58 protein-coding genes (2 of these 58 only partly in view) are annotated in these 56,754 nt (G+C 69.1%); 11 read left to right on the top strand and 47 right to left on the bottom strand.

Features of this window, described 5'->3' with window-relative positions; translation table 11 throughout:
* Positions 1–43 carry the final stretch of an ABC transporter ATP-binding protein gene (locus A8G18_RS07695; RefSeq protein WP_064063385.1) on the top strand. It extends 863 nt beyond the left edge of the window, so the window shows 43 of its 906 coding nt (coding positions 864–906); its start codon lies off the left edge, out of view; its stop codon occupies positions 41–43.
* On the top strand, positions 40–774 hold the full coding sequence (locus A8G18_RS07690) for a hypothetical protein (protein ID WP_016933170.1): 735 nt from the start codon (positions 40–42) through the stop codon (positions 772–774). The genes A8G18_RS07695 and A8G18_RS07690 overlap by 4 nt, the downstream gene beginning before the upstream one ends.
* 4 nt (positions 775–778) lie before the next feature.
* Here the strand turns inward: A8G18_RS07690 and map are convergent, their stop codons facing one another.
* Together map and A8G18_RS07680 are read right to left on the bottom strand one after the other, a co-directional pair.
* Positions 779–1,636 carry a type I methionyl aminopeptidase gene (gene map / locus A8G18_RS07685; RefSeq protein ID WP_026003066.1) on the bottom strand — a complete coding sequence of 286 codons (858 nt, stop codon included), beginning with the start codon at positions 1,634–1,636 and terminating at the stop codon, positions 779–781.
* A gap of 63 nt (positions 1,637–1,699) precedes the next feature.
* A complete protein-coding gene (locus A8G18_RS07680) occupies positions 1,700–3,343 on the bottom strand; it encodes an AMP-binding protein (RefSeq protein WP_064063384.1) in 1,644 nt (547 codons plus the stop codon).
* A 106-nt stretch (positions 3,344–3,449) separates the two neighbouring features.
* Between A8G18_RS07680 and A8G18_RS07675 the strand changes: the two genes are divergently transcribed.
* Positions 3,450–4,313: a LuxR C-terminal-related transcriptional regulator gene (locus A8G18_RS07675; protein WP_084421578.1), complete on the top strand. Its 864-nt coding sequence runs from the start codon at positions 3,450–3,452 to the stop codon at positions 4,311–4,313.
* A 27-nt stretch (positions 4,314–4,340) separates the two neighbouring features.
* Here the strand turns inward: A8G18_RS07675 and A8G18_RS07670 are convergent, their stop codons facing one another.
* From A8G18_RS07670 to dxr, 5 genes are all read right to left on the bottom strand, one after another.
* Entirely contained in the window at positions 4,341–6,119 is a 1,779-nt protein-coding gene (locus A8G18_RS07670; RefSeq protein WP_064063410.1) for a penicillin-binding transpeptidase domain-containing protein, read from the bottom strand.
* 95 nt (positions 6,120–6,214) lie between these two features.
* Complete coding sequence (locus tag A8G18_RS07665) at positions 6,215–7,051, bottom strand: GNAT family N-acetyltransferase (protein ID WP_064063382.1); 837 nt, start codon at positions 7,049–7,051, stop codon at positions 6,215–6,217.
* A gap of 114 nt (positions 7,052–7,165) precedes the next feature.
* Positions 7,166–8,320: a flavodoxin-dependent (E)-4-hydroxy-3-methylbut-2-enyl-diphosphate synthase gene (gene ispG / locus A8G18_RS07660; RefSeq protein ID WP_064063381.1), complete on the bottom strand. Its 1,155-nt coding sequence runs from the start codon at positions 8,318–8,320 to the stop codon at positions 7,166–7,168.
* Positions 8,321–8,365: 45 nt separating this feature from the next.
* On the bottom strand, positions 8,366–9,583 hold the full coding sequence (locus A8G18_RS07655; protein WP_064063380.1) for a M50 family metallopeptidase: 1,218 nt from the start codon (positions 9,581–9,583) through the stop codon (positions 8,366–8,368).
* 15 nt (positions 9,584–9,598) lie between these two features.
* On the bottom strand, positions 9,599–10,750 hold the full coding sequence (dxr, locus tag A8G18_RS07650; RefSeq protein WP_064063409.1) for a 1-deoxy-D-xylulose-5-phosphate reductoisomerase: 1,152 nt from the start codon (positions 10,748–10,750) through the stop codon (positions 9,599–9,601).
* Between the two features lie 151 nt (positions 10,751–10,901).
* Between dxr and A8G18_RS07645 the strand changes: the two genes are divergently transcribed.
* A complete protein-coding gene (locus A8G18_RS07645; protein ID WP_026003452.1) occupies positions 10,902–11,150 on the top strand; it encodes a DUF2631 domain-containing protein in 249 nt (82 codons plus the stop codon).
* Between the two features lie 66 nt (positions 11,151–11,216).
* On the opposite strand, the gene rlmN is transcribed toward A8G18_RS07645, so the two are convergent.
* Positions 11,217–12,326, bottom strand: a complete 1,110-nt coding sequence (rlmN, locus tag A8G18_RS07640; RefSeq protein ID WP_064061626.1) for a dual-specificity RNA methyltransferase RlmN — start codon at positions 12,324–12,326, stop codon at positions 11,217–11,219.
* Positions 12,327–12,484: 158 nt separating this feature from the next.
* Here rlmN and A8G18_RS07635 point away from each other — a divergent pair, with 158 nt between their 5' ends.
* A complete protein-coding gene (locus A8G18_RS07635) occupies positions 12,485–13,324 on the top strand; it encodes an HpcH/HpaI aldolase/citrate lyase family protein (RefSeq protein ID WP_064063379.1) in 840 nt (279 codons plus the stop codon).
* A gap of 10 nt (positions 13,325–13,334) precedes the next feature.
* Here A8G18_RS07635 and A8G18_RS07630 read toward each other — a convergent pair whose 3' ends face one another.
* The 6 genes from A8G18_RS07630 to rpsB all read right to left on the bottom strand — a co-directional run bounded on the left by A8G18_RS07630 (position 13,335) and on the right by rpsB (position 18,335).
* On the bottom strand, positions 13,335–14,078 hold the full coding sequence (locus A8G18_RS07630) for a class I SAM-dependent methyltransferase (RefSeq protein WP_172506034.1): 744 nt from the start codon (positions 14,076–14,078) through the stop codon (positions 13,335–13,337).
* An 8-nt stretch (positions 14,079–14,086) separates the two neighbouring features.
* On the bottom strand, positions 14,087–15,025 hold the full coding sequence (locus tag A8G18_RS07625; protein WP_064063378.1) for a phosphatidate cytidylyltransferase: 939 nt from the start codon (positions 15,023–15,025) through the stop codon (positions 14,087–14,089).
* Positions 15,026–15,027: 2 nt separating this feature from the next.
* Positions 15,028–15,585 carry a ribosome recycling factor gene (frr, locus tag A8G18_RS07620; RefSeq protein WP_016935508.1) on the bottom strand — a complete coding sequence of 186 codons (558 nt, stop codon included), beginning with the start codon at positions 15,583–15,585 and terminating at the stop codon, positions 15,028–15,030.
* A gap of 28 nt (positions 15,586–15,613) precedes the next feature.
* Positions 15,614–16,342, bottom strand: coding sequence for a UMP kinase (pyrH, locus tag A8G18_RS07615; RefSeq protein WP_006550976.1), 729 nt, complete (start codon positions 16,340–16,342; stop codon positions 15,614–15,616).
* A gap of 195 nt (positions 16,343–16,537) precedes the next feature.
* Positions 16,538–17,362 carry a translation elongation factor Ts gene (tsf, locus tag A8G18_RS07610; RefSeq protein WP_064063377.1) on the bottom strand — a complete coding sequence of 275 codons (825 nt, stop codon included), beginning with the start codon at positions 17,360–17,362 and terminating at the stop codon, positions 16,538–16,540.
* A 130-nt stretch (positions 17,363–17,492) separates the two neighbouring features.
* Complete coding sequence (gene rpsB, locus A8G18_RS07605) at positions 17,493–18,335, bottom strand: 30S ribosomal protein S2 (protein WP_026003585.1); 843 nt, start codon at positions 18,333–18,335, stop codon at positions 17,493–17,495.
* 305 nt (positions 18,336–18,640) lie between these two features.
* On the opposite strand from rpsB, the gene A8G18_RS07600 reads away from it, so the two are divergent.
* Positions 18,641–19,162, top strand: a complete 522-nt coding sequence (locus tag A8G18_RS07600) for a M23 family metallopeptidase (RefSeq protein ID WP_064063376.1) — start codon at positions 18,641–18,643, stop codon at positions 19,160–19,162.
* A gap of 5 nt (positions 19,163–19,167) precedes the next feature.
* On the opposite strand, the gene A8G18_RS07595 is transcribed toward A8G18_RS07600, so the two are convergent.
* Positions 19,168–20,691: a MinD/ParA family ATP-binding protein gene (locus A8G18_RS07595; RefSeq protein WP_064063375.1), complete on the bottom strand. Its 1,524-nt coding sequence runs from the start codon at positions 20,689–20,691 to the stop codon at positions 19,168–19,170.
* A 64-nt stretch (positions 20,692–20,755) separates the two neighbouring features.
* Entirely contained in the window at positions 20,756–21,673 is a 918-nt protein-coding gene (locus A8G18_RS07590; protein ID WP_425337693.1) for a tyrosine recombinase XerC, read from the bottom strand.
* 106 nt (positions 21,674–21,779) lie between these two features.
* Here A8G18_RS07590 and A8G18_RS07585 point away from each other — a divergent pair, with 106 nt between their 5' ends.
* A complete protein-coding gene (locus tag A8G18_RS07585; protein WP_064063407.1) occupies positions 21,780–22,967 on the top strand; it encodes a multidrug effflux MFS transporter in 1,188 nt (395 codons plus the stop codon).
* A 16-nt stretch (positions 22,968–22,983) separates the two neighbouring features.
* Here A8G18_RS07585 and A8G18_RS07580 read toward each other — a convergent pair whose 3' ends face one another.
* A complete protein-coding gene (locus A8G18_RS07580; protein ID WP_064063373.1) occupies positions 22,984–23,766 on the bottom strand; it encodes a siderophore-interacting protein in 783 nt (260 codons plus the stop codon).
* A gap of 98 nt (positions 23,767–23,864) precedes the next feature.
* Between A8G18_RS07580 and A8G18_RS07575 the strand changes: the two genes are divergently transcribed.
* Entirely contained in the window at positions 23,865–24,131 is a 267-nt protein-coding gene (locus tag A8G18_RS07575) for a DUF6953 family protein (RefSeq protein ID WP_016933846.1), read from the top strand.
* Between the two features lie 19 nt (positions 24,132–24,150).
* On the opposite strand, the gene dprA is transcribed toward A8G18_RS07575, so the two are convergent.
* From dprA to A8G18_RS07530, 9 genes are all read right to left on the bottom strand, one after another.
* Positions 24,151–25,284, bottom strand: coding sequence for a DNA-processing protein DprA (gene dprA / locus A8G18_RS07570; protein WP_064063372.1), 1,134 nt, complete (start codon positions 25,282–25,284; stop codon positions 24,151–24,153).
* On the bottom strand, positions 25,281–26,789 hold the full coding sequence (locus A8G18_RS07565; RefSeq protein ID WP_064063371.1) for a YifB family Mg chelatase-like AAA ATPase: 1,509 nt from the start codon (positions 26,787–26,789) through the stop codon (positions 25,281–25,283). The genes dprA and A8G18_RS07565 overlap by 4 nt, the downstream gene beginning before the upstream one ends.
* Positions 26,789–27,163, bottom strand: a complete 375-nt coding sequence (locus A8G18_RS07560) for a YraN family protein (protein ID WP_064063370.1) — start codon at positions 27,161–27,163, stop codon at positions 26,789–26,791. The genes A8G18_RS07565 and A8G18_RS07560 overlap by 1 nt, the downstream gene beginning before the upstream one ends.
* Positions 27,164–27,339: 176 nt before the next feature.
* Complete coding sequence (locus tag A8G18_RS07555) at positions 27,340–27,654, bottom strand: DUF2469 domain-containing protein (protein WP_006550963.1); 315 nt, start codon at positions 27,652–27,654, stop codon at positions 27,340–27,342.
* Positions 27,655–27,691: 37 nt separating this feature from the next.
* Positions 27,692–28,480: a ribonuclease HII gene (locus A8G18_RS07550; protein ID WP_084421576.1), complete on the bottom strand. Its 789-nt coding sequence runs from the start codon at positions 28,478–28,480 to the stop codon at positions 27,692–27,694.
* Positions 28,441–29,250 (bottom strand): signal peptidase I, encoded by an 810-nt coding sequence (gene lepB, locus A8G18_RS07545; RefSeq protein WP_064063406.1) that lies wholly within the window; start codon positions 29,248–29,250, stop codon positions 28,441–28,443. Before lepB ends, A8G18_RS07550 begins: the two co-directional genes overlap by 40 nt.
* A 227-nt stretch (positions 29,251–29,477) precedes the next feature.
* The gene (gene rplS / locus A8G18_RS07540; RefSeq protein WP_016933840.1) at positions 29,478–29,819 is read right to left on the bottom strand and encodes a 50S ribosomal protein L19; all 342 of its coding nucleotides are present in this window, start codon (positions 29,817–29,819) and stop codon (positions 29,478–29,480) included.
* A gap of 83 nt (positions 29,820–29,902) precedes the next feature.
* Positions 29,903–30,808, bottom strand: coding sequence for a hypothetical protein (locus A8G18_RS07535; RefSeq protein WP_064063369.1), 906 nt, complete (start codon positions 30,806–30,808; stop codon positions 29,903–29,905).
* 67 nt (positions 30,809–30,875) lie between these two features.
* The gene (locus A8G18_RS07530; protein ID WP_064063368.1) at positions 30,876–33,236 is read right to left on the bottom strand and encodes a Tex family protein; all 2,361 of its coding nucleotides are present in this window, start codon (positions 33,234–33,236) and stop codon (positions 30,876–30,878) included.
* 143 nt (positions 33,237–33,379) lie between these two features.
* On the opposite strand from A8G18_RS07530, the gene A8G18_RS07525 reads away from it, so the two are divergent.
* Positions 33,380–34,366 (top strand): class A beta-lactamase-related serine hydrolase, encoded by a 987-nt coding sequence (locus tag A8G18_RS07525; protein ID WP_245207797.1) that lies wholly within the window; start codon positions 33,380–33,382, stop codon positions 34,364–34,366.
* Between the two features lie 18 nt (positions 34,367–34,384).
* Here A8G18_RS07525 and trmD read toward each other — a convergent pair whose 3' ends face one another.
* From trmD to A8G18_RS07460, 13 genes are all read right to left on the bottom strand, one after another.
* Complete coding sequence (trmD, locus tag A8G18_RS07520; RefSeq protein WP_016932814.1) at positions 34,385–35,092, bottom strand: tRNA (guanosine(37)-N1)-methyltransferase TrmD; 708 nt, start codon at positions 35,090–35,092, stop codon at positions 34,385–34,387.
* Between the two features lie 3 nt (positions 35,093–35,095).
* Positions 35,096–35,683, bottom strand: a complete 588-nt coding sequence (gene rimM, locus A8G18_RS07515; RefSeq protein WP_064063366.1) for a ribosome maturation factor RimM — start codon at positions 35,681–35,683, stop codon at positions 35,096–35,098.
* A gap of 10 nt (positions 35,684–35,693) precedes the next feature.
* Positions 35,694–35,936 (bottom strand): RNA-binding protein, encoded by a 243-nt coding sequence (locus tag A8G18_RS07510; protein WP_006550954.1) that lies wholly within the window; start codon positions 35,934–35,936, stop codon positions 35,694–35,696.
* Positions 35,936–36,382 (bottom strand): 30S ribosomal protein S16, encoded by a 447-nt coding sequence (rpsP, locus tag A8G18_RS07505; RefSeq protein ID WP_064063365.1) that lies wholly within the window; start codon positions 36,380–36,382, stop codon positions 35,936–35,938. The genes A8G18_RS07510 and rpsP overlap by 1 nt, the downstream gene beginning before the upstream one ends.
* Positions 36,383–36,621: 239 nt before the next feature.
* On the bottom strand, positions 36,622–38,190 hold the full coding sequence (gene ffh / locus A8G18_RS07500) for a signal recognition particle protein (RefSeq protein WP_064063364.1): 1,569 nt from the start codon (positions 38,188–38,190) through the stop codon (positions 36,622–36,624).
* 114 nt (positions 38,191–38,304) lie between these two features.
* The gene (locus A8G18_RS07495; protein WP_064063363.1) at positions 38,305–40,818 is read right to left on the bottom strand and encodes a [protein-PII] uridylyltransferase; all 2,514 of its coding nucleotides are present in this window, start codon (positions 40,816–40,818) and stop codon (positions 38,305–38,307) included.
* Positions 40,808–41,146: a P-II family nitrogen regulator gene (locus A8G18_RS07490; RefSeq protein WP_016932809.1), complete on the bottom strand. Its 339-nt coding sequence runs from the start codon at positions 41,144–41,146 to the stop codon at positions 40,808–40,810. Before A8G18_RS07490 ends, A8G18_RS07495 begins: the two co-directional genes overlap by 11 nt.
* A gap of 63 nt (positions 41,147–41,209) precedes the next feature.
* Complete coding sequence (locus A8G18_RS07485; RefSeq protein WP_064063362.1) at positions 41,210–42,514, bottom strand: ammonium transporter; 1,305 nt, start codon at positions 42,512–42,514, stop codon at positions 41,210–41,212.
* Positions 42,515–42,727: 213 nt separating this feature from the next.
* Positions 42,728–44,266: a signal recognition particle-docking protein FtsY gene (gene ftsY, locus A8G18_RS07480; RefSeq protein WP_064063361.1), complete on the bottom strand. Its 1,539-nt coding sequence runs from the start codon at positions 44,264–44,266 to the stop codon at positions 42,728–42,730.
* A 12-nt stretch (positions 44,267–44,278) separates the two neighbouring features.
* Complete coding sequence (gene smc / locus A8G18_RS07475) at positions 44,279–47,905, bottom strand: chromosome segregation protein SMC (RefSeq protein ID WP_064063360.1); 3,627 nt, start codon at positions 47,903–47,905, stop codon at positions 44,279–44,281.
* Between the two features lie 169 nt (positions 47,906–48,074).
* Positions 48,075–48,362 carry an acylphosphatase gene (locus tag A8G18_RS07470; protein WP_064063359.1) on the bottom strand — a complete coding sequence of 96 codons (288 nt, stop codon included), beginning with the start codon at positions 48,360–48,362 and terminating at the stop codon, positions 48,075–48,077.
* A 3-nt stretch (positions 48,363–48,365) separates the two neighbouring features.
* Complete coding sequence (locus A8G18_RS07465) at positions 48,366–48,803, bottom strand: OsmC family protein (RefSeq protein WP_016933288.1); 438 nt, start codon at positions 48,801–48,803, stop codon at positions 48,366–48,368.
* A complete protein-coding gene (locus A8G18_RS07460) occupies positions 48,796–49,767 on the bottom strand; it encodes a LysR substrate-binding domain-containing protein (protein WP_064063358.1) in 972 nt (323 codons plus the stop codon). The genes A8G18_RS07465 and A8G18_RS07460 overlap by 8 nt, the downstream gene beginning before the upstream one ends.
* 94 nt (positions 49,768–49,861) lie before the next feature.
* On the opposite strand from A8G18_RS07460, the gene pcaH reads away from it, so the two are divergent.
* Both pcaH and pcaG read left to right on the top strand, forming a co-directional pair.
* On the top strand, positions 49,862–50,593 hold the full coding sequence (gene pcaH / locus A8G18_RS07455; protein ID WP_064063357.1) for a protocatechuate 3,4-dioxygenase subunit beta: 732 nt from the start codon (positions 49,862–49,864) through the stop codon (positions 50,591–50,593).
* Positions 50,590–51,273, top strand: coding sequence for a protocatechuate 3,4-dioxygenase subunit alpha (gene pcaG, locus A8G18_RS07450; protein ID WP_064063356.1), 684 nt, complete (start codon positions 50,590–50,592; stop codon positions 51,271–51,273). The genes pcaH and pcaG overlap by 4 nt, the downstream gene beginning before the upstream one ends.
* Positions 51,274–51,309: 36 nt before the next feature.
* On the opposite strand, the gene mutM is transcribed toward pcaG, so the two are convergent.
* From mutM to A8G18_RS07410, 8 genes are all read right to left on the bottom strand, one after another.
* Positions 51,310–52,173, bottom strand: a complete 864-nt coding sequence (mutM, locus tag A8G18_RS07445; RefSeq protein WP_064063355.1) for a bifunctional DNA-formamidopyrimidine glycosylase/DNA-(apurinic or apyrimidinic site) lyase — start codon at positions 52,171–52,173, stop codon at positions 51,310–51,312.
* Positions 52,174–52,179: 6 nt separating this feature from the next.
* Positions 52,180–52,998 (bottom strand): ribonuclease III, encoded by an 819-nt coding sequence (gene rnc / locus A8G18_RS07440; RefSeq protein WP_064063354.1) that lies wholly within the window; start codon positions 52,996–52,998, stop codon positions 52,180–52,182.
* A gap of 11 nt (positions 52,999–53,009) precedes the next feature.
* Positions 53,010–53,192, bottom strand: a complete 183-nt coding sequence (gene rpmF, locus A8G18_RS07435) for a 50S ribosomal protein L32 (protein WP_006551208.1) — start codon at positions 53,190–53,192, stop codon at positions 53,010–53,012.
* Positions 53,193–53,194: 2 nt separating this feature from the next.
* Positions 53,195–53,809: a YceD family protein gene (locus A8G18_RS07430; protein ID WP_016934182.1), complete on the bottom strand. Its 615-nt coding sequence runs from the start codon at positions 53,807–53,809 to the stop codon at positions 53,195–53,197.
* Positions 53,810–53,910: 101 nt separating this feature from the next.
* Positions 53,911–54,669, bottom strand: coding sequence for a DivIVA domain-containing protein (locus tag A8G18_RS07425; RefSeq protein ID WP_064063353.1), 759 nt, complete (start codon positions 54,667–54,669; stop codon positions 53,911–53,913).
* 140 nt (positions 54,670–54,809) lie between these two features.
* Positions 54,810–55,301, bottom strand: a complete 492-nt coding sequence (coaD, locus tag A8G18_RS07420; protein WP_016934184.1) for a pantetheine-phosphate adenylyltransferase — start codon at positions 55,299–55,301, stop codon at positions 54,810–54,812.
* Complete coding sequence (gene rsmD, locus A8G18_RS07415; RefSeq protein ID WP_064063352.1) at positions 55,298–55,864, bottom strand: 16S rRNA (guanine(966)-N(2))-methyltransferase RsmD; 567 nt, start codon at positions 55,862–55,864, stop codon at positions 55,298–55,300. Before rsmD ends, coaD begins: the two co-directional genes overlap by 4 nt.
* Positions 55,861–56,754: the end of a pyruvate carboxylase gene (locus tag A8G18_RS07410; protein ID WP_064063351.1), read on the bottom strand. It continues 2,508 nt past the right edge of the window; the window shows 894 of its 3,402 coding nt (coding positions 2,509–3,402); the start codon falls outside the window, past its right edge; it ends in the stop codon at positions 55,861–55,863. The genes rsmD and A8G18_RS07410 overlap by 4 nt, the downstream gene beginning before the upstream one ends.

Here is a 56,754-nt window from a genome sequence, read left to right as displayed (position 1 = left end):
GACATCCGCATCCGCCACCACGAACGAGGAGGCATCGCTGTGACCACCGCGATCCCGCTGCCGGCCCCGATCACCACCGGGCCCGCGCGCGTCCTGTCCGTCGCCCGCCTGCAGCTCGTCTCGTGGCCACTGCTCCTCGCGTGGCCCGTCGGCCTGCTGGTCACCTCGGCCCTCATCCCGTGGGTGATCTTCTCGCTCGTCGACACGGGTGCCGAGTACAACGTCACGGGGAGCGTGCTGTCGGTCTACGGCTTCGTCATCGCGTTCTACCTCCTGGCGATGACCCAGATGTTCTCGTTCGCACTGCGTCTCGGCTCCACCCGATCGCACTACATGCAGTCGATGGTGTGGATCGCCGTGGTCCAGTCCGCGGTGTTCTCGGTCGTCTTCCAGATCCTCTCGGTGCTCGAAGCCGCGACCGGTGGCTGGGGCGTGAACATGCGGATGTTCGGAATCCTGCGTTTCGTCACCGACAGTTCCGTGGTGCAGTTCCTGGGCTTCTTCACCACGATGCTCCTGATCATCGCACTGGCGATGCTCGCCGGCGCCATCCAGCACCGTTGGCGCGCAACGGGTCTGCTGACGGCTACCGCGTCCGTCGTGGTGCTCGGCGGTCTCGTCGCGATCGTCGTGACGTGGACCGGATCGTGGTCGGCGCTGTGGTCGTGGTTCGCCGATGCCGCGCCGACCACGACCCTGGTGGTGCTTCCCGCACTGGTCGCCGCGGTGTGCACGAGCGCGACCTGGTGGGTCGCCCGGAACGCCGCGCCCTAGGTGGTCACGGCAGGGTGAGGATCTCGGCGCCCGTGTCGGTGACGACGATGGTGTGCTCGAACTGCGCGGTCCACTTGCGGTCCTTGGTGACGACCGTCCAGCCGTCGTCCCAGATCTCGTAGTCGGGGGTGCCGAGATTGATCATCGGCTCGATGGTGAACACCATCCCGGGTTCGATGATCGTGTCGATGTCGGGACGGTCGTAGTGCAGGATCACCAGGCCGTTGTGGAAGGTCTCGCCGATGCCGTGGCCGGTGAAGTCGCGGACGACGCCGTAGCCGAAGCGGTTGGCGTAGGACTCGATGACCCGGCCGACGACGTTGAGGGCCCGGCCGGGCCTGACGGCCTTGATGCCCCGCATCGTCGCCTCGCGGGTGCGTTCGACCAGAAGGCGGACCTCCTCGGAGACGTCGCCGGCGAGGAAGGTCGCGTTGGTGTCGCCGTGGACGCCGTCGATGTAGGCGGTGACGTCGATGTTGACGATGTCGCCGTCCTCGACGACGGTCGAGTCGGGGATGCCGTGGCAGATCACCTCGTTGAGCGAGGTGCAGCACGATTTGGTGAAGCCGCGGTAGCCCAGCGTCGACGGGTAGGCGCCGTGATCGCACATGTACTCGTGGGCGACGCGGTCGATCTCGTCGGTGGTCACCCCCGGCGCGACGGCCTTACCTGCTTCCACGAGGGCCTGCGCGGCGATCTTCGAGGCGAGTCGCATCTTCTCGATCGTCTCGGGTGTCTGCACCCACGGCTCGTTGCCTTCCTTCGCCGTGGGCTTCCACACGTACTCCGGGCGTTCGATCGACGCGGGCACCTCCCGGACGGGAGTCGGAGTGCCGGGGACGAGCGGAGCGCGGGTAGCCATGACTTCCAGATTAGCTGCCGCGCCCCGCTCCCCCGTCATCCCGATCAGGCCGTCATCCACAGATCAGCCGACGGCGCCCGCCTGGCGCAACCTGAACCGCTGGACCTTGCCGCTCGGCGTCTTGGGCAGGTGCGGAACGAAGTGGACGGCGCGCGGGTAGGCGTGCGCGGCGTACTTCTGCTTCACGAGCTTCTGGAGGTCCGCCTCGAGCGCATCGTCGCCGTGGACTCCCTCGCGCAGCACCACGAACGCCTCGAGGACCTCACCGCGCAGCTCGTCCGGCAATCCGACCACTGCGGCCTCGATCACGTCGGGGTGCATCACGAGCACCGATTCGACGTCGAACGGGCCGATGCGGTAACCGGCCATGATGATCACGTCGTCGTCGCGGGACGAGAAGAAGAAGAATCCGTTCTCGTCGACCTTCCCGGCGTCGCCGGTCAGATACCACCGGCCGTCGGCGCTGAACCGTTCGGCGGTCTTCTCGGGAGCGTCGACATACCCGGTGAACCACACCAGCGGGCTCGCGTGCACGTCGATCGCGACGCGGCCGACCTCACCCGGTTCGGCCGGTTCGTCGCTGTCCTCCTGCAGCACCGTGCAGCTCCAGCCCGGCAGGGGCTTGCCCATCGACCGCGGCGGGGTGTCCTCGCGCAACTCGTCCGCCCATGCGTCGACGACGAACATGCCGTGTTCGGTCTGCCCGTACTGGTCGCGCACCACGACGCCGAGGGTCTCCTCGGACCAGGCGAGGACGTCGGGGGTGAGCGGCTCACCGGCCGAGGAGGCGCGGCGCAGCCGGACCCGCGGATGCTCCGCCGTGTCGGCCTTCAGGCTCCGGTAGACGGTCGGGGCCGCCGCGAAGTTGGTGACGCCGAAGGTGTCGAGGATCTTCCAGGTGAGCGCGGGCGAGAAGCCGGCGTGCAGCAGGAGGCTGCGCCGACCGGCGGCGAGCGGCCCGAGCAGCGCGTAGTAGAGCCCGTATGCCCATCCCGGGTCGGCGGCGTTCCAGAAGACGTCGTCCTCGCGCACGTCGAGACCGAACTCCAGGTAGGCGTGGAAGGACGCCAGCGCCTTCACCGGGACGGGAACGCCCTTGGGGGTGCCGGTCGTGCCGGAGGTGAACAGCTGGACCAGCCGTCCGCCCCCACCCACGGCGACCGCCTCGCCTCGGGGGTCGTCGTCCGAATGCGCTGCGAGCAGTTCGCCGAAGTCGCGGGCCCCGCGACCCGATGCGTCGGCATTGCCCTCACCGGCCACGACGACCTGCCACGGCACGTCGGCGGGAAGGTCGGAGCCCGCGGCGAGCTTGCCCGCCTGGTCGCGGTCGGCCACGACCACCTTGGTGCCGCTGGCGTCGAGCCGGAAGGCGATCGCCGGCGCCGCGAAGGCGGTGAACAACGGCACGTGCACCGCGCCGCGACGCCAGATGCCGAGGACCGCGACCACCAGATCGGCGGACTTGCCCATGAGCGTGGCGACGTGGTCGCCGGGTTCGACACCGAGATCCGCCAGCGCCGCGGCGAAGCGCGCCGAACGTTCCCGAAGCTCACCGTAGGTGAGGTCGGTGGAACTCAGATCGGCGTCGATGACGGTGAACGCCACCGCATCGGCGGGGTGGTCGTCGCACAGCAATCGGGCTGCGCAGGCGTCTGCCGTGTCGTACCGCTCGAGCAGTGTCCGCACACGGCTTGCTGTGTCGCGCATCGTGGTCCTTTCGTCCGTACCGGCCGGTATGTCGTCGTCTGTGGGATAGACCCGTTCGACGTCTATGATTCGAGTCACACCGTATTCCCGATACCCCCGGAAAGGGGTGGCGTTCGTGTCGTCCTCCTCGTCGGCGCTCCTGCGTCCCCGCGACGGTGATGCCTTGCGGGGAGAACTCCGCCGCACCGCGGCGCACGCCCAACTGCCCGTGGTCTTTGCCGGTGAGGTACAACAGGGATCGCTGCAACTGAGCGAATTCTTCGGCACCCGCACCAACAGCCTGGCCGGTGTCGTGGTGCCGCCGCGCGCAGGTCTCGGCGGCCGCGTTCTCGCGGAGTCGCGGGTGGTGACGGTGTCGGACTACGGTCGCTCCGCGTCGATCACGCACCACTTCGATCGTCCGGTGCTGTACGAGGGGTTGCGGTCCATCCTCGCCGTGCCCGTGCTCGTCGAAGGGAAGGCCCGCGCCGTGCTGTACGGCGCGGCCCGCGAGTGCGCCCCGGTCGGCGATCGCGCGGTGACGGCGTTCGCGCAGGCGGCAGCACGTCTCGCGCACGAAATCGCGGTGCGCGACGAGGTCGATCGGCGACTCGCGATGCTCGAGCATTCGTCCGGCGACCGCGATCCGGTCGCGACCGCGCAGGTCCGCGAAGTACACGCCGAGCTACGGGTGCTCGCCCAGGGCGCGACCGACCCGGCGCTCCAGGACAAGCTGCGCTCGCTCTCCGACCGGCTCGCCGGAGTGCTCGACGGGACGCAGCCGGAACCGACGGAGGTCGTGCTGTCCCCGCGCGAGACCGACGTGCTGTCCCATGTGGCGCTCGGGTGCAGCAACGCCGAGATCGCCCAGCGCCTGTCGGTCGGTGCCGAGACGGTCAAGAGCTACCTGCGCAGCGCCATGAGCAAGCTCGACGTCCATTCCCGCCACGAGGCCGTCGTCGCGGCGCGCAAGTCGGGGCTGCTGCCCTGATATCCGGCCGGGTCCACAGACCCGAACTCAAGCCCCTTCGTCGTATTCGGGCGGCAGGGCGTCGAACATGTCACGCGTGACCGCGACCGCGTTGTCGGAGCTGCCGCCTCGGACGACGAGCGTCGCGAACGCGAGATCACCGCGGTAGCCGACGAACCACGAGTGCGACCCGCCTTCGACCTCGGCCTCACCGGTCTTGCCGTAGACATCGCCCTGGTCCCGGATGCGATCGGCGGTGCCGCTGGTGATCACCAGCCGCATCATCTCGCGCAGACCCTCCACCATCTCCGGCGTCACCGGCGGCGGTACACCGTCGACGACCGTCTCGCGCCCGGCGATGAGATAGGGCACGGGGGTGCGGCCGGCAGCGACCGTCGCCGCGGTCAGCGCCATCCCGAACGGGCTGACGACGACCTTGCCCTGGCCGAAGCCGTCCTCGGTCCGTTCGACGAGATCCTCTGCAGGAGGAACCGAACCGGTGAAGGTCGGCATCCCGACCACCTCGTAGTCCACGCCGATCCCGAACCGGGAGGCGGCGATCGTCAACGCGTCCGGCTCCATCTCGGAGGCGAGCTTGGCGAAGGAGGTGTTGCAGGATCGGGCGAACGCCGTGGCGAGAGATACCGTTCCGAGCTCGAATTCGTTGTAGTTCGGCACGCTCCGCTCCCCGATGGTGATGCGGCCGGGGCACGGAACCATGGTATTCGGGGTCGCACGCCCGTCGGCGATCGCCGCACCGGAGGTGATGATCTTGAACGTCGAACCCGGTGGATACTGGCCCGCCAACGCGACGGGCCCGTCGCGGTCGGCGGCCTTGTTCTGGGCCACCGCCAGGACGGCGCCCGTGGACGCCTCGATCACCACCGTCATCGCCTGTTCGGTCCGCGCATCGACGGCCGCCTGGGCCGCGACCTGAAGGGGACGATCGAGGCTGACCGAGAACGACGGGGCCGGCTGCGGCGGTGTCTCGGTGAGTACCCCGGTGTCGACGCCGTACTGGTTCACCACCACGACACTCCACCCCGCCGTACCGTCGACCTCGTCGATGACGGTCTTCTTGATCTGCCCCACGAGATCGGGAGCGAAGTTGCGGTCGGTCGCGACGAGATCGGCCTGCTCGGTCACCACGACTCCGTCGATCCCCGACAGGCGGGGGGCGACGCGTTCGTAGTCGTCCTCGCGCAGCCGCACCACCGCACGCGGACCGGACGCGGCCGTCACCGATTCCGCGATGGCCTGCGCGGTGAGCGAGGCATCGAACTCCGAGAGTGCCGATGCGAGCTGACGCGCCGCACCGGCGAGGTCGGTGGCTTTCGACGCGTCGAACGCGATGCCGTAGACCGTGCCGGGGACGAGGATGTCGCTGCCGGCGTGCTCGTTGACCCGGGCACGCGGTGCCGGGCTGCTGCGGAGCAGCATGGTCTGTCGTTCGCCGAGCTGTGGGTGCAACGCGGACTTCGCCCACCGCACGACCCAGTCGGTCCCGCTGCGCCCCATGTTGAGTTCACCGGCGTACTGCCACACCCGTTCCTTCGGCAGGTGCCATTCGTAGCTGTATCCCACGACGGCGGAGTCGCCGCTGATCCGGACTGATGTGGTTGTGGCCGTGAGAGATTCGGCCTGCAACCCGTCCAGGACCTCCTGCATCGCGACGGCCGCGTCGTCGGGACGGTCGGTGCGGGCCGCCGCCGAGTCCACGTCCTGCGCGGCGAACGAGTCGAGAAATGCCTGGGCGGCCGCCTCGGGACCGGCCGGTCGCGACGTGCACGCGACGGCCAGGCCGAGGAGCACGACGGTCGCCGACAACGCCGCGCAGATCCGGAGCGCGCGGGTGTACGAGGATGCCGGGGTGCCGCTTCGAGGTCTCATCGCCCGTCATCGTAGGCAGAGCCGGCGGGAAATCAGTCGAGCAGCACCGTGGAGAACGTCGCGACCTGACGGAATCCTGCGCGGGCGTAGGCTCCGCGGGCCGGAGCGTTGAAGCTGTTGACGTAGAGACTGGGCAGACGACCGCTGCGAGCGACCGCGCACGCCACAGCGGCTGTGCCGACCGTGCCGAGACCTGTGCCACGGTGTGCGGGATCGACCCAGACGCCCTGGATCTGGCCCACCGTGGACGACTGCGAGCCCACCTCCGCCTTGAACACGACCTGCTCGTTCTCGAAGCGCGCCCAGGCACGTCCCGCCGCGATCAGACTCGCGACACGACGCCGGTAGCCCGCACCGCCGTCGCCGGTTCGCGGATCGATGCCGACCTCCTCGATGAACATCGAGATCGCGGCGGGCAGATACACATCCAGTTCGTCGGTCCGCACGGGCCGGACCAGCGGGTCGGGGTCCACGAGCGGTTCGCGGTCGAGGACGAGGAGGGGTTGCTCGGCGCGCACCTCGCGGGGAGCGCCCCACGTGGATTCGAGCCGCTCCCACATGGGCAGCGCGTACTCGGCGCGACCGACGATGGACGAACACAACCGCGGACCGCGACTCGCGCGTTCGGCGAACGCCTGGATGTCGTCCGGGCTGCCCAGCAGCGGGATGAGGTTGGCACCCGAGAAACACAGCGACGTCTCCGGTCCACCGCGGCTCCACATCTCGCCGCCGACGGCACGTCCGTCGAGCCCGTACTCCTCGATGCGGCCGGCCACCATGCACGCGGCCACGGGGTCTCGGGCGAGCACCCGGAGCACCGCGGCGGTGTCACGTCCGCCCAACGACCGGACACCCAGAAGCTTGAGCACTCGCTCACCACCCGTCGACAAGCCGATACGACATCAGGGTGCCATGTCGGGCGGCGGCGTGGAAACCGGAGGACCCGAAAGTGAGAGAGGCCCGTCCCGTGCGCCCCACCCGTATCAGCCGACCGACACCACGGGACCGCCGCCCGCGGCGTCGCCTTCCATCTCGTCGGCGATCCGCATCGCTTCCTCGATGAGCGTCTCGACGATCTGCGCCTCGGGCACGGTCTTGATGACCTTGCCCTTGACGAAGATCTGGCCCTTGCCGTTTCCGGAGGCCACACCGAGGTCGGCCTCGCGGGCCTCACCGGGGCCGTTGACGACACAGCCCATCACCGCGACCCGCAGTGGCACCTCCATGCCTTCGAGGCCGGCCGTGACCTCGTTGGCGAGGGAGTAGACGTCCACCTGGGCGCGTCCGCAGGACGGGCAGGAGACGATCTCGAGCTTGCGGGGACGCAGGTTCAGGGACTGCAGGATCTGGGTGCCGACCTTGATCTCCTCGGCCGGTGGCGCCGAGAGCGACACGCGGATCGTGTCGCCGATGCCCTCGCTCAGCAGCGCACCGAAGGCCACGGCCGACTTGATGGTGCCCTGGAAGGCCGGACCGGCCTCGGTGACACCCAGATGCAGCGGGTAGTCGCACTGCGCGGCGAGCTGCCGGTAGGCCTCGACCATCACGACCGGGTCGTTGTGCTTGACGGAGATCTTGATGTCGCCGAAGCCGTGTTCCTCGAACAGGCTCGCCTCCCACAACGCCGACTCGACGAGCGCTTCCGGGGTGGCCTTGCCGTACTTGGCCATCAGGCGGGGATCGAGCGAACCGGCGTTGACGCCGATGCGGATGGGGATTCCCGCATCGCCGGCCGCCTTCGCGACCTCTTTGACACGACCGTCGAATTCCTTGATGTTGCCGGGATTGACGCGCACGGCCGCACAACCGGCGTCGATCGCGGCGAAGATGTACCGCGGCTGGAAGTGGATGTCGGCGATCACCGGGATCTTGCTCTTCTTCGCGATGATCGGGAGTGCGTCGGCGTCCTCCTGACGCGGGCACGCGACACGCACGATGTCGCAGCCGGACGCCGTGAGTTCCGCGATCTGCTGGAGAGTGGCGTTCACGTCGTGCGTCTTCGTGGTGGTCATCGACTGCACGGACACCGGGTGATCGCTGCCGACGCCGACATTTCCGACCATGAGCTGGCGGGTCTTGCGCCGGGGTGCGAGGACCGCAGGAATTTCGGGCATGCCCAATCCGACGGGGCTGGTCACAGTTCGCCTTCTTTCGTCGCTATCCGTCAAGTCTACCGGCGCAGGTCAGAACAGCTGGATGGGGTTGATGATGTCCGCCGTGAGGGTGAGGACCATGAACGCACCACCGATCACTACAGCCACGTAGGTCAGCGGAAGCAATTTCATGTAGTCGACGGGTGCTCCTTCCGGGAGCCCGCGCAATCCGCGTATCCAGTTGCGGATGCGTTCGTACATCGCCACCGCCATGTGTCCACCGTCGAGCGGAAGCAGCGGCAGAAGGTTGAAGGCACCGAGGAAGAAGTTCAGCTGGGCCAGCAGCAGGACGAACGACTGCCAGATCCCACGTTCCGCGAACTGGCCACCGATGACGCTCGCACCGACCACGCTGACCGGAGTGTCGACGGCGCGCTCCCCTCCCGTCACCGCAGTCCACAGATCCGACACCTTGCTGGGCAGATCCATCAATGATCGAGCCGTGATGACGATCAGGTCACCGGTGAACTCCACTGTTCCCGGGATCGCGGTGAGAGCGTTGTATTCGGTCGGCCGGTTCTCTTCGCCCGTCACGCCGATAGCGCCGACCGTCTCCGAGGTGATCTCTCCGGTCTGCGTGTTCTCCACGTACCGCTGCACCTGTTCGACGGTGACCGGCACGGTCAGGGTCTCCCCACCTCGCTCGATCGTGAAGTCGACGGTGCCGGTGGCGGCGCGGGTCTTCTCGACCAGCGAGTAGAAGCTCTCGACCTCCTGGCCGTTCACAGCGACGATCACATCGCCGGGTCGGATTCCTGCTGCACCAGCGGGCCCTGTGCCGGTGCACGGCGCGAGCGCGTAGTCGTCTTCCTTCCCTGCCTGGCTGGGTGCAACACAGGACACTTCGGCAACCGTGGCCTGCGGGTTCAGTTGCGGTAGTGCCCACGCGACAGCCAGGACGTAGATCAGGACGATACCGAGCAGGAAGTTCATCGCGATGCCACCCGACATCACGACCAGACGCTTCCACGTCTTCTGCTTGTACATCGCGCGGTCGACCTCGTCGGGCGCGAGTTCGTCCAGAGCCGTCATACCCGCGATGTCGCAGAACCCGCCGGCCGGAACGGCTTTGAGACCGTATTCGGTCTCCCCGCGGCGGAACGCGAACACACGGGGGCCGAAACCGATGTAGTAACGCCGGACCTTCATGCCCAGCTTCTGCGCCGTCCACATGTGGCCGGCCTCGTGCAGAGCGATCGAGATGGCGATGCCGAGGGCGAACACCACCACGCCCAGTGCGAACATCATGAGTGGCCGATCCTCCTATACGAGTGTGCGCGCCCGGTCGCGGGCCCAGCCGTCGGCGGCGAGCACGTCGTCCACGGTACTGGGTTCGGCGGACCACTCGTGCGCGTCGTTCAGCACGGCCTCGACGGTCTGCACGATCCGCGGGAACGACAGGGCGCCGGCGAGGAAGGCCTCCGCAGCGACCTCGTTGGCCGCGTTGTAGACCGCCGTGAGACATCCGCCTCCGAGACCGGCCTGGCGTGCGAGCCGCACCGCAGGGAAGACGTCGTCGTCGAGGGGTTCGAACTCCCAGGTCGACGCCGCCGAGAAGTCGAGCGCCGGTGCAGCGTGCGCGACGCGGTGCGGCCAGCCGAGAGCCAATGCGATCGGCAACTTCATGGACGGCGGCGACGCCTGGGCGAGTGTGGAACCGTCGACGAAGGTGACCATCGAGTGCACGATCGACTGCGGGTGCACGGTCACGTCGATCCGGTCGTACTCCACGCCGAAGAGCAGGTGCGTCTCGATGAGTTCGAGTCCCTTGTTGACGAGCGTGGCCGAGTTGAGGGTGTTCATCGGTCCCATCGACCAGGTGGGGTGCGCACCGGCCTGCTCGGGTGTCACCGAGTCGAGGCGATCGGCCGTCCAGCCACGGAACGGTCCGCCCGAGGCGGTCAGGACCAGGCGCGCCACCTCGTCGCCGCTGCCGCCACGCAGGCACTGCGCCAGCGCGGAGTGCTCCGAGTCGACAGGAACGATCTGGCCCGGCCCCGCCGCCTTCGTGACGAGCGACCCGCCCGCGACCAGCGACTCCTTGTTCGCCAATGCGAGTCGCGCGCCGGTGCCGAGCGCCGCGAGGGTCGGTTCGAGACCGAGGGAGCCGACGAGGGCGTTGAGCACGACGTCCGCGCCGACCTCACGCACGAGTTCGGTGACGGCGGCCGGGCCGCTCCGGACCGGCAGGTCGAGCCGGGCGGCGGCGTCGGGATCGGCCACGGCGACCTCCCGTACGCCGGTCGCGCGAATCTGCTCGGCGAGCAGGTCGGTCCTGCCGCCACCGGCGGCGAGACCGACGACTTCGAACTCGTCGGGATTGGCGGCGATCACGTCGAGTGCCTGGGTACCGATGGAACCGGTGCTGCCCAGCAGGAGCACCCGGGTGCGGGAAGAAGATCGAGTGTCGGCCACGCGAGCATTGTTCCCCACGCACCTGAACAGTTCCTGAACCGCCCGGCCTCCACCCACCGGGAGGCGCCACACGCATGCCCCGCTTCGTACGACAGGGGGTCGTATGTCACGATAAGCAGCAACAGAAGCATCTGGTGAGCAGGAGGAAGCCGTGGCCGGTACCGAGTTGCAGTCCACTCGTAGTGATGTGGCGGCGGAAGTTCCGTCGGCCGAGTGGGGTTGGAGCGGGGAAGCCCCCAAGTTCTTCCGCGTCATGGCCCTGGTCGTCGCGGCGTTCCTGCTGCTGATGCTCATCGGCAACCACGAAGGACACGTGGAGAGCCTGTACCTGATCGGCTCGGCGGCCCTGCTCGTGTTCATCGTCGCGCGCGACGCGGTGCGCCGGCGCCGTCTGCGCTAGTTCCACGAACGTTCGGGGCCCGTCCGGAATTCTCCGGACGGGCCCTGTCGTGTCTTCGGTGCCGCCTCAGCCTTCGGCGGCGAGCTGCCCGCAGGCTGCCGCGATCTCCTGGCCACGCGTGTCGCGCACGGTGCACGACACGCCCTGGGCCTGCACGCGCCGCACGAATTCGCGTTCGACGTCCTTCGGGCTGGCGTCCCACTCGCTGCCCGGTGTGGGGTTCAGTGGGATCAAGTTGACGTGCACGAGCGACCCGAGCGCCTTGTGGAGCTTCTTGCCGAGCATGTCGGCGCGCCACGGCTGGTCGTTGACGTCGCGGATGAGGGCGTACTCGATCGAGACGCGCCGGCCGGTCTTGTCGGCGTAGTACCGCGCCGCCTCGAGAACCTCGGCGACCGACCACCTGTTGTTGACGGGGACGAGGGTGTCGCGCAGTTCGTCGTCCGGGGTGTGCAGCGACACCGCGAGGGTGACGCTCAGACCTTCGTCGGCGAGGCGCCGGATGGCCGGTGCCAGTCCCACGGTGGAGACGGTGACCGAGCGCTGCGACAGGCCGAGCCCTTCGGGGGCAGGTGAGGTGATGCGGCGCACCGCCGCGACCACCCGCTTGTAGTTCGCGAGCGGCTCCCCCATGCCCATGAACACGACGTTCGACAGCCGTCCGGGTCCGCCGGCGACGTCACCGTCGCGCAGCGCCGCAGCAGCCGCACGCACCTGATCGACGATCTCCGCCGTGGACAGGTTCCGGTCGAGGCCGCCCTGGCCTGTCGCGCAGAACGGGCACGCCATGCCGCACCCCGCCTGGCTCGAGATGCACAGCGTGGCGCGGTCGGGATACCGCATGAGCACGCTCTCGAGAAGGGTGCCGTCGTGCGCGCGCCACAACGTCTTGCGGGTCTCCCCTCCGTCGCACGCGATGTGCTTGACCGCGCTGAGCAGAGGCGGGAACAGCGACTCCCCCACCTTGTCGCGGACGGCGGCGGGAAGATCGGTCATCTTCGCCGGATCCGCCTCGAGCCGTCCGTAGTACTGCCGGGCGAGCTGGTCGGCACGGAAGGCCGGCAGCCCCAGTTCGCGCACCGCGTCGCGACGCTGATCTGCGTCGAGGTCGGCAAGATGGCGCGGCGGCAGACCACGCTTGGGCGCATCGAAGACCAGGGGCAGAGAAGAAGCCATAATCACCCATTGTCCCATGATCCGGGACGGATGGGTCGCGGTGTCGCTGTGATGCTCGCCCCCCTTCGGGGGCCGTGATGTTTCTTCCCGTCCGGGATCGGTCCCGATCGGTTCCGCACACTCCGAGTCGCCCGGCGCCGGAGTGGGAATGCGGGAGGATGGACATCATGACCGGTCTCGTCGCTCCCGAAGTCGCACGCTCGTGGCTGCTCGTTCCGGGCCGCTCCCCCGAACTCTTCGACGCCGCCGCCGGCTCTCCGGCCGATGCGGTGGTGCTCGACCTCGAAGACGCGGTGCCGGCCCCGGCCAAGCCGGCGGCACGCGACGACGTCATCGCGTGGCTTCGCGGTGGCGGGCAGGCCTGGGTGCGCATCAACGACGCCACCACGTCGTTCTGGACCGACGATCTCGCCGCGCTCTCCGGGGTCCCCGGCCTCCGGGGCGTGATGCTCGCCAAGGCCGAGAGCGGTCACCAGGTCGAGGCCACCGCCGACCGTCTGCCGGAGGGCACCCGCATCCTGGTGCTGATCGAGTCGGCGATGGGTCTGGAGGCGGCTCCCGAGATCGCCCGGGCCGAGGGCACCTTCCGCCTGGTCTTCGGCAGCGGCGACTTCCGGCGCGACACCGGTATGAGCGACAGCCCGATGGCGATGGCGTACGCCCGGTCGCGACTGGTCATCACGAGCCGCGCCGCGCGCCTGCCCGGACCCATCGACGGCCCCACCCTCAGCGACGATCCCGACGTGCTCGAACGCGAAGCCGAGCTGACCCGCTCGATGGGGATGACCGGCAAGCTGTGCATGACGGCCGAGCGCGCGTCGTACGCGAACGTCGCGCTGAGCCCGAACACCACGGATGTCGACTGGGCGGAGGGCGTGATCGATCGGCTCGGCGAGGACGGCCGCAACGTTCGCGACGGCAGCGACCTGCCGAATCTCGCGAAGGCGAAGAAGATCACCGAACTCGCGAGAATGTTCGGCATCGGCCGGTCGCGCTGAGGGGCGCGGCTCAGCGTAGTTCGAGGCAGGCGGGTCTGCGGCGCACGTGCAGCCGGTAGCGGACGGTGAGCGTCGTGCCGGGTGTCTCCCGGATCGCCCGGGCCGCGACTCGAGGTCCGAACTCGATGCCGAGCACGCGCCCCAGCGTCGCACGGTCCGGGAACTCCCATTGCGTGTCGATCCGGCGCAGGTCGAAGCCCTGGGCGTCGAAGAACCTTTCGACCGCCGCCGGGCCGTAGTGCGGCAGGTCGTCTCGCATCCAGTCGCCGTAGGGGTGAGCGGTGGCGTCGAGGTCGACGACGGCGAGCGCGCCACCCGGACGCAGCACGCGCATCGCCTCGAGGATGCCGGCACCGCAACCGGGACCGAAGAAGTAGGCGGTGCGGGCGTGGACGAGGTCCACCGAGGCATCGGGCACAGGCATGTCGGCGGCGGAACCTTCCGCCACGGTGACCGAAGGAAGATCGCGCACGCGGGCGCGTGCCGCAGCGACCAGCGGCGGATGCGGTTCGATCCCGGTCACCGTGCGCGCGTCGGCCGCGAACATCGGAAGGTGGAAACCCGACCCGCATCCGACGTCGACGACGTCGCGACCGGTCCAGTCCGCGACCTGCCGCAGCGCCGCGTACACGGCGCCACGGGGGTCCTGCGCGCGGTTCTCCTCCTCGTACACCTCGGGCCAGTGCCAGATGTTGGGGCTGGCGATCACACCGCCACCCGACGTCGGCGTACGGAGCTTCGACGAACGCACCATCGGCCGGGCTACACGAAGGCCGTCAGGATCAGCCAGGTGACGAAGGCCGACGGCAGGATCGAGTCGAGCCGGTCCATGATGCCGCCGTGGCCGGGCAGCAGGGTGCCCATGTCCTTGATTCCGAGATCGCGTTTGACCTGCGACTCGATCAGGTCGCCGGCTGTGGCCGTAAGGGCGAGCACCGCACCGAGCAGTACACCGACCCACCACGGTCCGTCCAGCAGGAAGACGACGGTGAGGACGCCGGTGGCGATACACGCCGCGAGCGACCCGCCGAATCCCTCCCAGGACTTCTTCGGGCTGATCGCGGGCACCATCGGGTGCTTGCCGAACAGCACGCCGGCCGCGTAACCACCGATGTCCGACGCGACGCACACGAGCATCAGGCAGAACACACGCTGGGCGCCCTGATCCTGGAGGACCATGAGGGTCGCGAAGGACGCGAGCAGCGGCAGCCAGGCGGCGACGAAGACCGCAACCGCGGTGTCGCGCAGGTAGTTGCGTGGCTGCGCGACGAGGCCGTGATCGAACAGGCGCCACAGCATCGTCACCACGACCGTGCCCGCGAACGCGCCCAGCACACCCGTTGTGCCGTACGGCCACCCGAGCCAGATCATCGCCTGGCCACCGGCCAGCAACGGCAGTCTGGGGACGAGCACGTCCGCCTCGCGCAGACGCTTGGTGACCTCCCAGGTCGCGATACCGATCGCGGCCGCGACCACCGCGAGCCAGGCCGTCGGGGCGAACAGCAGGATCCCGATGACGAGCGCACCCAGACCACCGCCGACCGCGAAGGCGGCGGGAAGGTCACGTCCGGCCCGCGACGGCTTCTCGACCGGCTCCGACCCGGGGTCGGTCGCCGGTGCCGGGTCTGCAGGGGTGGCACCGGAGTCGGCTCCGGCACCGAGTGGAAGCTGCGGGTCGGAGGACCCGTCGGCTCGGCCCACTGTCAGACCTCCATCAGTTCGGCTTCCTTGTGCTTCATCAACTCGTCGATCTGACCGACGTACTTCGCGGTCGTCTTGTCGAGCTCCTTCTCGGCACGGTTCACGTCGTCCTCACCGGCTTCGCCGTCCTTCTGTATGCGGCCGAGTTCCTCCATCGCCTTGCGGCGGACGTTGCGCACCGCCACCTTGGCGTCCTCGCCCTTGGCTCTGGCCTGCTTGACGAGTTCGCGGCGACGCTCCTCGGTGAGCTGCGGGACCGAGATGCGGATGATGTTGCCGTCGTTGGAGGGGTTGACCCCGAGATCGGAGTTGCGGATCGCGGTCTCGATCGCGTTCAGCTGCGAGGCCTCGTACGGCTTGACGATGACCATGCGCGCTTCGGGAACATTGATGCTGGCGATCTGCGTGATCGGCGTGGGAGCACCGTAGTAGTCGACGACGATGCGGTTGAACATGCCCGGGTTCGCCCGACCGGTCCGAATGCCGGCCAGATCGTCCCGGGCCACCGTGACGGCTTTCTCCATCTTCTCTTCGGCTTCGAAGAGGGCTTCATCGATCACGGCAGTTCCTCCATGTTCCGTTGTCCGTTCATGACCGTACGAGTGTTCCGATCTTCTCACCGGCGATGGCTCGAGCGATATTGCCCTTGGTCAGCAGATTGAAGACCATGATCGGCATGGCGTTGTCCATGCACAGGCTGAAGGCGGTCGCGTCGGCGACCTTGAGGCCCTGTTCGATGACCTCGCGATGGGTGATCTCCTCGAACAACACCGCATCGGGGTTGGTGCGCGGGTCGTCGGAGTAGACGCCGTCCACGGCCTTCGCCATGAGGACGACCTCGGCGCCGATCTCGAGGGCACGCTGCGCGGCGGTGGTGTCGGTGGAGAAGTACGGCATACCCATGCCTGCACCGAAGATGACCACGCGCCCCTTCTCGAGGTGCCGGCGCGCACGCAGCGGCAGGTAAGGCTCCGCGACCTGCCCCATCGTGATCGCCGTCTGCACGCGGGTATCGATGCCTTCCTTCTCCAGGAAGTCCTGCAGCGCAAGAGAATTCATGACCGTGCCGAGCATGCCCATGTAATCGGACCGCGCACGCTCGAGACCACGCTGCTGAAGTTCGGCGCCGCGGAAGAAGTTGCCGCCACCGATCACCACCGCGACCTCGGCGCCCCCGCGCACGACCTCTGCGATCTGCTGGGCCACCGTCGTCACCACATCCGGGTCGAGTCCGACCTTGCCACCGCCGAACATCTCGCCGCCGAGCTTGAGCAGTACCCGGCGGAATCCGGGCCGATCGTGGGCGTGGTCGGACATGACTCTCCTCTGGTTGCACATGAATCGGCCCTTACCATCCTGCCTCATCCACCCTGGGGAACCGAGATCGGGCGGATCGACACGCCACACCTGTCACCGCGCGACACGCGCGGGCGCCTCCGGGCCCGAGGCGGCATGGCTCGACACACCTCGACCCCGCCGGTTGTGAACCGACGGGGTCGAGGAGTGGAAGAACTAGCTGGCGCCGACCTCGAAACGCACGAAGCGGGTGACGGTCGCACCGGCCTCGTCGAGGATCGCCTTGACGGTCTTCTTCGAGTCCGTCACGGACGCCTGCTCGAGCAGGACGACGTCCTTGAAGTAACCGTTGACACGGCCTTCGACGATCTTCGGCAGGGCCTGCTCCGGCTTGCCCTCGGCCTTGGCGGTCTCCTCGGCGATACGACGCTCGTTGGCGACGACCTCCTCGGGAACCTCGTCGCGGCTGACGTACTTGGCCTTCAACGCGGCGATCTGCATCGCGGCACCGCGAGCGGCCTCGGCAGCAGCGTCGCCCTCACCGGTGTACTCGACGAGCACGCCGACCGACGGCGGCAGGTCCGAAGCACGCTTGTGCAGGTAGACGGCGGTCTGGCCCTCGAACGCCGCGACGCGACGCAGTTCGAGCTTCTCGCCGATCTTCGCGGACAGCTCCTGGACGAGGGTGTCGACGGTCTTGCCGTCGGCCTCGACGGCCTTGAGTGCCTCGACGTCGTTCGAGCGGGCCTGCGCGGCAGCGGTGACGACCTTGTCGGCGAGAGCCTGGAACTCGTCGTTCTTGGCGACGAAGTCGGTCTCGGAGTTCAGCTCGACCAGAACGCCGTCCTTGGCGACGACGAGGCCCTCGGCGGTGGAGCGCTCGGCGCGCTTGCCCACGTCCTTGGCACCCTTGATGCGCAGCTGCTCGACGGCCTTGTCGAAGTCGCCGTCGTTGTCGGCGAGCGCGTTCTTGCAGTCCAGCATTCCGGAGCCGGTGAGCTCACGGAGACGCTTGACGTCGGCGGCGGTGTAGTTCGCCATGGAAGCGAGCCTCCTGTGTCTGTGGTGGAAAAGTCTCTGGGCGCAGCCTCGGCACCCGGACGGGCTCGGGCTGCGATGCGACGGCCCCGACCATGATCTTTCGATCGAGCGGTCGGGGCCGGGCAACGAATCAGGCCTCGGGGGCTGCGTCTGCGGCGGGGGCTGCGTCCGCTGCGGGCGCCTCGGCGTCTGCGGCGGGGGTGGCCTGCGCGAGCAGTTCCTGCTCCCACTCGGCGAGCGGCTCGGCGCCGGCCTCGGGCTTGGCCTCGGCGTCGCCGCTCTTGCCGGCGCGGGCCTGCAGGCCCTCGGCGACTGCGGAAGCGACGACCTTGGTCAGCAGCGCCGCGGAGCGGATCGCGTCGTCGTTACCCGGGATCGGGTAGTCGACGAGGTCCGGATCGCAGTTGGTGTCGAGGATTGCGATGACCGGGATGTTCAGCTTGCGGGCCTCACCGACGGCGATGTGCTCCTTGTTGGTGTCGACGACCCAGATCGCCGACGGAACCTTCGCCATGTCGCGGATGCCGCCGAGGGTGCGCTCCAGCTTGTTCTTCTCACGCGTGAGCATGAGGATTTCCTTCTTGGTGCGTCCCTCGAAGCCGCCGGTCTGCTCCATCGACTCGAGCTCCTTCAGGCGCTGCAGGCGCTTGTGGACGGTCGAGAAGTTGGTGAGCATGCCGCCGAGCCAGCGCTGGTTCACGTAGGGCATGCCCACGCGGGTGGCCTCTTCGGCGATGGATTCCTGCGCCTGCTTCTTGGTGCCGACGAACAGCACGGTTCCACCGTGGGCGACGGTCTCCTTGACGAACTCGTACGCCTTGTCGATGTACGTCAGGGTCTGCTGCAGGTCGATGATGTAGATGCCGTTGCGGTCGGTGAAGATGAACCGCTTCATCTTCGGGTTCCAGCGACGGGTCTGGTGTCCGAAGTGGGCGCCGCTGTCGAGCAGCTGCCGCATAGTCACAACAGGCATGCCTGTTTCTCTCTTTCGTGTCGGTTTCCGCGGTGGATCTTGCGATCTCCGCCCTGGCGTCCACATGCCCGTCGAACCCTTGCGGGACCGGCGACGGTCATTTCCGGTGCGGCCCGGAGAAAACGGGTCGGTACCGATGCGCGGACGCGCGAAGTCGATCTGCGTATACAGACCGCCCGACAAGTGTACGCGGAGCGGGCGCGGATCCCTAACCGGGAGGCACCGAGGCTGTGGAGAGATCCGGGTTGTCCCCAGATCGCGACGACCTACTGGTGCGGAGGACTCCGATTCACGAGGCTGGCGACATGGCCCTTGCCGCTCCCCTGCGGATGCTCCCCGTCGCGATCGCCGCGCTCGTCCCGCTCGGTGCGCTCGCCGCACCCGTCGTCGTCCCGGGCACCGCCTCCGCCGACCCCGGACGGTTCGTCTGGCCGCTCGATCCGCGTCCCGCGGTGAGCAGACAGTTCGATCTTCCCGAGCAGAACTGGCTCCCCGGACACCGCGGCGTCGACCTCGACGCACACGCGGGACAGACCGTCGTGGCCGCCGGTGACGGCGTCGTCGCGTTCGCCGGCACCGTGGCGGGCAAGCCCGTGGTCTCCATCGATCACGAGGGCGGTCTGCGCACCACCTACGAACCCGTCGACGCCTCGGTCACCGCCGGTCGCCGGGTGACGAGAGGCGATCCCATCGGCGCCGTCGCCGCCGGCCACGAAGGATGCGTCTCCCCCGCATGTCTGCACTGGGGGCTGCGCCGCGGACGCGCCGACTACCTCGATCCGCTCCCCCTCGTGCAGCGTCCGGTGATCCGGCTGCTGCCCGTATGAGACGGTCAGTGCCCCGTGCGCCGACCCGGCTGGTGCACCGCGTGCCGGCCCGAGAGGGCGGGGAAGTCGTCGGCGACCATCGCGGCCAATTCGACGAACGCGGTCCGGGTCGCGGGCCGGAGCCGATCGAGATCGATCTCGGCGCCCTCGGCAAGATGCTCGTCGAACGGAATCACCTTCACCGCGCGGCAGCGAGCGAGGAAGTGCGCGGTCAACGCGTCCATGTCGATGCTCGCCGAACCCGGCCGGGGAGAACTGACGACCACGACCGTCCGTTCGACCAGCGCGGAGAAGCCGTGCGCCTGTAGCCAGTCGAGTGTCGCGGCAGCACTGCGCGCCGCGTCGACCGCCGGCGATGCGACGAGCACGAGGGTGTTCGCCAGGTCCAGCACTCCGCGCATGACCGAGTGCATGATCCCGGTTCCGCAATCGGTGACGATGACGTTGTAGTAGACCTGCAGGATGTCGACGACGCGGCGGTAGTCCTCCTCGCTGAACGCTTCCGACGCAGCGGGATCACGTTCGCTCGCAAGCACTTCGAGTCGGCTCGGCGCCTGCGAGGTGTAGGCGCGCACATCCGAGTACCGGCGGATCCCCGACGCGTTCGCGAGCAGATCCCGCACCGTCGACGTGGTCTGCTGCGGAATCCGTTGGGCGAGGGTGCCGAAGTCCGGATTCGCATCGACGGCGATGACGCAGTCGCCACGCAACGAGGCGAACGTCGATCCCAGCCCGACGGTGGTGGTGGTCTTTCCCACCCCACCTTTCAAGGACAGCACCGCGATCCGGTAGTCGCCCGGAATCGGCTGGCGGATGCGGGCGACGAGTTCCTCGCGGCGCTCGCTGCTTCCGCCGTCGAGTCTGCCCCCGGTGAGTCTGCCGACACTCTCCCGCCACCGCCCCGACGGACGTCGCGACCGGCGGACGAGCACTCCCGACGCGAGGTCGATGTTCGACGGTCGATGGTCGAAGTGCTGCGCCGCGTACTGCGAGTCGTCGGCCGCGGTGTCCGTCGGCGGTGAGACGGGATCGAGCATCGGCACCGGACGAGGACCGACGGACACGGGGTCGGGCTCTGCGGTCTCCCGGACCGGCACCTCCGGTGCCGGCTCCCCGGTTCCGGGCCCTGACGCCACCCCCTCGGCTGCCGGATCGGCGGAAACGGATTCCGGTTCCACCGACGCGGGATCGGAAACCGACTCGCGTTCGGCCGCCTCGCCCAGGATCGTCTCGGCGGATTCCGGGCATGCGGGGGCCGGTGCGGCCACCGGCTCCGACACTTCCTGCACGGAACTCTCGTCCGTGGTGATCCGGGGCCGCAGCGCCATGCCGAGCGGTACGGATGCCGTCATCCCGAGCGGAGCGGAGGGAACCGGAGCGGACGCACCGTCGCCGGGCGGAGCCGAAGGGCCGGATGCCTCGGCGCCCCGGCCCGCGCGGCGGAAGCCGCGACGCGCGGAGTCGGTCTCGGATTCCGGTGGGTCCTGCAGCCAGGCGGGCACGGCAGGACTCGGATCGTTGCGTCTCATCTGTTCCCCCGATTCGATGGTGCCGGCGCACGCTATCAAACCGGGAGGGTTCGTCGGCAGCCGATCAGGCGCGGGGATGGGCCTGATCGTGCGCGGCGCGCAGGCGGGCCACCGAGACGTGTGTGTAGAGCTGCGTGGTGGCCAGACTCGAATGTCCCAGCACCTCCTGGACCACGCGCAGGTCCGCTCCCCCTTCGAGCAGGTGCGTGGCAGCGCTGTGCCGCAGGCCGTGCGGCGCGAGATCGGGTGCGCCGGGCACCGACGAGACGGCCTCGTGCACCACGGACCGGACCTGCCGCTGATCTATCCGCCCGCCACGTTTGCCCAGCAGCAGCGCCGCACCCGACGACGGGTGCACGAGGTGCGGGCGTCCGTGACGCAGCCACGCGTCGATCGCATCCGCCGCGGGAGCTCCGTAGGGGACGATCCGTTCCTTGTCGCCCTTGCCGAGGACCCGGACGACTCGGCGCTCGGCGTCCACATCGTCGATGTCGACAGCGCAGAGTTCCCCGACCCGGATTCCGGTCGCGTAGAGCAGCTCGACGATCAGGCGATCCCGCAGGGCGACAGGATCGAGTTCGCGCGCACCGGATTTCGCGGCCTCCATGATCTCCAGCGCCTGATCGTCGCGGAGTACCGCGGGCAGCGACCGGTGCGGGCGCGGCGAGACGAGGCGCGTCGCCGGGTCGGTGTCGAGACGCCGGGTGCGCTCGAGCCATGCGGTGAAGACGCGTGCCGACGACGTGCGCCGCGCGAGCGTGGCGCGCGCCGCGCCCCCTGTCACCATCCCGGCGAGCCACGAGCGCAGCAGATCGAGGTCGAGGTCGGTGATGCGCGCCTCCGGGTGCCGGTCGGCGAGGTGCTGCAGAAGCGAGCGGATATCGGTCCGATAGGCGCGGATCGTGTGTTCCGAGCGGTTGCCTTCGAAGCGGAGATGGTCGACGAAGTCGTCGAGATGCACGGCCAGTGTCGCCGGGAGCATGTCGGAACTGTCACCTCGCATGCGTCCACCGTGCGGCACGACGGCTCCGGGTGCAACGACCCGCGCCGACTAAGGTGCTTTCGTGAACAAAACGATCCCGGTACCGATGTTGTGCGCCCTGGCGTTGCTGTCGGCCATCGCGCCGCTCGCCACGGACATGTACCTTCCGGGACTTCCCGTCATGGCGGAGAGCCTGGGCAGTTCGACCGTCGGCGTTCAGCTCACCCTCACGACCTTCATGGCGGGGCTCGGACTCGGTCAGTTGCTCGTCGGTCCGCTCTCGGACGGCTGGGGCCGGCGACGGCTGATCCTCGCAGGCACGATCGTCCTCGCGGTCAGCAGCGCGATCTGCGCGATGGCGCCCACCGTCGAGATTCTGATCGCGGCGCGTCTCATCCAGGGATTCAGCGGCGGCACCGGCATCGTTCTCGCCCGCGCGGTGATCGCCGACCGGGCCCGGGGCAATCAGGCGGCGAAGTTGTTCAGCCTGATGATGATCATCGGCGGCATCGCACCCGTCGCCGCGCCGCTTCTCGGCGGGGTGCTGCTGGATCCGATCGGGTGGCGCGGCATCTTCTGGGTGCTCACGGGCCTGGCAGTCCTGATGGCCGCCGGCGCCTTCGCGTTCGTCCCGGAGACCCTTCCGCCGGAGAAACGGCACAGCGGCGGCCTGAAGACGATGGCCGGCAACTTCGGGTACGTCCTCCGGCAGCGACGCTTCGTGGGTTACGCCGCCGCCATGGCCCTGGGCTTCGGCGCGATGTTCTCGTACATCTCGGCGTCACCGTTCGTCACGCAGAACATCCTCGGTCTGAGCCCCGGCCAGTTCTCGATGGTCTTCGCCGTGAACTCGGCCGGTCTCGTGCTGGCCAACGCCGTCAACACCCGCCTCATCGGCCGGTTCGAGGTGCGGACACTGCTGCTCTTCGGTGTGACCACCATGTTCACGGCGGGCGCCCTGCTGCTGCTGACGATGGTCGTCGTCGGCTACGTCGCGGCGCTGATCCTGCCGCTGCTGTTCGTCGCGATCAGCATGATGGGCCTGACGCTGGGCAACGCCACCGCGCTGGCCCAGTCGCAGGTCCCGAAGGCGGCCGGTACGGGCTCCGCCGTGATCGGTGCCTCCCAGTTCGGTCTCGCCGCCGTGGTCTCCCCCCTCGTCGGGCTCGGCGGCGAAGGCACCGGTATCCCGATGGCCGTCGCCATCGTGATCTGCTCGGGACTCGCGCTTGCCTCCGCTGCGGTACTGGCGCGTGACTCGGCCGCGGTGCCGGCGCGCGAGTCCTCGAGCTGACGCGAACCGCCGGCCGTCAGTTGCTCTCGACGGCCGCCAGTTCGCTCTTCCACACGCGGAAGCCCTCCTCGGTGCGTCCGCGACGCCAGTACCCCGAGATCGACGCGCGTGCCGGCGGTACGGCCCGTTCCTTCCGCAGGTACGGCCGGATGTGCTTCATGACGGCCTCGGCCTCACCGTGCACGAAGACCTGCACGTCGCCGCCCGGCCAGGGCAAGGTCTTCACCGCGGCGACGAGCGGCGAGTTGCCGTCGATCAGGTCGGCACCGGCGTCACCGGCCGCGACACCGCGATGGAGCCACGTGACGTCCACCCCCGCCGGGGCATCGAGTTTCAGTTCGTCGCCGGGCCCGATGACCTCCAGGAAGACCGCTCCCCTCGCATCGGCCGGAAGATCCTCGAGCGCAACCGCGATCGCGGGGATCGCGGTCTCGTCGCCGGCGAGCAGATGGAAGTCGGCGGAGCGATCGGGCCGGTAACCCGCGCCGGGACCCCGCACCACGACCTGCGTGCCCGGCTGCACCGAGCGAGCCCACGGTCCCGCGACACCCTCGTCGCCGTGAACGACGAAGTCGATCCAGATCTCCCGGGCGTCGGGGTCGACGCGCCGGACGGTATAGGTGCGGACGACGGTCTCGTCCCCTGCCGCCAACTCGATCTTCACGTAACTGTCGGTCTCCGGGCGGGCGGGGAACTCGCCGAATCCGTCCCCACCGAGCACGACACGAACGAAATGCTCGCCGATCGTCTCGGTCCGCAGGACCGTGAGTGTCGTCGATGCGGGCGCTTTCCGAGCCACCGGACCTCCAAATTAGGGTTACCTATTACTGCGCCACCGTACTCTGTGGCGGGGTGCGGCGGGGACGTCACGATCGGCGACGCTCTAGGCTCGAGAACATGAGCACCACCGCGGCCGACATCGCCACCTGGATGACCGACATCATCACCACCGAACGCAGGGTCACCCAGACCGACATGGTCGACGCGATCGACGCCAAGTTCGGCTCCGACTGGATCTACGTCAACGACAACGGCCACCCGTCGATCGACCGGGCAGTCCTCAAGGAGTTCCGCAAGGCACATCGCGGCGCGGTGAAGTGGAACCGCGACGACCGCGCCTGGTACGTCGACGACGAGCCGACGGCGGGCACCTCGACCGAGTGATCGACGCTCGGGGCACCGGTCACGTCCGCCGCCATCCTCCGTCCGTGGTCTCCACCAGTCCGTCGAGTTCGAGCAGGGGCAGTGCTGCCCGCACCCGCTCGATCGGCAGCCCCGCCGACTCGGCCACCATCGCCGGATCACTGACGTTCGACGCCGGAAGCGCCTCGTAGACCAGTGCCATGTCGCCCGACAGTCCGTCCAGCTCGCGGCGGAACAGGCCGTCGCGGTCGTCGTCCCCGCCCGCCATCAGCGGACCGCACTCCTCGACGACGTCGCGCGCCACGCCCACCAGGCGGGCTTCTCCTTCCCTGATCATGCGGTGACATCCCTGTGAGGCCGCCGAGGTGACCGGTCCGGGCACCGCCATGACCGGTCGGCCGAGTCGTCTCGCCCACGCCGCGGTGTTGCGCGCACCACTGCGCCACCCCGCTTCGACGACCACGGTGCCGGCCGACAGGGCCGCGATCAGCCGGTTCCGGGCCAGGAACCGGTACCGAGCGGGGCTCACCCCCGGCGGATACTCGCTGACCACCAGTCCGGACTCGGAGATCTGCCGCAACATCGTCGTATGTGCCGCCGGATACGCCCGGTCGACACCGCACGCCAGGATCGCGACGGTGGTGCCGCCCACCCCGAGCGCCGCGCGATGTGCGGCCGCGTCGACGCCGAACGCGGCTCCGGATACGACCGTCCACCCGTCGGCGGCGAGATCCCCGGCGATCTCCGCGGTGACGTGTTCACCGTAACCACTCGCGGCGCGGGTTCCGACGACGCCGATCGCGCGTTCGGCCAGTTCGTCGAGCCGCCGGCTCCCCCATACCCACAGTGCGAGGGGTGGCCCCTCGGCGTCGGTCGCGGTGTCGAGGGTGCCGAAGCCGAGCATCTGCCACGCGGGCCATTCGTCGTCGTCCGGCGTCACCAGCCGCCCTCCGGCCCGCCCCAGACGCTCGAGATCCCGGGCCGCGGTAGCGAGATGCGCCCGAACCGAGTACCGCGCCGAGAGCTCGTCGCGGGTCGAACCCGAGCGGATCGAGGCCGCCACCTCGACCACTCCCCGGGCATCGACCGCCGCCGACAACGACCGCGACGCACCCTGCGCGACGGTGGACAGATACGCCCAGGCCAAGCGGCGTTCGTCCGGCTTCTCGTTCACGCGACACCTCGATCCCGGAAGTCGAGTGCGGCGGCGACATGCGTCGCCGACGGCGAATCCGAACCCTCGAGGTCGCTCAGTGTCCACGCGACCCGCAGTGCCCGATCCGCGCCGCGGGCGGTGATCGCGCCCTTGCGCAGCGCCCATTCGACCGGTTCGAGGGCGGCACGCGGGAGCCGGAACTTCTGGCGCAGGGCCGGACCGGGAACCTCGGCGTTGGTGGCCCAGCCGTATTCGGCCCACCGCTCACCCGCTGCGGCTCTCGCCCGGGCGACCCGCGCCCGCACCTCGCCGGTGCTCTCGCCGGTCTCCCCCATCAGTGCGCTCGTCGCGACGGCCTGCATCCGGACGCGCAGGTCGACGCGGTCGAGGAGGGGGCCGGACAGGCGTCCGAGATAGCGGCGGCGCGCGGTCGGCGCACACACGCAGTCGGCATCGCGTGGAGGTGCGCACGGACAAGGATTGGCCGCGAGGATCAGCTGGAACCGGGCCGGATATCGGGCGACGCCGTCCCGGCGGGCGATGCGCACCTCCCCGTCCTCGAGCGGTGTCCGCAGCGCTTCGAGGATCTTCGTTCCCATCTCGGCGACCTCGTCGAGGAAGAGCACGCCGCGGTGCGCCCGGCTCACCGCGCCGGGTTTCGCCATTCCCGTTCCTCCTCCGATCAGGGAACTCACCGACGCCGTGTGATGCGGTGCGATGAACGGTGGTTCGGTCACCAGAGGGCGATCGCTGGTGAGGGTGCCCGCCACCGAATGGATCGCCGTCACTTCGAGGGCGTGACTCTCGCTCAGGTCCGGCAGTATCCCCGGAAGACGCTGTGCGAGCATCGTCTTCCCGATCCCGGGAGGACCGGTCAGCATCAGGTGATGCGCCCCGGCCGCGGCGACCTCGATCGCGCGGCGCGCCTCGTGCTGGCCGACCACTTCGCTGAGGTCGCCGCGCACCGCACGTGGCGGAAGGGCACGCGGATCGGGTCGTTCGAGCGGACCGTCTCCCTGGAGCCACAGCACCAGCTCGCGCAGCGTCTCGGCGCCGTAGACGTCGATGCCGTCCACGAGCGCCGCTTCGGTCATCGTCGCGGCCGGCACCACCACGCGCGACCAGCCGTGCCTCTTCGCCGTGAGCACGGCGGGCAGCACACCGCGCACCGGGCGGACCCGGCCGTCGAGCGCGAGCTCGCCGAGCAGCACCGTCCGGGAGACGGCCTCGGCCGGCACGACATCCGCGGCGTCGAGCACCGCGCAGGCCAGCCCGAGATCGTAGACACTGCCGACCTTCGGCAGGGTGGCCGGCGACAACGCGAGGACGACCTTCGAATCCGGCCACGCGGCCCCGGAGTTCGACACGGCGGCGCGCACCCGGTCGCGCGATTCCTGAAGCGCGGTGTCGGGCAACCCGACCATCGTCACACCGGGCAGACCTCGCCCGATGTCTGCTTCGATCTCGACGACCTGTCCGTCGATCCCGGAGACCGCAACCGACCAGGCGCGCCCGAGCGCCATCAGAGGACCTGCTTGCGGTGGGTGATCTCGGGCGCACGGCCCCGCGCGAGCAGCACGGTCACCACGTCGACCCGGATATGCGACCAGCGGTGCGTCTGTTCCGACAGCCACAGTCCGGCGAGGCGGCGGATACGTTCGGCCTTCGCCGGCGTCACCGCTTCGGCCGGGGTGCCGTAACCGGTACCCGTGCGGGTCTTGACCTCGACGAAGACGACGGTCGCTCCGTCCTGCACGATCAGATCGAGTTCGCCGTAACGGCTGCGCCAGTTCCGTTCGAGGACGACCATGCCGGTCGATTCGAGGTATTCCGTGGCGAGATCCTCACCTCGCGCGCCCAGATCCCGGTTGTGCCCTGTCCTGTTTCTCCCCTGCATACCCTCACTGTGGAGTACCGGGGTCCGCGGATTCGGCCGCCGAGTGCGCGATCGCGGGATCTGTGGACGAGTGCGGTGCCTGTGGACAACCGCAGTCGGAACGTCGTGGGGAACCGCTCGGTGCCGGCGTCCCCGTTAGGATGCGGCCGCTCGGCGCGGGTCCATCCCCGTGATCGTCAGCCCAGCTTGTCGGGCAGTCTCAGTTCGGGCTTGTCGAGCTCTTCGATGTTGACGTCCTTGAACGTGATCACGCGGACGTGCTTGACGAAGCGTGCGGGACGGTACATGTCCCACACCCAGGCGTCGGACATGCGCACTTCGAAGTACACCTCGCCGTTGGCGTTGTGCGGCAGCAACTCGACCGCGTTCGCCAGGTAGAACCGGCGCTCGGTCTCCACGACGTACGCGAACTGACCGACGATGTCCCGGTACTCCCTGTACAGCGAGAGTTCCATCTCGGTTTCATACTTCTCGAGATCCTCGGCACTCATCGGTCTCGGTGTCCTCCCACTCTGGTGTGTCCTGCAATCATCCCGCATCCGCCTCGTCCGTGAACAATCGACGCCCGACATCGTCGGTGTACGGGCGACGACCCGGGTCATCGGCGAACAACCGGCGACGCACCGCGGGCACTCCGCACACCGAGCGCACATTGGCCCACGACCGCCGGTGATGCGGCGACGGGCCGTGCTCGGCCAACGCCGCCATGTGCGTCGGTGTGCTGTAGCCCTTGTGTATCGCGAAGCCGTACTCCGGTACCTCGCGGTCGAGTTCGACCATCATGCGGTCTCGGGTGACCTTCGCCAGGACGCTGGCCGCCGCGATACACGCGGCCGCCGCGTCGCCCCCGATGACCGGCAGGGACGGAGCGGGCAGTCCGGGCACCCGGAAGCCGTCGGTGAGCACGTAACCGGGTGGAGTCGACAGGCCTGCGACCGCCCGTCGCATGCCCTCGATGTTCGCGACGTGGATGCCGATCGCGTCGACCTCCGTCGCCGGGATCACCACGACGCTCCACGCCGGTGCGCGTCGCACGATGACCGAGTACAGCTCCTCGCGTGTGCGTTCGGTGAGCTTCTTGGAGTCGTCGAGCCGGTCGAGGGCGGCGTGCGGCCGATCGCCGAGCACACAGGCGGCCACGACGAGCGGACCCGCGCAGGCCCCGCGGCCGGCTTCGTCGACCCCCGCGACCGGACCGAGACCGCAGCGCACGAGCGCGGACTCCATCGTGCGCAGTCCCGAGGATCGGCGGATCACAGGGCGAGGTGGCCAAGCAGTCACGAGGGCAGGATCTCCGGTGATTCGATCAGGCCCCATCGGCCGGGAGGCAGCACGATGAAGCGGGCTTTTCCGATGACGTTCTCGAGCGGGATGGCGCCCTGATGCTCGTCGCCCACGTGGTAACGGGAGTCGGCGGAGTTGCTCCGGTTGTCGCCCATCACCCAGACGTGCCCGTCGGGAACCGTGACGGGTCCGAAGCACCGCCCGGAAGGCACCTCGGTCTCGCACGTGACGACACCCGGTGTGAACGGGAAGTCCATGGTCACGTACGGCTCGTCGAGCGGCACCCCGTCGACCAGGACGCGACCCTGGTCGTCGCAGCACTCCACCGTCTGACCACCGACCGCGATCACGCGCTTGACGAGATCGTTCTCGTCCGGGGGCACGACACCCACGAGGGAGCCGATTTCCTCCAGTCCCCGCACGACGACGTTGTCGGAACGAGTGGACACGTAGCCCGACGACCACGAGTCGGGTCCTTCGAAGACGATGACGTCGCCGGGCCGGGGATCGGTGAAGCGGTATCCCACCTTCTCGACGACGATGCGGTCGCCGGTGCAGCCCGGGCAGCCGTGCAGTGTCGGCTCCATCGATTCGGACGGAATGAGGTAGACCCTCGCCACGAAGGTCTGCAGCAGGAAGCTCAGGGCCAGAGCGACGACGATGAGGATCGGCAACTCGCGCCAGAAGGACTTCTGTTTCTTCGCCTTCGGGGCGGTGTCGTTCGCTGCGGGGTCCTCGCGCCGGTGGTGTGCACCGTCGGCTCGATCGCTCCGAGCCGAACCTCGAACGTCGTTGCGGTTCACGTCCGGTCCGGCCGGATCGTGCGGGGAATCTGCCACCTCGACAGACTAGCGTCTGCCGCAGGGCGGACCTCCGAGGACGACCGTCGACCCCGCCGCCCGGTAACGGACCATCCCCGCAAAGACGACGACCCGGCCGGGACATGGGTCCCGACCGGGTCGTCGGATGCTCTATCGGGTGGCTCGAGAGCCGCGCCGAGCAGCCCGAAGGGCTTCTCGGCGGCCGAAGATCAGCGCTTCTCCTTGATCTTGGCAGCCTTGCCGCGCAGCTCACGCAGGTAGTAGAGCTTCGCACGGCGGACGTCGCCACGGGTCAGCACGTCGATCTTGGCGAGGTTGGGGCTGTGCACCGGGAAGGTGCGCTCCACGCCCACGCCGAAGGAAACCTTGCGGACGGTGAAGGTCTCGCGGACACCGCCGCCCTGACGCCGGATCACGACGCCCTTGAAGACCTGCACGCGCTCCTTGCTGCCCTCGATGACCTTGACGTGCACATCGAGAGTGTCGCCGGGACGGAAGTCCGGGATGTCGTTGCGCAGCGACTTGGCGTCCAGAAAGTCCAGGGTGTTCATCGGTTGTTCATCCTCTTGTTCGCTCGAGCAGAGGAACCTGGCGGCGACCGCCGTGTGGCGGGCTCGACCGGTTCGTGCCCAGGTCAGGTAGGCGTGCCCGAACGGGGCAACCCGTCCATTGTGCCAGACGGAACATCGATCGAAGAAATCGGCGGCGGGGCCGGACGGACCCGCCGGTCCAGTTCCGCCTCGGTCGCGGTACGCGAGTGCTCCACACTGCCCCGCACGGTCTCGAGCGTCGGGGCCCCCGCGACGAGGTCCTGCACGAAGATCTTGGCGCGGATCACCGGACGTCGCACTCGACGTTCGCGCTCGAGCGCCCGGCTCATCCGGCGCGACCGCTCGCCGTACCGCCAACGCGCCCAAGGGGCACCCGGCCGGGAGAGCCGGATCGCCCCGACCCACAGGAGCGGAACGACGAACAGCCCGACCAGACCGGTCCAGATCTTGCCCTTCGCCAGGACGATCGCGGCGAGGAGGAGGTTCACGAGCACGGCCACGACGAGGCCGGCCCGTTCGGCCCAGTCACCGCTGTCCTCGAAGTTCGTGGCGTCCCCCAGTTCGAACGGGCGCAGGCCGAGCAGCCACATCCCGGTCACGGCGATCGCCACGAAGACGGCGTCGACGGAGACCCGCCCCTGCTCTTCCCAGTACACGTCGTTCAGATAGAAGATCAACGCGAACTCGTCGAGGGTCAGTGCGGCGCCGATGCCGAACACCGCGGCGAGGACCGTGGCGGCGACCCGGTTCGAGTCCTCGGAGATCGCGATCAGTCCCCCGCCGGCGATCACCATCGTGACGACGCCGAACACCACGTGGTGCACGTGCTGCCCACCGGGGGTGATGTTGCCGGGCCACCAGCGCACCTGTGCCCGGATCAACCGCACGCTGATCCGGATGAAGACGAACGCGGCCACGAAGCCGAGCAAGAAGGCCAGCAGCGGCAGGTGGCCCTGATCGACGATCTCGCGCCGCACCCAGTCGAGCATCACCGGATCACCCCGGCCACCGTGGATTCATGTCCACAGCATTGCAGGAGTGACCCGGTGATTCGGGTCAGTTGTTGCCGAAACCGGCGCGTCGCAGCGCGTCGGCCATCGACCCGGACGCGGCAGGTGCCGAACGGCGGTCGCCGCCCCGGCCCTGCTGGTCACGCTTGCCCTGACCGTTCCGGCCCCGCCCGCTGCCCTGGTTCCCCCCGCTCCGGTTCGCTGACCGCCGGGCACCTCCGCGCGGCTGATCTCCGGATTTCTCGGCGTCCGGCGCGGGGATCTCGTCGTCGAGTCGCAGTGTCAGACCGATGCGTTGGCGGGCGACGTCGACCTCGAGGACCTTCACCTTGACGACCTCGCCGGATCGGACGACGTCGTGTGGATCCTTCACGAAGCTGCGCGACATCGCGGAGACATGGACGAGGCCGTCCTGGTGCACTCCGACGTCGACGAACGCGCCGAACGCCGCGACATTGGTGACCACGCCCTCGAGGACCATGCCGGGCTTCAGGTGGGCGACCTTCTCGACACCGGCTGCGAAGGTCGCGGTCTTGAACTCGGGACGCGGGTCGCGGCCGGGCTTCTCGAGTTCGGAGATGATGTCGGTGACGGTCGGGACACCGAAGCGGTCGTCGGCGAATTCGTCCGGCCGCAGCTTCCGCAGGGTGGCGGTGTTGCCGAGGAGTTCGCGGACGCTGCTGCCGGTCCGGTCGGCGATCCGGCGCACCACGGGGTACGCCTCGGGGTGCACCGCGGACGCGTCGAGCGGATCGTCGCCGCTGGGGATGCGCAGGAAGCCCGCGCACTGCTCGAAGGCCTTGGGGCCGAGACGCGGAACGTCCTTGAGTGCGGTCCGCGCACGGAACGGACCGTGCTGGTCGCGGTGGGCGACGATGCTGTCGGCCAGAGAACCCGTGATGCCGGAGACGCGGGCCAGCAGCGGAACCGACGCGGTGTTGACGTCGACGCCGACGGCGTTCACCGCGTCCTCGACCACCGCGCCGAGCGACCGCGCGAGCATCGTCTCGGACACGTCGTGCTGGTACTGGCCGACACCGATCGACTTCGGGTCGATCTTCACGAGTTCGGCGAGCGGGTCCTGCAGGCGGCGTGCGATGGAGACCGCACCGCGGATGGACACGTCGAGGTCCGGAAGCTCCTTGGTGGCGTACTCCGAGGCCGAGTAGACGGACGCTCCCGCCTCCGACACCACGATCTTGGTCAGCCCGGGCACCTTCGCCAGGGAGACGAGTTCGGTTGCGAGAGCGTCGGTCTCACGCGACGCCGTGCCGTTGCCGATCGCGATCAGTTCGACACCGTGCCGCGCGACCAACGCGGCGAGCACCGCGAGGGCCTCGTCGCGCTTGTTGTGGGGCTGATGCGGATAGATGGTGGTGTGGTCGACGACCTTGCCGGTCGCGTCGACGACCGCGACCTTCGTCCCGGTGCGGTAACCGGGGTCGAGGCCCATCGTCGGGCGGGTGCCGGCCGGGGCAGCGAACAACAGATCCTTGAGGTTCGCGGCGAACACGTCGACCGCGTCCTTTTCCGCGGACTGCCGCAGCCGCATCCGGATGTCGAGTGCGAGCGACATCTGCAGCTTGGTACGCCATGCCCACCGGACGGTGTCGAGGAGCCACGTGTCGGCGGGGCGCCCCTCGTGGGCGATGCCGAAACGGGTGGCGATCCGTCCCTCGTAGTAGCTACGTTCGCCGGGGACGGTCTCGTCGGCCTCGGGATCGAGCGACAACGAGAGCACCTCCTCCTTCTCCCCGCGCAGGAGGGCGAGGATGCGGTGCGAGGGGAGCTGGGTGAACGGCTCGGAGAACTCGAAGTAGTCGGAGAACTTCGCGCCGTCGATCTCCTTGCCGGAACGCACGGTGGAGGTCACCTTGCCGCGCGTCCACATCGCCTCACGCAGTTCGCCGACGAGATCGGCGTCCTCGGCGAAACGCTCGACGAGGATGGCGCGCGCACCGTCGAGTTGCTCGGGCGTGTACCCGGCGGGATCGGTGGTGGGATCACCGATGAGCGCGTCGGCGACGGGTTCGTGACCGGCCTCACGGGCGATCTGCGCCTTGGTACGCCGCTTCGGCTTGAACGGCAGGTAGATGTCCTCGAGCCGAGCCTTGGTGTCGGCGAGCATGATCTGGCCACGCAGCGCGTCGTCGAGCTTGCCCTGCGTCTCGATCGACTCGAGGATCGCGGTGCGGCGCTCGTCGAGTTCGCGCAGATAACGGAGGCGTTCCTCGAGGGTGCGCAACTGGGCGTCGTCGAGCCCGCCGGTCGCCTCCTTGCGGTAGCGCGCGACGAACGGCACGGTCGCACCTCCGTCGAGCAGACCCACGGCCGCAGCGACCTGGTCTTCGCGGACGTCGAGTTCCTGGGCGATCCGCCGGTTCACGGTGTCGAGTTGGGTCGTCACGTCGAACGACCCTACAGTTGCCTTCCCCGGCCGCGCCCGTGACCGCACGGGGCGCCCCGCGCCCGTGACCGCATGGGGTCCCTGCAGGATCCCGAGTGGACCGGCGCTATCGTCCACAGCACAATGGAATGCAGGGACCGGACATGAAGCGCACACGCGGACGCGCACGATCGGGCGCGATGATGCTGTGCACGGCCGCCACACTGGTCGTATCCGGCTGCGATTCCATGGATCCCCATCCGCTCCCGCACGAGGCGCTCGGCCTCGCCTCGATCGCGGACGCCGGTCTCGACGAGCGCAACGTCTCGCTGTCGACGGCCGAACTCCCCCGACAGATCGACGCCGCCGTCGCGCTCGCCGACAGCCGGGGAGCGCGCCTCACCGTCGCCGTGCTCGACCGTGAATCCGGGACCCGCGTCGTCGGCGGATCGGACGAACCCTTCGAGACGGCCTCTACGGTGAAGTTGTTCATCGCCGAGGAGGTCCTGTACCGCGAGGCGGTGGGCGAGGTGACGCTCGCCGACGAGGACCGGGAATTGATCCGTTCGATGCTGCGGTCGTCGGACGACAACGCCGCGACGGTTCTGTGGGAGGCCTACGGCGGTCCCGAGATCGTCGAGCATGCCGTGGAACGGCACGATCTGACCGGTACGACTCCCCCGGACCCGGAGTCCTGGTGGTGGAACACGACCACGACGGCGTCGGACATGCTGACCTGGTACGACGATCTGCTCGGCGACAGCGCGTCGGGCGAGGAGAGTGCTGCCCGGATCGTCGGCCACCTGTCGGAGTACACCGACGAGGGTGTCGACGGATACGACCAGAGCTTCGGGCTCCCCGAGGGCGTCGGCGACTCCACCGATCTGGGCGTGAAACAGGGGTGGATGTGCTGCCTGGCCGGTGAATGGCTCCATCTGTCCACGGGTTTCCTCGGCGCCGACCACCGGTTCGTGGTCGTGGTGGCCGCACGGGAAGCCGTCACCTACGACGAGTCGGATCCCTTGTACGAGACGGGATTCCTGCCCGACACGGCGCTCTACGACGCGACCGACGACGGCAGCGCGCAGCACGCGCGCGAGACGGTCACGCTGGCGGTCGAGACGACCCTCGGAACCGCCCATCGCCCCTGAGAGCGGACCGATCCGGCGTCAGTCGTCGGACGGGAGCAGATCGGGGCGCCGCTCACGGGTGCGCTCCAGCGACTGCTCGTGGCGCCAGCGAGCGACCTTGCCGTGGTCGCCGGACATCAGCACCGGCGGCACCTCGAGATCGCGCCACACTGCCGGCCGGGTGTAGCTCGGGCCCTCGAGAAGCCCGTCGGAGAACGAATCCTCCTGGTGTGACTGCTGATTGCCGAGCACACCGGGCAGCAGCCGGACGACCGCCTCGACCATGACGAGCACGGCGACCTCACCGCCGATGAGGACGTAGTCGCCGATGCTCACCTCTTCGACGCGCACGCGCCGCGCGGCATCGTCGAACACGCGCTGATCGATACCTTCGTACCGTCCGCACGCGAAGACGATCCGCTTCTCCTGCGACCAGCGTTGCGCGGTGGCCTGATCGAAGCGGCGACCGGCGGGGGTCGGAACGACGAGCAGCACCTCGGGATCGGTCTCGCCGTCGGGACCTGCCAGCACGTCGTCGAGCGCCGGCCCCCACACCGTGGGTTTCATGACCATGCCCGGTCCGCCGCCGTAGGGCGAATCGTCGACGGCCTTGTGCACGTCGTGCGTCCAGTCGCGCAGGTTGTGCACACCGACGGAGATCAACCCCTTGTCGATCGCTTTGCCGAGCAGCGCGACGCGCAGAGGTTCGAGATATTCGGGAAAGATGGTGACGACGTCGAGCCGCACGGACTACTGCTTCCCCTCGCTCGACTTCTTCTTGGACGGGAGTTCGCCGAAATCGGGGTCGAGCAGACCGTCGGGCGGATCGATCTCGATGACACCCTCGCGGACCGACACCGTCGGCACGATCTCGGTGACGAACGGGATCAGCAGCTCTCCGCGCTCCTGCCCGGCAGGACGGATCGACAGCAGTTCGCCTGCCGCGGTGTGCAGGACCTCGCGGACGGTGCCGATCTCGGTGCCGCCGTCGGGGCGACCGGCGACGATCCGCACCGTCAAGCCTTCGAGTTCGTGGTCGTAGAACTCGTCCGGATCGTCGGACGGAGGCAGATCGGCGCTGTCGACGACGAACAGCACCCCGCGCACTGCGTCGGCCGCGTCGCGACCGTCGATGCCCTGCAGGCGCAGCAGAAGCCGCCCGGAGTGTTCCCGGGCGGCTTCCACTGTGTACTCGTGCAGGTGCTTGTCGCGAGGCTTGCGGCCGCGCAGGACCGTGCCGACGGCGAAGCGTTCCTCGGGTTCGTCGGTGCGAACCTCGACGACGACTTCGCCTCGAATGCCGTGCGATTTGGCCACACGGCCCACGACGAGCTCCATCGACGCTCGCCTAGCGGTCGGTGTCGACGACGTCGACACGGATACCCCGGCCACCGATTCCGGTGACGAGGGTCCGCAGAGCGGTCGCGGTGCGACCGCCCCGGCCGATGACCTTGCCGAGGTCGTCGGGATTGACGTGCACCTCGACGGTGCGGCCCCGACGGCCCGCGATCAGGTCGACGCGGACGTCGTCGGGATGGGCGACGATTCCACGAACGAGATGCTCGACGGCATCGGCGACCACGGCGCTCATTACTCGGCGGCCTCGGTGGACTCGGCCTCGGTGGACGCCTCGGCGGACTCTTCCTTGGCAGCCTTCTTCTTCTTGGGCGTGACGGCCTCGGCAGCCGGCTCGTTCTCGGCCTGCGCGAGAGCAGCCTGGAACAGCTCGAGCTTGGACGGCTTGGCCTCCGCCTTCTTCAGGGTGCCCTCGGCGCCCGGCAGACCCTTGAACTTCTGCCAGTCACCCGTGATCTTGAGGAGGTTGAGGACCGGCTCGGTCGGCTGCGCGCCGACGGCCAGCCAGTACTGCGCACGCTCCGAGTCGATCTCGATCAGCGAGGGCTCTTCCTTCGGGTGGTACTTGCCGATGGTCTCGATCGCCCGGCCGTTGCGACGGGTGCGCGAGTCCGCGATGACCACGCGGTACTGCGGGTTGCGGATCTTGCCGAGACGGGTGAGCTTGATCTTGACAGCCACTGCTGTTTCTCCTTCGGGGTGCGCCGAGGCGCGTGTCACGTGCAATTCGGACGACGCGCCCTTCTGGCACGCCCGGTTTTGCCACCAACCTGTGACCGCCGCGCGGTACGTAACCGGATGCGACGACAGCGAACCATTCTGCCAGACGCGCGAGCCAGGACGAAACCGGCACCCGGTGACCCCGCGCACGCCTCGCGGTTGCCCTGTCACAGGCGCGGGACCGTCGTCCCGGGCCCGGCTCAGTTCTTGGGGAACTTCAGCTTCGACAGGTCGAAGTTCTCCAGACCCGGAGGCAACTCGTCGAGCCCCTTCGGCATCTTCGACAGGTCGGGCATTCCGGCCGGCATGCCACCCGGCAGACCGGGGAAGCCGCCGGGCATACCGCCCCGCACCTTCGGCGGCGTCGGTCCGCGACCGCCCTTCTTCCCCTTCTTGCCCTTCTTGCGCTGATTCCTGCGCGCACCGGGCATGCCCATCTGGCCGGCCATCGCGGTCATCATCTTCCGGGCCTCGAAGAACCGGTCGACGAGCTGGTTGACGTCGGAGACCTTCACGCCGGAACCGTTGGCGATACGCAACCTTCGCGAGCCGTTGATGATCTTCGGGTTGGCGCGCTCCTCCGGCGTCATGCCGCGGATGATCGCCTGGATGCGGTCGAGCTGCTTCTCGTCGACGTTGGCGAGGGCGTCCTTCATCTGCCCGGCCCCGGGCAGCATGCCGAGGAGGTTGGCGATGGGCCCCATCTTGCGCACGGCCATCATCTGCTCGAGGAAGTCCTCGAGGGTGAGCTCGCCGGAACCGATCTTGTTGGCGGTGGCCTCGGCCTGCTCGGCGTCGAAGACCTGCTCGGCCTGCTCGATCAGGGTGAGCACGTCGCCCATACCGAGGATGCGGCTGGCCATGCGCTCGGGGTGGAAGACGTCGAAGTCCTCGAGCTTCTCACCGGTGGACGCGAACATGATCGGCTGGCCGGTGAGCTCACGGACGCTGAGCGCGGCACCACCGCGGGCATCGCCGTCGAGCTTGGTGAGTACCACGCCGGTGAAGCCGACGCCCTCGCGGAACGCCTCGGCGGTGCTCACGGCGTCCTGACCGATCATCGCGTCGAGGACGAAGAGCACCTCGTCGGGCTGCACGGCGTCGCGGATGCCCGCGGCCTGCGCCATGAGTTCCTGGTCGATACCGAGGCGACCGGCGGTGTCGACGATGACCACGTCGTACTGCTTGGTGCGCGCCTCGGCGATACCCTGCTCGGCCACGGCGATCGGGTCGGCAGCCGTGACACCGAGCTCGTTCTCGCCGCCGCCGACGGACGTGCCGGGGTGGGGAGCAAAAACCGTCACGCCGGCCCGCTCGCCGACCACCTGCAGCTGGGTGACCGCGCCGGGACGCTGCAGGTCGCAGGCGACCAGCATGGGCGTGTGCCCCTGCGCCTTGAGCCACTTCGCGAGCTTGCCCGCGAGGGTGGTCTTACCGGCACCCTGCAGACCGGCGAGCATGATGACCGTCGGCGGGGTCTTCGCGAACTGCAACCGCCGGGTCTCGCCACCGAGGATCCCGACGAGTTCCTCGTTGACGATCTTGACGACCTGCTGGGCCGGGTTGAGCGCGCCGTGCACCTCGGCACCCTTGGCCCGCACCTTGATCTTCTTGATGAACTCGCGCACGACGGGCAGTGCGACGTCGGCCTCGAGCAGGGCGAGCCGGATCTCGCGGCAGGTCGCGTCGATGTCCGCGTCGGACAGCCGCCCCTTGCCGCGCAGGTCCTTCAGGACCCCTGTCAACCTGTCGGAAAGGGATTCGAACACCGAATGCGCTCCTGAGCTCTGACGAAGATGCGGACAATGCTGCGAACCAGGGTAACCGCTCGCGATCCGTCGCGACCGCGGGTGGCCACGCCGTGCGGCGGGACACCCGCGCGGTCACGATGCGCCGGCGGGCGCGGCAGGTCCGGGAGCGGGCAGGACGGAGAGGAGTTCCCGTTCGAGATGTTCCCGGGAGACACGGGTGTGGGCGCCGGCGAGATCGACACAGAACGAGTCGATCACGGTCGAACCCAGTGTGCTCACCCGCGCCCACCGCACGTCGGCCCCGACACGCTCGAAGACGTCCGCGAGACGGCACAGCAGACCGATCCGGTCCTCCGAGCGGATCTCGAGCACCACCTGGTCCGACTCGGACCTGTCGAACCAGATGATCCGCGGCGGCGCGAGCGCGGCGCCGACGGGGACCGCCCGGGCCGTTCGTTCGGGAAGGCGACTCTCGCGTTCGGCGCGGTCCTTGGCTTCGAGCGCACCGAGCAGATCCAGGTCGCCGGATCGCGCCCGCACGAGTTCCTGCCGGAGCAGTGCCGCCTCGGGCGGTGAGCCGAACCTCGGGGCCACCACGAACGTGTTGACCGTGCTGCCTGCGTGGCTGCCGATGGAGGCCGACAGCACGCGCAGACCGTGCAGCGAGAGCACCCCGGCCTCGTCGGAGAGCACACCCCGCTCGTCGGGGGCGAGGAAGGTCGCCGTGAAGCTGCGGCCGTCCTCACGCGGTTCGAGTGCGACGTGCAGGGCACCGTCCTCGGCGAGGTTCGCGAGGACGGGATCGATCGGATCCGGCGCGGGCAGCTCGTCGCCCGCCATCATCATCCGGCAGCGGCGCACGAGCTCCCGGATCAGCGACGCCTTCCAGTCGCCCCAGACCCCCGGACCGGTGGCCTGGGAATCCGCTTCGGCCAGGGCGTGGAGGAGGTCGAGCAGCACCGGATCGCCGTCGAGGGCGTCGACCACTGCCGCGACCGTCTCCGGATCGTCGAGGTCGCGCCGGGTCGCGGTGTGCGGCAGGAGCAGGTGGTGCCGCACCATCGCGGTGAGCAGCGCCAGATCCGAGGGCCACACTCCCATCCGCCGCCCGATCTGCAAGGTCAGCTCCGCACCGACCACGCTGTGATCGCCGCCGCGCCCCTTGCCGATGTCGTGCAGCAACGCCCCGAGCACGAGCAGGTCCGGACGGGCGACCCGCGTGGTCAGTTCGCTCGCGTAGACGGCGGTCTCGACGAGGTGCCGGTCGACGGTCCACGTGTGGACGGCGTCACGCGGCGGCAGGTCGCGTACCGCGCCCCATTCGGGGAGCAGGCGTCCCCACAGTCCGGTCCGGTCCAGCGACTCGATGACGTCGACCGCACGACGCCCCGAACCGAGCAGCACCAGGAAGTCGTCGAGGGCTTCGCGAGGCCAGGGTTCCCGCAGTTCCGGGGCGTGATCGGCGAGCCGGGTGAGGGTGGCCGCCGAGACCGGCAGACCGGCCTGTGCGGCCGCCGCGGCGACTCGCGTGGTCAGACCCGGATCCCGACGCGGATGCGCGTCCCGCGCGAGGGCCACCTCTCCCCCGTGCTCGACGACCCCTTCGTCGAGGGGACGCCGCACCGGTCCGCGACGCAGCCGCGACAGACCTTTCCGCGGCAGCGAGTTGGCCGCGGTGCGCAGACCGACATCCACGGAATAGCTGATGGTACGGGCCGATTCGGTGAGCACCCGGGCGAGATCGAAGCGGTCGCCGATCCGCAATGCCGCGGCGATCTCGTCCGCGTCCTGCGCACGCAACTGGTCGCGGGAGCGACCGGCGACGCGGTGCAGTTCGGTGCGTACGTCGAGCAGTCGCCGGTGGGCGGCCGCGAGGCCACCACCGGGGACGTCCGGTCCGAGCCCCGGCATGCCGTCGGTGAGCTGCGCAACGGACAGGGCATTGAGTAACTGCACGTCCCGCAACCCGCCGCGACCGCTCTTGAGGTCGGGTTCGGCTCGGTGGGCGATCTGCCCGCTGCGCTGCCATCGCCCCTCGGTCATCTCGATGAGTTCGTCGAAGCGGGACCGGATGCCGGTCCGCCACTGACGTCGTACGCCGCCGATGAGGAGATTGCTCAGCTGGGCGTCGCCCGCGATGTGCCGCGCCTCGAGCATCCCCAGCGCGGCCGTGAGATCGGAGGAGAACACCTGCAGGGCCTGGGGCACCGTCCGGACACTGTGGTCGAGCTTGATGTGCGCGTCCCACAGCGGGTACCAGAGCTGGTCGGCAACCTTCGACACGACGGCCGGCGCCATGTCGTCGTGGAGAAGGATGAGGTCGAGGTCCGAGTACGGGAGCATCTCGCGACGACCGAGGCCCCCCACCGCGACGATGGCGAAACCGCCCTCGCGCCTGATGCCGAGTTCGGAGCCCTTCGTCGTCAACCAGAATTCGTGCAGGTCCACCAGGGCGTGACGCAGGGCCACCGTGTCGAGGCGGCGGCTGCGGGGGCCGCCGGAGAGCAGGGCGTCACGGGCTGCCGTGAGATCGGCGGCTCCCGCGGGTGCGGGCGTGCGGGCCGAGGACACCGAAGGCCCCGACCCCACTGCCGGCGCAGCGGGATCAGGGCCTCGAGAGTCGGACCCCTGGGGGTCAGAGCGCATCCGAACCTCGTTCTCCGGTACGGACCCGGACCACACCTTCCACGGGGGTGACCCACACCTTGCCGTCGCCGATCTTCCCGGTACGGGACGCCTCGACGATGGTCTCGACGACCTTGTCGACAACGGAGTCGTCCACGACGACCTCCACCCGGACCTTGGGGACGAAGTCGACGGAGTACTCCGCCCCGCGGTAGACCTCGGTGTGGCCCTTCTGGCGGCCGTACCCCTGCACCTCGCTGACGGTCATTCCGAGCACTCCGGCCTGCTCCAGGCCGGCCTTGACGTCCTCGAGCGTGAACGGCTTGATGATCGCCGTGATCAGCTTCATTTCCTCATCCTTCCCAGAGCCCGCTGGCCGCTGTCATCCCTGCTCGCTGTCGTGGTCTTCTTATCACTTGAGAGCCGGCGCGAAGTCGTATGCGGATTCCGCATGTTCGGCTTCGTCGATACCGCGGGCCTCTTCTTCGTCGCTCACACGCCAGCCCATCGGATTGAGTGCGAAGGCGATCACGGCGGTGACGATCGCGGTGAACACCAGGGCGACGACTGCGATGACGATCTGGATGACGAGCTGCTTGTAGTCGCCACCGTAGAACAATCCGGTCTCGGTGCCGAGGAAGCCGATGGCGACCGTCCCCCACAGGCCCGACACGAGGTGGACACCCACGACGTCCAGCGAGTCGTCGTAACCGAACTTGTACTTCAGGCCCACGGCGAGGGCGGACAGGACGCCGGCGACGACACCGAGGGCGATCGATCCGACCGGGCTCAGCGAGCCGGCAGCGGGCGTGACGGCCACGAGACCGGCGACGGCACCGGACGCGGCACCGAGGCTGGTGGCCTTGCCGTCACGGATGCGCTCGGTGAGGAGCCAGCCGAGGATGGCGGCAGCGGTGGCCGTGGTGGTGTTGACCCAGGCCAGGCCTGCGAGGCCGTCGGCCGCGAATGCCGAACCGGCGTTGAAGCCGAACCATCCGAACCACAGCAGTGCGGCGCCGAGCATGACGAACGGCAGATTGTGCGGGCGGAAGGCGGTGCGTCCGAAGCCGGCGCGCTTGCCGATGACGATCGCCAGGACGAGAGCCGCGATACCGGCATTGATGTGCACGACCGTGCCGCCGGCGAAGTCGATCGGGGCCACCGAAGCGACGACCTCTCCGCCGTCGTCGACGGTGCCGAACAGTGCGGCTGCGATGCTGTCCTCGGAACCCGACAGCAGACCGCCACCCCACACCATGTGGGCGAGCGGGAAGTAGGCGCAGGTCACCCAGATCGCCGCGAACGCCATCCACGTACCGAACTTGACGCGTTCGGCCAGCGCACCGCTGATCAGCGCGGTGGTGATGATCGCGAAGGTCACCTGGAAACCGATATCGATGATCTGCGGGTAGTTGCCGAGACCGGCGAGGAATTCCCCGTCCTCGCCGTAGATGGCGCCCTGCAGACCGAACTGCTCGAACGGGTTCGCGAAGATGCCGAGCACGTTCTGGGTTCCGTAGGACATCGACCAGCCCCACAGGACGTAGATCACCGCGATGACCGCCATGGACCCGAACGACATCATCATCATGTTCAGCACGGACTTGGACCGGGACATCCCACCGTAGAAGAACGCCAGGCCCGGGGTCATCAGCAGCACGAGGGACGCAGCCATCAGCATCCACGCCGCGTCGCCTGTGTTCACCACTTCCTCCACTTGCAACCTCCCTGTAGGCCGCGCCGATCGGCACGTTGTCGAGAGAAAGCTTGCTGCCCGGATGTTTCCGTGGAGGCGCCGCGCTGTTTCATGGGCGTGAACGCAGGAACCGACCTTGTTTCATCCTTGTTTCACACTTCGGACACAGCACCCCGCCGACGAAACCGGCCGCTGTCCGCACGAGCGGACAGCGGCCGGAGGACCCGGGACGGATCAGCCGAGCAGAGCGTCGACGAACGCCTCGGGTTCGAACGGAGCGAGATCGTCGGCGCCCTCACCGAGACCGACGAGCTTGACCGGGACGCCGAGCTCGTGCTGCACCTGGAAGACGATGCCGCCCTTGGCGGTGCCGTCGAGCTTGGTGAGCACCACCCCGGTGATGTCGACGACGTCGGCGAACACGCGGGCCTGCATCAGACCGTTCTGGCCGATCGTCGCGTCGAGGACCAGCAGCACCTCGTCGACGGCGGCCTTCTTCTCGACGACGCGCTTGACCTTGCCGAGTTCGTCCATCAGGCCGGTCTTGGTGTGGAGGCGTCCGGCGGTGTCGACGAGGACGGCGTCGACCCCGTTGTCGATGCCCTTCGCCACGGCATCGAACGCGACCGCGGCGGGATCGGCGGCCTCCTTGCCGCGGACGACCTCGGCACCCACACGCTCGGCCCAGGTCTGGAGCTGGTCGGCGGCCGCGGCACGGAAGGTGTCGGCGGCACCGAGCAGCACCCGGCGTCCGTCGGCGACGAGCACGCGCGCGAGCTTGCCGGTCGTCGTGGTCTTGCCGGTGCCGTTGACGCCGACGACGAGGAGAACCGCGGGATGGTCCTCGTGCGGGAGCGCCCGGATGGAACGGTCGAGCTCCGGACGGAGTTCGTCGACGAGCACGCTGCGCAGCACAGCCCGGGCGTCGGCCTCGCTGCGCACGTTGCTCACCGCCATCTCCTCACGCAGACGGTCGACGATCTTCGTCGTCGTGGCGGCACCGAGGTCCGCGACGAGCAGCGTGTCCTCGATCTCCTCCCAGGAGTCCTCGTCGAGGTCGCCGCCGCCGAGCAGACCGAGCAGGCTCTTGCCGACCGCCGACTGGGAACGGGCCAGACGGCCGCGCAGGCGCACCAGGCGACCCGCGGTGGGTTCGATCTCCTCGATCGGGGCGGCCGGGGGAACAGCTGCCGGCCCGGCCGGTTCTGCGGGTGCGGGCAGCACCTCCGGCTCGACGACCGCCTCCGTAGCGGGTTCCGGCGTCGGCGCGACTTCCGGTTCCGGCGTCGGCGCGGGGACGACCTCGGGCTCGACGGGTTCGGGAGCGGGTCGCTCCGGTGCCGGGACGACCTCGGGCTCGACCGGCTCGGGTTCGACCGGCTTCGGCTCTGCCGGCTTCGGTTCGACCGTCGGCTCAGGCTTCGGCTCGACCTTCGGAGGTGCGACCTTCGGCTCCGCAGGGGCGCTCGGCGGAGCTTCGGTGATCTCCTCCGGCAGCGGCACGGTACGAGGCGCCGGCTCGGGTTTCGGTGCGGGCTTCGGCGCCGGCCGGGGTGCCGGCGCCGGAGGGGCGGCCGTCCCCTGCGAGAAATTGAATCCGCTCTGCGCCTTGTAACCGCCGGAGCGGTCCTTGGTCTCTGCGGAATCGAGCTGCGGGGTCTCGGGCGCCTTGAGCGACACCTGCCGCCGACGGTAGAGGGTCAGGCCGACGACGAGCGCGACGAGAACGACCGCCAGCGCGGCGGCGATGACTATCCAGGCTCCGGTACTCACGCACCCATACTGTCAGGCCTGGAGCTCTTCCTCCGGTTCGGGGACCGGTGTCGCGATCGCGCGGCCGCGCAGGCGTTGCGAGATGACCCTGGTGATGCCGTCGCCACGCATACTCACGCCGTACAGCGCGTCGGCGACCTCCATCGTCGGTTTCTGGTGCGTGATGACGATGAGTTGGGACTTCTCGCGCAGCTGCTCGAAAAGCCCGATCAACCGCCGGAGGTTGGTGTCGTCGAGCGCGGCCTCCACCTCGTCCATGACGTAGAAGGGTGACGGTCGCGCCCGGAAGATGGCGACCAGCATCGCCACGGCGGTGAGCGACTTCTCGCCACCCGACAGCAGCGACAGCCGCTTGACCTTCTTGCCCGGCGGGCGGGCCTCGACCTCGATGCCGGTGGTGAGCATGTCGCTCGGGTCGGTGAGCACCAGCCGTCCCTCACCGCCGGGGAACAACTTCGCGAAGACCTGTTCGAACTCGCGCTCGACGTCGGCGTACGCCTCCGTGAACACCTGCAGGATCCGCGCGTCGACCTCCTCGACGACGGCGAGCAGGTCCTTGCGGGCACCCTTGACGTCCTCGAGCTGGGTGGACAGGAAGTTGTACCGCTCCTCGAGGGCCGCGAACTCCTCCAGCGCGAGCGGGTTGACACGCCCGAGCGTCGCGAGATCCTTCTCGGCGCGTTTGGCCCGCCGCTCCTGGGCGGCCCGGTCGTACGGCATCGGCTGCGGAGCGACCACCTGTTCGCCGCGTTCGCGGGCCTGCTCGTACTCGGCCATCTCCAGCGGCGTCGGCGGCAGCGGCACGTCGGGGCCGTACTCGGCCACGAGGTCGTCGAGGGCGATGCCGTGCTGCTCGAGGATGGTCTGTTCGAGTTGCTCGATCCGGAGCGAGGCCTGCGCCCGGGCCACTTCGTCACGATGCACCGCGTCGGTGAGCTGGTCGCGCTGCGCCGACAGTTCGCGGACGAGTTCGCGGGCCCGTTCGAGTTGCTCGGCGCATTCGGCGCGGCGCCGGTTCAGGTCGTCGCGCTGGGCGAGTGCCGTCGCCACGGCCACCTCGAGTTGTTCGGCGAGTCGCTGCCCTGATTCGGCCACCGCAGCGGCGACGGCCGCGGCCTGCCGTCGCGCGACGCGAGCGCGTTCGGCACGAGCGCGGGCCTCGCGTTCGGCCTGCGCCGCGCGACGGAGCGAATCCGCTTTGCCCCGAAGCGCTTCGGCGCGTTCCTCGGCCGTGCGCGCCGCGAGTCGCGCGTCGACCTCGACGGCCCGCACCTCGGCGAGAGCGGCTGCGGCCATCTCCCGTTCGGCGGCCGTGTGCTCGGTCCCGGCTCCGTCGCCGGTCCCGGCCGAGTCGTCCTCGGCCAGACGCAGTCGCTCGTCGAGCTCCACCAGCTTCTCGCGCGCCGCGTCACGTTCCTTCTCAGCTTCGGCGCGCTGGGCCGCGAGTCGGCCGGATTCGGCATGGGCAGTGCGTGCCGCCTGACCGAGACGGCCGAGTTGCTCGTAGACGGCGGACATCGCGGCGTCGGATTCGTTGAGCGCGGCGAGGGTCTGCTCGACGTATTCGGCGCGTTCGGCCTGCTCCGCGAGGGCGCCTGCCAGGGCTGCGGCCAGTTCCTCGGAGCGGCGTTCGGCCTGTTCGAGACCGGCCCGGGAGGTGTCGATCGCCGCCTGGATCTCGAGAGTGCTCGGGGCACGGTGGGAACCGCCGACCACCCAGCCCGCGCCGGCGAGGTCTCCCCCGCGCGTCACGGCGCGCAGGCCGGGCCGGGTCGCGCAGACGTCCAGGGCGGTGGGCAGGTCGTCGACCACGACGGTGCGGGCCAGCAGGCCGTCGACGCCCCCGCGGAGGTCGGCGGGACACTCGACGACCTCGCGGAGCCATCGGGCGCCGGCCGGCAGGCCGCCGGTGTCGGCGGGGGCGGCGGGGCCCGGGGGGACGAACGCGCCCCTTCCCTGATCGGCCCCCCCCAGCGCGGCGCCCCCCGCGCCCGCCGCATCGGCCGACTCCACCTCGAGCGCGTCGGCTGCCGCGCCGAAGGCCGCCGCGACGGCGGCCTCGTATCCCGGAGCCACCCGCAGCCGGTCGGCCAATCGGCCCACGAGTCCGTCGCCGGAGCGCGTGTCGATCAGCCAGGCCGCACCGTCGGTGCGTTCGAGTCCCATCGAGAGGGCCTCGATGCGGGCGCCGAGGGACGCGACCTCCTTACCCGCGGCGCGTTCGGCCTGCTGGAGTTCGGCGACCCGTTCGTCGGCGAGTCGCTGTGCTTCGAGCGCTCGTTCGTGCTGGGCGTCGGCGTCGACTTCGCCGGCGTCGAGATCGTCGATGCGCGCCTGAGCGGTCTCGAACTCGGCCTGGGCCTCGACGCCACGCAGCCGGGCCTCCTCGATGGCCACGGTCAGGCGCGCGATCTCGGCGTCGATCGATTCGGCCCGGGTCCGCATCGTGTCGACCTGGCCGGCGAGGCGCGCGAGGCCCTCGCGTCGATCGGCGACGGCACGGACCGCGGCGAGATGCGCGCGTTCGGCGGCGGCCGCGGACTCCTCCTGCGCGGCGAGTTGTTCGCGGGCCGCTTCGAGGGCTCCGTGCGCGATCTCGACCGCCTCGATCAGTTCCGCCTCTTCGGCGGCGATCCGATCGGCGCGGGCCTCCATCTCGTCCGGATCCTGACCGGAGCGGTCCTCGGGTTCGGCGTGCAGGTGCCGTGCGCGTTCCTGCGCGACCCGCACGGTCGCCGAGACGCGCTCGGCGAGGGCCGACAGGCGGAACCAGGTCTGCGACGCCGCTTCGGCTCCCGGCGTGAGCTGCGCGAGAGCTTGTTCGTGACGGGCGAGTTCGGCGTTCGCGTCGTCGAACGCCGCGAGAACGGTGTCGAGGCGCTCCCGGACCATCTTTTCCTGCTCGTCGTGCCCGGCGAGTTCGGCTCGGCGGGTGACGAGGTCGTCGGCGGCAAGGCGCAACCGCGCATCGCGGAGGTCGGCCTGGATGGTCTGGGCGCGACGCGCGACCTCGGCCTGCCGGCCGAGCGGTTTGAGCTGACGGCGCAGTTCGGCGGTGAGATCGGTGAGGCGGGCGAGGTTGGCCTGCATGGAGTCGAGCTTGCGCAGCGCCTTTTCCTTGCGCTTGCGGTGCTTGAGGACGCCGGCGGCCTCCTCGATGAAGGCGCGCCGGTCCTCCGGGCGGGATTCGAGAATCGCGGCGAGGCGGCCCTGCCCGACGATGACGTGCATCTCGCGGCCGATACCGGAGTCGGACAGCAGCTCCTGGACGTCCATGAGACGGCAGGAACTGCCGTTGATCTCGTATTCACCCGCACCGTCGCGGAACATGCGGCGGGTGACGGAGACCTCGGAGTACTCGATGGGCAGCGCGCCGTCGGAGTTGTCGATGGTGAGCGTGACCTCGGCGCGTCCGAGGGGCGGGCGCCCGGTGGTTCCGGCGAAGATGACGTCCTGCATCTTGCCGCCGCGCAGCGCTTTGGCACCTTGCTCCCCCATCACCCAGGTGAGTGCGTCGACGACGTTCGACTTGCCGGACCCGTTGGGTCCGACCACACAGGTGATGCCCGGTTCGAAACGCAGAGTCGTCGACGAGGCGAAGGACTTGAAGCCCTTCAACGTCAGACTCTTGAGGTACATGGGTGAGAACTCTACCGGCGGGTTGCGACCGCTTTCCTAGGCCGGGTGCACCGCGCGGACCGCCCCGTCGAAACCGGTCGTGTACAGGACGTTCGGGTCCGACCCACACCACCCGGCCGCTTCCACTCGGTCGGAGCGGATACCGAGCGAACGGGAGACGGGACGAAGATCAGCGCTCGACGAAACCGGTGAGATCGCCTCGCGGCGGATCCCACGATTCGACGACGAGCCGCACCTCACCGGGGGTGTCGCCGGATCGCAGCCACGCGAGGAGCTGTTCGAGCGCGGACCGGGGGCCTTCGGCCACGACCATCACGCGACCGTCGGGATGGTTGGTCGCATGCCCGACGAGACCGAGTTCGAGTGCGCGGGCACGCGTGAACCAACGGAAACCGACCCCTTGGACGCGGCCGTGCACCCACGCCGTGAGCCGTTCGATGCCTGCGGGGGTGCTCATCGGTCAATCCTCGGCGGTGATCGCCAGCGAGATCTTCGTGCCCGCCTTCAGGGTGCGACCCACCGTGCACACCTTGTCGACGGAGCGTTCGACGAGGGCGATGAGCCGGTCGCGGGCGTCGGCGTCGAGTTCCGACAGGTCGAGGATCATCTCCTCCTCGAGGTGCGGATAGACCTCGGTCTCGCGGTCCGCCGCTCCGGAGACGCGGATCGTCGCGTCGTAGTCGTCGCCGAGCCGGCGGGACAACGGGAAGTCCGAGCTCATGCCGGAGCAGGCGGCGAGTGCGATCTTGAGCAGCTCACCCGGAGTGAAGACGCCCTCGACGCTCTCCGAGCCGATGAGTACCTCGGCGCCGCGCGAGCTGCGGCCGGTGTAGCGACGCGTACCGGTGCGCTCGACCCACAGCTCGGTGGCGGGAAGGTCGGAAGTCTGGTCAGCCATGGGGGAAATCCTGCCATGCCCCGTCGACGGGGACAGCGCGCAGGATGGTCACGAAATCCTCGAGCGCCGCGGACGACGCGTCGGCACTGCGTCGCAGCACTCCGATCGGCTCGACGGTGCCCGCGGTGGGCACGTCCAGGCGCCGGACCACCCCGTCGGCGAGGTCGTCGCGGGCCGCACGTTCCGTGGTGATCCACACCGCGTCGCTGCGCCGGACCACCCCCCGGGCCACAGCGAGATCGAGCGTCTCGATCAGCCCGGCCGGCAGTCGCAGGCCGTGACGTTCGAACAGTGCCTCGGTCGCGTGGCGGGGCACGGTTCCGCGGGTCGCGACCACCAGCGGGTGTTCGAGTGCGTCGGTGACGGAGGCGGAACGCTCGGCGAGAGGATGGCCGGGCCGGACGACGAAGATCAGCGTCTCGGCGTACAGGAGCTCGAACGACAGCCCGACCATCCGGGAGGGTTCGGCCATGCGACCGAGGACGACGTCGAGGGCGCCGGCGGCGAGCGCCGACAGCAGGACGGCATTGGGGTCGGTGCGGATCCGGATGTCCAGATCGGCGCGCACGCGGCGCAACTCCGCCAGAGCTTCGGGGAGCACGGACCCGGCCACGGTGGGCAGGGCCCCGATCCGCAGCGGCTCGCGAGCGGGTTCGGCCGCTCCCGCCAGTGCGGCCACCGCTGCGTCCAATGAGGTGGTGACGTCCTGCGCGTATCGCAGGAAGCGGTGACCCGCCGCGGTGAGGCGCGCACCGTGTCGGCCGCGGTCGAGGAGTTTCGCTCCCGCGAGCACCTCGAGCTCGTTGAGGGTCTTCGTGACGGCCGGCTGGCTCAGCTGCAACAGCTCGGCCGCGCGTCCGACCTGCCCTTCGCGCGCCACGGTCACGAAGCACCGGAGGTGCCGGAGGCGGATCCGCCGGGCCTGGTCCGGCACGGATGAGGAGAGACCCCTGTCGGAATGCATCACCGAAAGTTATGAATAAACGGCGATTTTGTCAATTTACATGAGTTTTTCTTCACCATATGGTGGTCCTCACCGCTCAGAGATCGGAGATCGCATGCCCAGCGACGAATACGTCGAGCGCGACCACACACTGCACCCACCCGCGCTCACTCCCGGTTATCGCACGTCGGTGCTGCGCGCACCGAAGAACGCGCTCATCACGCCGAAGCCCACCCTGTCGGAGATCACCGGCCCCGTCTTCCGCAGCGACGAGCTCGGCTCCCTCGACAACGACCTGATCCTGAACTTCTCGAAGGACGGCCTGCCGATCGGTGAACGCATCATCGTCCACGGCTTCGTCGAGGACGAGTTCGGCAATCCGGTCGAGGGTGCACTCGTCGAGGTGTGGCAGGCCAACGCCGGTGGCCGGTACCGCCACAAGAAGGACACCTATCTCGCGCCCATCGATCCGAACTTCGGCGGCTGCGGGCGGATGCTCACGGACGCGAACGGCTACTACCGGTTCCGGACGATCAAGCCGGGCGCCTATCCGTGGGGCAACAGCCGCAACGCCTGGCGCCCGGCGCACATCCACGTGTCGATCCTCGGCCGCGGATGGGCGCAGCGCCTGATCACCCAGCTGTACTTCGAAGGCGACCCGCTGATCGAGAAGTGCCCGATCGCGCGGACGATCCCGACCGTGGACCAGCTCCGCAGCCTGATCGCCCAGGAGGATCCCGCCTCGAACGCCCCGTTCGACGCGCGCGCCTACCGCTGGGACATCACCCTGCGCGGGCGACGCGCCGCCTTCTTCGAGAACACCGACCTGCCGGGAGCCCCGCGATGAGCCTGCCCACCGATCCCTACCGGCCCGTGCCCCCGCTCCTCCCCCGCCCGATGGTCACGCATTTCCCGGAGACGCCTTCGCAGACCGGCGGTCCCTACGTCCACATCGGTCTGGCGCCGCAGCAGGCCGGCTTCGACATCTTCGACAACAACTTCGGCAACGTCCTCGTCACCGACGAGACCGAGGGCGAGCGAATCGTGTTGGAGGGCCGCGTCATCGACGGCACCGGCACCCCGGTGCGCGACGCGCTGCTCGAGAGCTGGCAGGCGAACACCCACGGCCGGTACGCGCATCCCGACGACGAGCAGGACACGGACCTCGATCCGAACTTCCGAGGCTGGGGACGCACCGGCGGCGACTTCGAGACCGGCGTGTTCACGATCGAGACGATCAAGCCCGGTGCCGTCACCAATCCCGACGGATCCGTCTCGGCACCTCACATCCTGCTGGTGATCTTCGCGCGCGGTATCAACCTCGGGCTGCACACGCGGGTCTACTTCGAGGACGAGACCGAACTCAACGCCGAGGATCCCGTCCTGAAGGGCATCGAATGGGAGGTGAGGCGCACCACCCTCATCGCGTCGCGTTCCGAGCGCGACGGCCGCACCGTGTACACGATCGACATCCGGCTGCAGGACACCCCGGACGGCGGTGCCGAGACGGTGTTCTTCGACATCTGACCGACACTGCTCCGAACAGCCCGGTATGCGCGTGCGCTACCGGGTCGTTCTCGGTCGGGGCTGACACTTCGGGCAACTGTACGACGAGCGGTTCATGAATTTCTCACGGCGGATCGGGGCGCCGCATCGCCGGCACGGCTCGTTCTCTCGCCCGTACACGTTCAGGGAGCGTTCGAAGTAACCGGACTCCCCGTTGACGTTGACGTAGAGGGCGTCGAACGACGTACCGCCCTGTCCGAGCGCCTCGGCCATCACTTCGGTGGCAGCGTCGAGTGCCGACCGGAGTTTCGGTCGCGACAGCGCGTCGGTCGGCCGGTTCCCGTGAATCCTTGCGCGCCAGAGCGCTTCGTCGGCGTAGATGTTGCCGATTCCGGAGACGACGGTCTGGTCGAGCAGCGCACGCTTGATCTCCGTGTGTTTGGTGCGCAGCACGGCCACGACCGCGTCCGGGTCGAAGCGGAGATCCATCGGGTCGCGGGCGATGTGCGCGACCGGCAGCGGCAGTCGATCGCCGTCCACCTCCACGAGCGGCGCCAGGGCCCAGCCTCCGAAGGTGCGCTGGTCGACGAAACGCAGATCGGCGCCGTTGTCGAGGACGGCGCGGATACGCAGGTGCTTCTCGTCGGGGACGCTCGGCGGCTGCACGAGCATCTGCCCGCTCATCCCCAGGTGCACCACGAGGGCCAGGTCGGCCGGCTCGAGCACCAGCCACATGTACTTGCCGCGGCGTTCGACGGAGGCGACCTTCTGACCGGTCACCTGCAGTGCGAGATCACGCGGCCCGGGTTCGTGCCGGCGGACGGCACGGGGGTGCAGCACCTGCACCGAATCCACCGTCGCGCCGACGACGTGAGCGTCGAGTCCGCGACGGACCACCTCGACTTCGGGAAGTTCCGGCACCTGCGGTCAGTTGCCCTCGGTGGATCCGGACTGCGCGGCGTCATCCGACTGCGCGGCGTCATCCGACTGTGCACGGGGGGCTCCGGCTTCGGCAGTGTCGCCGTCGGTCAGCGCATTCCACGCAGCCGACGCGGCCTTCTGCTCGGCTTCCTTCTTGGTGCGCCCGATACCGGTCCCGTAGGGATTGCCGGCGATGAGAGCGGTGGCAGTGAATTCCTTGTCGTGATCGGGACCGGTGGCGGTGATCTCGTAGGCGGGAACACCGAGGCCACGTTCGGCGGTGAGCTCCTGCAGACTCGTCTTCCAGTCGAGGCCCGCACCGAGCCGGGGGCCTCGTTCGAGCAGGTCGGCGAACAGACGCAGGACCACTTCGCGCGCGACATCGATGCCGTGCGCGAGATGGACGGCGCCGAGGAGCGATTCCATCCCGTCGGCGAGAATGCTGGCCTTGTCGCGGCCGCCCGTCAGTTCCTCGCCTTTGCCGAGGTGGAGATGCACCCCGAGCCCGCCTTCTCCGAGGCCGCGCGCCACCTCGGCGAGCGCGTGCATGTTGACGACGCTCGCGCGGATCTTGGCGAGTTCGCCCTCGGACTTGTCCGGATGGGTGAGATAGAGCTTTTCGGTCACCGCGAGCCCGAGGACGGCATCGCCGAGGAACTCGAGACGTTCGTTGGTGGGCAACCCGCCGTTCTCGTAGGCGTACGAGCGATGGGTGAGCGCCAAGGACAGCAGTTCTGCGTCCAGAGGCACGCCGAGGGCGGCGAGGAGAGACTCATGGCTCTCTTCGCCGCCCTCGGTAGCTGTTTCGGGGGACTTGCTCGTCACGTGAGTACCGATTAGACGGGCGCGGTCACCTGACGGCCGTTGTAGGTGCCACACGACGGGCACGCCACGTGGGGCAGCTTCTTCTCTCCGCAACCCCGGTTCGGGCAGGTGACGAGCGTCGGCGCAGTGGTGTTCCACTGGCTGCGCCGCGACCGGGTGTTGGAACGCGACATTCTGCGCTTGGGGACGGCCACGTCTACTTCTCCTCGTTGTTCGAGCTGTCGATTTGACTGCTGGGTTCTTCGGAGCCCGCGCCGAACTTGGCTGCCAACCCAGCCCAGCGAGGATCCATTGTCTCATGACGGTGCCCGGATTCCGCAATCGCCAGGCGAATGCCGCATTCGGGGCACAATCCCGCACAGTCGTCACTACACAACGGCTGCAACGGAAGTTCCAGGCCCACCGCGTTCACGAGGACCGGTTCGAGATCGATCAGATCGTTCTCGACGCGGTACACCTCGTCGTCCTCGGTGGTCTGCTCCGTGACGCTGTTCGGGTAGGCGAACAGCTCGGTGAGGTACACGTCCACCGGTTCGGCGAACGATTCGAGGCACCGCGAGCACTCACCCACGGCGTCCGCACGAACTGTACCGGTGACCAGGACACCCTCCGACACCGACTCCATGCGGAGATCGAGGTCGATCTCGGACCCCTCTTCGATCGCGATGAGATCGAGTCCGATGCGCGACGGTGACGGCACCTTCCGCTCGACCGCACGCATCGATCCGGGCCGGCGACCCAGGGAGAGCGTGTCGAACACCAGACCGGAGTCCCTGCCGGGACGGGTCGTGCCGGAACCACGGGTGGACACGGGGAACTCACCTTCTTCGGACGACGCAGAACACGACTCGGTCGTGATAGGGCAACCGCTCCATGATACGCGATGGGCGGCACGAGCGGAAATTCCGCCGATCAGCGGCGGCGGCTCGCCCGAGGGTCGGCCTCCGCGAAGTCGGGGGCACCCGAGAGCCGCAGCTGCTGCCGGCCGCGGCCGACCGACCGCAGGGTGGTGCCGAGCAGTTCCTCGAACTCCGAGAGCTTTCCGTCGATGTACTCGTCGCATTCCGTCCGCAGGCGGTCGGATTCGGCGTGGGCCGAATCGATGACGCGAGCCGACTCGGCGTGCGCGGCCTGCACGACCTCCGTCTGCGACACCAGGCGCGCCTTCTCGGCCTCGCCCTCGGCCACGGAACGCTCGTACGACGCCTGGCCGGACTCGACCAGGCGGTCGGCCTCGAGGCGGGCGCGACCGGTCACGCTCTCGTACTGCTTGTTGCCCTCTGCTACGAGGTCGTCGGCCTCGGCCTGAGCGTCGCGCACGAGTTCGTCGGCGTGGGCGCGTGCTTCCTTGACCATCCGGTCCGCCTGCGCCTTCGCGTCCGCCAGCATGCGGTCGGCGTCGGTACGCGCGTCCTCGAGCAGGGTGCGCGCCTCCTCGTCGGCGTCGCCGACGGTCTTCTCGGCCTGCGCCCGCGCGTCGTTGATCAGCTTGTCGCGGTGATCGAGCACGTCCTGTGCGTCGTCGAGTTCGGGCGGCAGCGCGTCGCGCACGTCGTCGAGCAGCTCGAGGACATCGCCGCGCGGTACCACGCAGCTCGCCGTCATCGGAACGCTACGTGCCTCTTCGACGATTGCGACCAGCTCGTCGAGTGCCTCGAATACCCGGTACACGCCCAACCCCAATCACTCGCTCGGCGCGACCGGTGCGGACGCGCCACCGTCCAGTCTGCCGCAGCGCAGGGCACGCTCGTGTGCCCTGCGCTCGGTGTGTCGGGATCCGGCCGTCACAGACCGTGCGGGAGGGGTGCTGTCTATTTCGCGGCGGCCCGCTCGGCGAGGCGCGCGAGCAGACGAGCGTGCACGGTGCCCGGCAGCATGTCGGAGACATCGCCGCCGTAGGTCGCGACTTCCTTGACGAGCGAGCTCGACAGGTAGCTGTACACCGGGTTGGTGGCGACGAACAGGGTGTCGACGCCGGTGAGCTTGTGGTTCATCTGCGCCATCTGCAGCTCGTAGTCGAAGTCGTTGGCGCCGCGCAGGCCCTTGACGATCGCGGTGATCCCCCGCTCGCGGGCGTAGTCGACGAGCAGGCCCTGCCAGGCGTCGATCGTGACGTTCGGCAGGTGCGCCGTGGCCTCGGTGAGCATCTCGAGGCGTTCGTCGATCGTGAACATCCCCTGCTTGTTGGGATTGATCGTGACGGTCACGACGACCTCGTCGAACTGGGCCGAGACCCTGCCGATGACGTCGAGGTGTCCGTTGGTGACCGGGTCGAAGGATCCTGGGCAGACCGCGCGGCTCATGATCCAGCACCGTAGCAGGTGGCGATCTCCACCCTCGTCTCCCCGTATCGCCGCGACCTGCCGACCTCGAATGCCTGCGGCCACACCGTTTCCGGCGACCGAGACGAGCGTTCGACCACGACGACCGAACCGTCCTCGACCCAGCCGCCGGACACCAGCGCCTCGAGCACTCCGGTGACGGCCTCCTCGGTCACGGCGTAGGGCGGGTCGGCGAGGACGAGGTCGTACACCCGGTCGGCGGTACCCGCGAGCACGGCGGCCACCGGCGCGGTGCGCAAGACCGCCCCCGGCAGTCCGACCGTCGCGATGTTCTCGCGGATCACCCCCGCCGCCTTGGCGTCGGACTCGACGAGCATCGCGTGCTCGGCGCCGCGGGACAGCGCCTCGAGGCCGAGAGCCCCCGACCCCGCGTAGAGGTCGAGGACTGCGGCACCGTCGATGTCCATGCGTGCGTCGAGCGAACTGAACAAGGCCTCACGGACCCGTTCGGAAGTGGGCCTGGTCCCGCGGGGCGGCACCTTCAGGCGCCGCCCCCCGGCCCGGCCGGCGACGATCCGTGTCACTCGGCGCTGTCTCCCGTGGACACCTCGACGAGCAGGTCGCCACCTTCGACCTGTTGCACCGGGCCGATCGCGACACGCGTGATGCGTCCGCCGCGCGGCGCGGTGATCGCGGCCTCCATCTTCATCGCCTCGATGGTGGCGACGGTGTCGCCCGCCGAGACGCTGTCGCCCTCGGACACCACGAGGGTGACCGTGCCGGCGAACGGCGCGGCGACGTGACCGGGATGGTTGCGGTCGGCCTTCTCCGCGGCCGGGATGTCGGCGGCCACCGACCGGTCGCGCACCGACACCGGGCGCAGCTGCCCGTTGAGGATGCACATCACCGTGCGGAAGCCCTTCTCGTCGGCGTCGGAGATCGCTTCGAGACCGATGAGCAGTTCGACGCCCTTGTCCAGGCGCACCCGGTGCTCCTCGCCGTGCCGCAGCCCGTAGAAGAACTGGTTGGCCGACAGCTCGGTGGTGTCGCCGTAGGTCTCCCGGTGCTGTTCGAACTCCTTGGCCGGTCCGGGGAACAGCAGGCGGTTGAGCATGCGGCGACGCTCGGCCGAGGTGCCGCCGAGGGCCTTCTCCTCCTCGGGCGCGAGCGGGGTGATCGGCTTGGGCTCGGCTCGGCCCGACAGCGCCTTGCTGCGGAACGGCTCGGGCCAGCCCCCGGCGGGGGTGCCGAGGTCGCCGCGCAGGAAGCCGATGACCGAATCGGGGATGTCGTACTTGCCGGGCTCGGCGGCGAAGTCGTCGACCGAGACCCCGGCACCGACGAGGTGCAGCGCGAGGTCGCCGACGACCTTGCTCGACGGGGTGACCTTGATCAGGCGGCCGAGGAGACGGTCGGCGCCGGCATAGGCGGCCTCGACCTCCTCGAAGCGGTCGCCGAGTCCCAGCGCGATGGC

The organism is Rhodococcus gordoniae (assembly GCF_001646655.1).
In the GTDB taxonomy this organism is placed as follows: Bacteria; Actinomycetota; Actinomycetes; order Mycobacteriales; family Mycobacteriaceae; genus Rhodococcus; species Rhodococcus gordoniae.
Note: the sequence above shows the minus strand (reverse complement) of the source record. Positions and strands in the feature narration are given on the sequence as shown.

Coding starts and splice junctions, on each gene's coding strand:
- A8G18_RS07635 (WP_064063379.1), top strand. CDS start 12,485: ATGGACATCATGACCGGTCTCGTCGCTCCCGAAGTCGCACGCTCGTGG.
- A8G18_RS07525 (WP_245207797.1), top strand. CDS start 33,380: ATGAAGCGCACACGCGGACGCGCACGATCGGGCGCGATGATGCTGTGC.
- rpsB (WP_026003585.1), bottom strand. CDS start 18,335: ATGCCTGTTGTGACTATGCGGCAGCTGCTCGACAGCGGCGCCCACTTC.
- A8G18_RS07585 (WP_064063407.1), top strand. CDS start 21,780: ATGTTGTGCGCCCTGGCGTTGCTGTCGGCCATCGCGCCGCTCGCCACG.
- A8G18_RS07470 (WP_064063359.1), bottom strand. CDS start 48,362: ATGAGCACCCCCGCAGGCATCGAACGGCTCACGGCGTGGGTGCACGGC.
- A8G18_RS07465 (WP_016933288.1), bottom strand. CDS start 48,803: ATGGCTGACCAGACTTCCGACCTTCCCGCCACCGAGCTGTGGGTCGAG.
- rimM (WP_064063366.1), bottom strand. CDS start 35,683: ATGGAGCTCGTCGTGGGCCGTGTGGCCAAATCGCACGGCATTCGAGGC.
- A8G18_RS07495 (WP_064063363.1), bottom strand. CDS start 40,818: ATGCGCTCTGACCCCCAGGGGTCCGACTCTCGAGGCCCTGATCCCGCT.
- A8G18_RS07555 (WP_006550963.1), bottom strand. CDS start 27,654: ATGAGTGCCGAGGATCTCGAGAAGTATGAAACCGAGATGGAACTCTCG.
- A8G18_RS07535 (WP_064063369.1), bottom strand. CDS start 30,808: ATGCTCGACTGGGTGCGGCGCGAGATCGTCGATCAGGGCCACCTGCCG.
- A8G18_RS07510 (WP_006550954.1), bottom strand. CDS start 35,936: ATGAGCGCCGTGGTCGCCGATGCCGTCGAGCATCTCGTTCGTGGAATC.
- tsf (WP_064063377.1), bottom strand. CDS start 17,362: ATGGCGAACTACACCGCCGCCGACGTCAAGCGTCTCCGTGAGCTCACC.
- A8G18_RS07680 (WP_064063384.1), bottom strand. CDS start 3,343: ATGCGCGACACAGCAAGCCGTGTGCGGACACTGCTCGAGCGGTACGAC.
- A8G18_RS07460 (WP_064063358.1), bottom strand. CDS start 49,767: ATGCATTCCGACAGGGGTCTCTCCTCATCCGTGCCGGACCAGGCCCGG.
- A8G18_RS07630 (WP_172506034.1), bottom strand. CDS start 14,078: ATGGTGCGTTCGTCGAAGCTCCGTACGCCGACGTCGGGTGGCGGTGTG.
- A8G18_RS07600 (WP_064063376.1), top strand. CDS start 18,641: ATGGCCCTTGCCGCTCCCCTGCGGATGCTCCCCGTCGCGATCGCCGCG.
- rplS (WP_016933840.1), bottom strand. CDS start 29,819: ATGAACACCCTGGACTTTCTGGACGCCAAGTCGCTGCGCAACGACATC.
- coaD (WP_016934184.1), bottom strand. CDS start 55,301: ATGAGCCGCGCGGTCTGCCCAGGATCCTTCGACCCGGTCACCAACGGA.
- pyrH (WP_006550976.1), bottom strand. CDS start 16,342: ATGTCCGACCACGCCCACGATCGGCCCGGATTCCGCCGGGTACTGCTC.
- rlmN (WP_064061626.1), bottom strand. CDS start 12,326: ATGGCTTCTTCTCTGCCCCTGGTCTTCGATGCGCCCAAGCGTGGTCTG.
- smc (WP_064063360.1), bottom strand. CDS start 47,905: ATGTACCTCAAGAGTCTGACGTTGAAGGGCTTCAAGTCCTTCGCCTCG.
- A8G18_RS07560 (WP_064063370.1), bottom strand. CDS start 27,163: ATGCAGGGGAGAAACAGGACAGGGCACAACCGGGATCTGGGCGCGCGA.
- A8G18_RS07575 (WP_016933846.1), top strand. CDS start 23,865: ATGAGCACCACCGCGGCCGACATCGCCACCTGGATGACCGACATCATC.
- A8G18_RS07655 (WP_064063380.1), bottom strand. CDS start 9,583: ATGATGTTCGCACTGGGCGTGGTGGTGTTCGCCCTCGGCATCGCCATC.
- A8G18_RS07565 (WP_064063371.1), bottom strand. CDS start 26,789: ATGGCGCTCGGGCGCGCCTGGTCGGTTGCGGTCTCCGGGATCGACGGA.
- pcaH (WP_064063357.1), top strand. CDS start 49,862: ATGCCCAGCGACGAATACGTCGAGCGCGACCACACACTGCACCCACCC.
- pcaG (WP_064063356.1), top strand. CDS start 50,590: ATGAGCCTGCCCACCGATCCCTACCGGCCCGTGCCCCCGCTCCTCCCC.
- A8G18_RS07590 (WP_425337693.1), bottom strand. CDS start 21,673: ATGCTCCCGGCGACACTGGCCGTGCATCTCGACGACTTCGTCGACCAT.
- A8G18_RS07550 (WP_084421576.1), bottom strand. CDS start 28,480: ATGGGGCCTGATCGAATCACCGGAGATCCTGCCCTCGTGACTGCTTGG.
- map (WP_026003066.1), bottom strand. CDS start 1,636: ATGGCTACCCGCGCTCCGCTCGTCCCCGGCACTCCGACTCCCGTCCGG.
- A8G18_RS07595 (WP_064063375.1), bottom strand. CDS start 20,691: ATGAGACGCAACGATCCGAGTCCTGCCGTGCCCGCCTGGCTGCAGGAC.
- A8G18_RS07490 (WP_016932809.1), bottom strand. CDS start 41,146: ATGAAGCTGATCACGGCGATCATCAAGCCGTTCACGCTCGAGGACGTC.